Origin of the sequence: Chryseobacterium sp. JAH, assembly GCF_001507335.1 — a bacterium.
Lineage (GTDB): Bacteria > Bacteroidota > Bacteroidia > Flavobacteriales > Weeksellaceae > Chryseobacterium.
This window is the reverse complement of sequence record NZ_LMAH01000009.1, coordinates 1-57,671: the sequence shown is the minus strand read 5'-3', so window position 1 is coordinate 57,671 and position 57,671 is coordinate 1. Positions and strand designations below refer to the sequence as shown.

Sequence of the window (57,671 nt, the reverse complement as noted above, 5' to 3'; positions counted from 1 at the left end):
ATTTTTAAAGATTAAAATTTTCAGTTTTGACGAAGCCTTTCCAATATATTTTTATTCTTTTCGTATTTTTATTTTCCTCAATTGATGCTCAGAAAAAATCATTTCAGATCGCTTTTTTGGCAGATGTACATTTTCAGGATTTGTATGGAGATTTCTCGGATAATGAATTCAAAGGTGTTGAAAATTCAAAAACCAAACAGAAAACCGTACTGAGAACGATGGATTCGCAGCTGCGGTCTACAAGGATTTTTAATGAAAATTATTTTGCATTTCTGGCGGCCTTGGAGGATGTTGCAAAAAAAGGAATTAAAATAGTTGCGTTACCGGGCGATTATACCGATGACGGACAGGAATATAATCTCCGTGGACTTAGAAAAATACTCCATGAATATCAGGAAAAATATGGAATGAGATTTTTTATCACGACCGGAAATCATGATCCTGTGAGTCCGTTTCGTAAGGATGGAGGGAAATCTGATTTTTTGGGTGAAAAAGGAAGTCCGTTAAATGTTTTCAGTGAAAAAAGTTTAGTGAAAAATAATAGTCAGGAAACGGTCATAACAAAAGATATTGCCATGTCCGGCTATCTTGAAATTTTGAATAGTCTTAAGGATTTTGGTTTCACTCCGAATGAAAAAGACTTGTTTTGGCAGACGCCTTTTGATGATGTTTCTTATCAAAATTATACGTTTAAAAATGCTTTAAAAAGTTCAGAGTATTCGCAGAGGATGTATGAAGTCAGTCCGGGTTTTATGGTTCCCGATTTCACATATGTGGTAGAACCTGTAGAAGGGATTTGGCTTCTGGCGATTGACGGGAACACCTATTTACCAAAAGACAATAATGGAAATTCAAAAGATCCGGATAATTTTCATGGCGCTTCCGTGGGATACAATAATGTATTGTCAAATAAAAAACATCTTATTGATTGGATAAAAAACATTTCAAAAGAAGCGGAGAAAAACAAGAAAGTTCTAATAGCTTTTACCCATTACCCAATGTTGGATTATAATGACGGAGCTTCTGATGATCTGAAAAATTTATTGGGTGAAAGAAAATGGCAGCTCGAGAGAGTGCCGAATGATCACGTGGCTGAGGTTTTTGCAGATGCAGGACTGAAAATTCATTTTGCAGGTCACATGCATATCAATGATACTGGGATCAAAAAGTTTAAAAACGGAAAAATGCTGGTCAATATTCAGGTTCCATCGTTAGCAGCTTATCTGCCGGGATATAAAATTCTCACTGTTAATTCATCCACAAATTTTGAGGTAGAAACAGTTTCTGTTACAAAAGTTCCCCGCTTTGATGAACTCTTTCCTTTGTACAAAAAAGAATATGAAGTTTTAAAAAGTCAAAAAACGAAAGACATTTGGAATATTGATATTCTGAAAACAAAAAATTATCACGATTTCACTTTATTTCATTTAAAAGAATTGGTGCGGCTGAGATTTGTTCCATCAGACTGGCCTGAAGATTTTATAGAGAAGGCGTCTCAACTTTCCGGGGAAGATCTGCTTTTTTTAAGTCAGAACAAAAAGGGATCAGACAAAAATTCAAAGAAATTTAAAGATTGGAATTTTGAAGATGCCTTACTGAATCTTTATCAATTGCAATCTGCCGACGATCTGGCAAAGAAAGATATTTCTGAAAAACGACTTTCTCAGTTCAAAATTTTGCACCAAAATTTCGAAAAATTGAATACTGATGATGCGTTTCTTAAGCAGCTGAAAATATTTTTTACGACTTTAAATAAACTGTCTTCGGGAGATCCTGCAGATTATTTTAAAATTGATTTTAAAAAAGGTGAAGTGACAGATATCAAGTAAGTTTTTGTTATCAATTCTACCTATGCAGTTTTTCCTGAAACATAATTTTCACAGGCAAAGCAGTATAAATCTTTTCGCCAGACACGGTTGACTTTATAATTTAAAACAGCATTAATTTCGCGGACGATATCTATATTTTGTACGAGTGTAGCAGTGTCTTTTTGTTGCTCAAAAGAAATTTTTTTTTGCTCAGTAGTTTCATTCGTTTTCATCACCTTTTCAGAAAGAATTTGATTTTTATTGCTTTGTGAGATGGCTGCCGTATCCGACGCCTTTTTTTGAGCAGAAAAAATGGTGAAAATGAAGATCAGTAAAAAGCTTAAATTTAGTTTCATATATGTTAAATTGTTTCTCAATTTAGTGAAAATTTCAATAGTTTTTTATTTGTTGTTTAAACTTTTCAAAAATGGAAAAATTTCTGTAGTACCATCCATCGTTGCGGAAATAAATCCGTCCTCGTTAATGAGAAAAAGAACTGGATAGCCGTTGATTCCGTATTGTTTTTCCAGATTTTTCTGATCGGCAATTACAGAGAATTTCACTTCCTTATTGAGGAAATATCGTGTGACAGATACTTTTGAATCTGAACCAAAAATGTTGATGATTTCAACACTAGGATTGAGGTTAAAATCTGAGCTCAGGAGATAATCTGTGATTGCTTTCGAATAGCCACAGTGGGTAGAGGAAAACAGTAAAAGAGTCTGCTTCTCTTTTTTATCTTTAAAAGTAATCTTCTGACGTTTCATGTCGAATACCTCGAATTCCGGAGCTTTTGAATTTTTAGCTAATGGATGCAGAGAATCCTGTCGTTCAAAATATTTCAACGCATAATTTTTCGGAAGAACGACTTTGAGATTGGTGATTCTATCAGAGAAAATATAGTTGCTGAACAGAAAGGTGACCGTCTGCCCCAGTTTTCCGCCAACGAAACTTTTTCTTTCAAATTTAGTCAGCGTGAAATTGCCTGAAATGTATATGTGAAACTCAACCTTTATCTCTTTTCCTTCATAATGATTGATGCTTTCAATGGTTGAATAATGCGTATGACTTTTCCCGTCGATTACGGTTTCATCAATAAATTTCCATTTCTTTTTGAGCAGAGTGGTGGGGCCGAATTGCCTGAGTCGCGAAGATGAGATCGCTGAATTTTGATTCTCTCTTTTCTCGTATTCATAAATGGTTTTTTCGGCATGGTTCACTGCATGATACAAACCATATTTGTAAAACTCTTCTGAACTTTCATTTTTGCTGTAAAATTCAAAATCTTTATTCTGAGGTTTGTAAATGGTATATAAAACATTGATAACGGACATCTCATCTGTGTCAGGATTGGGATAATATGCTGTAGTTTTATAGCTGATTACGTTGGACTGAAAATATTTCCGTTTCGCCTTTTCAAGATCCGGAACTTGCGCAAAAAGGCAGGAAACACTTAATATCAATAAAAGAATACTTATGATTTTTTTCATTTGAACGATGTTCTTAATCATTTTTTATGCATTGAATTTAATTTTCAAATTTTTCTTCCACATTATAAAGTACTTCACAATCACAAAAACCTCCGTTTTCTTTCAGGAATTTTTCAACCTTATCGGTATTTTGAACTTGGTTTGTTTCTAAAAATTGCTTTGTCAGCTTTAAACTGTCGTCGCAACCATTTTTTTCAAGTTCCTGATTCAAAGCATCAAACAAATCTAAAAATAGTTCTCTTGAAATCGGAAGACTTTCTTCAAATTCCTTTTGAGCCTTTTCATGCAATTCTTTTTGAATCTGTCTGCGTCTTTCTTTTTCTTTTTTGTCTGGCATTTTTTATAAGTTTATGCTAATTATAGAATCTCTTAATTATTTTCGTTGCTTCATCTTTGGCTTGTTCGTTATCATCAAAAGTACGTGTGTAAAAATAAAATAGTGCAACCCGAAATTTTGGTAATTCAATAAAAATAAAATCATCTAAATGATGGAAGAAATGAAAATGTTTATTTACTGTTTTAAAAACTACCAGAGAATTTAAATTCTTCATCTTGGATTTGGTAGTTACACGTTTTTGAGCTAGTCTGATCTGAGAAATTGCTATGGAAGGAGAGTAATTGATTTCTTCTCTCATTATTGAAATGGGAATGTTTTTTAAATAGTCAATATATTCTGAGGATTTTGCTCTATTGAACCTTCTTCTAATTTCTAACAATTGAAATTTATATTCAATAATTTCCAGCCAGCGAATTATATTCTGCAATTGCTCACCATTATAATATGAATTTGACAAATCGGTGCCTTTTAAAATAGAGATAATATGGCTTTCAATACTTCCTAATAGACTGTTGTTGCATTCTGCACAAACTGGTACAGTTGTTTTGTTATACTTCTGTCGGCTCCCATTTACATCTGTGACAAAGAATTTTGTAGTACAGTTTTCAAATGTCCATTTAGGTAAGACATGTTCTTTAGTTAAGTCATTTAAACTGGCACAAAAAAGACAAATTTCGTCGTTTAATTTTTTATCCTTATCATTTAATAAAACATTCCGATTAATAATGTCTTCAATAATTTTCTTAGAATTACATCGTAGTTTGACTCTTAGAATTTTTAGATTGTTGTCAATTTCCATTTATTTTTTTTAAACCAAAACAATCCTTCCCTCGTTCTCCAAAAGCAATCCTTTTCCAATCAACTCATCCACACAAAACATCACCACTGCATCAATCTGTGCACCGACCTTCAGAAAACCAAACAATCTCGCAGTCATCCTGATTAATTCATCTTTTTCAACGCTTAGATTCGATTGCATAATTTCCATGATGGCAACCGAAATTTCTTCAGGTGCAATATCTTCAATAGTTCTTTTTTCTATGGAGTTATTTCGGTAATAGCTTATGCTTTTAGGCTTGATATTTTCTGACCAATAAATTTTCTGATATTTTTCAGTCACCGTGATGTCCGGAATAGAGGTCAATATTTCATCTAAATATCCGGTCACCTTTACGCCGGCTCTTGAATTCCAAAGTTTCAGCATTTTTCTGAATAAAACATTTTGGCTGATAGGAGCTTCAGTGTCAATGATTTTGATGATCTGACTGCGCAGAAGATTTCTGTTTTCAGGATAATACACCGATTCCGAATTTGCGGCGGGGTTTGAAGCGATTTCAGCAGAAATATAAGGCTGGCCCGAAGAGATGATTTCTTCATCTTCAACTTCGCTCAGGCTGTTTTTTACTGCGATCTCAATTTCAGCAATCTCTTCCTCTTGTATTTTTACATTGTTTTTAATTTGTTCGAGCAACGTTTTGATCTCCGCTACAATTTTCTCCTTATTTTTAATCCAGTCCAATGTCCAGATTCTGAAGACGTTCCAGCCAAGACCTTTCAGGACGCTTGGAGCAAGAAGCTCACGGTCGTTGGTGGTACTGATTTTAAAATAATTTTCACTGTCTACCAAAATGGCAAGAAGGTATTCATTTTCATTCTCCGGGCCGATAATTCCTATATCAACCTTATAATCTGACGTTCCGATATTGGTTTTGGCTTTCAGACCGTGAGTTTCCAAAAATTGAGCGATCGAACTGACAATTGATTTTTTATTTTGATTCTGAACCGTCGTATTTTGATTCATCATTCCTTTTTCCGAGAAATTCAGGAAGTTTTTCAGACCTTTTACGCCTTCAGCATTAGTGCGGTTCAAATCGATCTGATCACCTTTTAAGGAAGAGAAAACTTTCATCTCATACCGCGCTCTGGTCACGGCAACATTCAGTCTTCGCCATCCTCCGTCACGGTTCAGTGGTCCGAAATTCATCGAAACTTTTCCGTCTTCATCCGGTCCGTAACCCACAGAAAACAAAATAATATCTCTTTCGTCACCCTGTACATTTTCAAGATTTTTAATGAAAATCGGTTCTGTACTATTCATTGAAAACTCTTCCAGATGAGGATTTTCCTGAAATAATTTCTGCAACAGATCTTCAATCAGATTCTGCTGAGTCTGACTGAATGTTACCACACCAATTGATTTTTTAATCTTGATTTGGAAATGGTTTTTGATGTAGTCAATAATCGCCTGTGCTTCGTTGATATTGGTGCGCGTTTTTCCCTTGTCGTAAAATCCGTCAACAAACTCAAAGGTAACTTTTCTACTCAGGTCATCCGGCGATGGAAACGTGAGCAGTTTATTGTCGTAAAAATGTTCATTGCTGAATGAGATCAGGCTTTCATGCTTGCTTCGGTAATGTCTCAACAAGTAATTTGAAGGAATGGAAAGGGCGAGACAGTCATCCAGAATGCTTTCAAGATCTTCCAGTTCCATATTGTCTTCGTCAATTTTTGAAGAGGAGAAAAAACTAGTCGGTGGCATCTGTTTTGGGTCACCTACAATAATTGCCTGTTTTGCTCTTGCCAAAGCACTGATGGCTTCAGATGTCGGTAACTGCGACGCTTCGTCAAATATCACCAGATCAAAATGCTCCTGATTGACATCAAAATACTGCGCCACAGAAATCGGGCTCATCAGCATACACGGTTTCAGACGGGGAATCAGTCCCGGAATCTGGTCAAATAATTTTCTGATTGACAAACCTCTGCCTTTGTTTCGGATGGCTTTTTGTAAAATTCCAATTTCTGAACTTTGAGCGGCTTCCTGCACAAAATTTGGGATTCTGTCGCTCAGTTTAAGAATCAATTGGTTTTTCGTCAGCTGTGTAAATTCTTTGTGAAGATCTTTATACTGCTGAATCTGAGATTCGTAAATATCGGCATCAAAACTGTTGAGTGTCTCGAATTTATAAATGGTTTTGATAAATAAATTCAGATGAATGATTTTCTCAAATTCCTGTTCGATCGAATTGGTGTCAAGTAAATCTTGTTCCAAAAATTGAATAAACCAATCAAGTTCCAGATCTTTAGCCTTAGCTTTTAAAACATTATAGTTAACCCAATTGTCGAGCTGGTCGATGTTTTGAATGATATTTTTGAGTTCATCACTTTTAGGAATTTCAGATACATAATCTAGCAGGCTTATTCTGCTTTCCTGAAAATTTTTAATTTGATTGATGAAATCAGGTAGATTTTGCTGAGTTCCCGTTGTATTTAAAAATTCTTTCAGCCAAATCTGAAAATTCTGAATTCCTGTTTTTTGACCTAAATCTTTCGCAATCTGAATAATGTTGAAGTCTTTTTCAATCGCTAAAACATCATAAGAACGACCGTTGAAATAAGGAGTTACGGAATGTGTGACCGTAGCAAAATTCTGATTCGTCAGTTGATTTTCAATTTGTTTAAATTCTTCCAGTTTGGCAAATAATTCGTCAATCTGTACCTCAGATTCGATTCCGGATTTGCTGTAACCGATCAATTGCTGCTTTACTTTTCTCTGCTTAAACCATTTGGGAATAAACCAGGTATGTTTCGCCTGATTCCACAATATATTTAAAGGCTGAATGTCGATAGTAAAAATCCCCGAATTGAATTGTACTGCAATCTGATTTTCAATTTTTTGAAGTAAATCCTGCTGCGTCAGCCAGTTTTTAAACAAATTAGTCTGTGTCTCGTCAAAACTGATATCAAGCAGATGGGATTTTACAGAATTTGAATGCAAAAACTCAAGCAGATCAGTTACTGAATTGTTGTCAGAATGCTCAAGCTGAAGGTCTTGCTTGATTTTTAAGGCCGAATTTTCTTTGTTAAGATATTGATTGACTGCACCAAGAATCAGATTTTTATTTTCATACTGATGACTTTCAGTTTTTATTAATCGTAAAGGATGTGAAGACGGTTGCCCGATTTTCTGTACAATCGCTGCGAAAGGAATGAGCCAGTCTTTCCAACCATTCCACGTAGTCCAGTCGATGTTTTCTAAAGGACTTTCAATCATAAAACGGTCATCCATTTTGATTTGATGTGTTTCGAGATAAGAAACAGTATCAAAAAGGCTCCAGCCGATTTTAAATTTTTTGTGAAGTTGGTTGATATATTTTCCTAATTCCAGTTTTCGTTCGTCCAAACGTTTTGCTTCTTCCGCAAAATTAGCATTGATTTGATATTTTGGAACCTCCAAAGTTTTTTCAAACTGTTTCAGAACATCAGATTTTTTCGATTTATTGGAATGAAGTTCAAGACAGAAAGCTCCCAACCCAATATTTTCTAATCTGCTGTGAACGACATCTAATGCTGCTTTTTTTGCGGCTACAAACAATACTTTTTTATCATTGGCCAACGCATCAGCAATGATGTTGGTAATAGTCTGTGATTTTCCGGTGCCTGGAGGCCCATGAAGAATAAAGGTTTTATTCTGATGAGCATTTTTTACTGCATTGAGCTGAGAATTATCGGTAGAAATAGGAAGCATCAATTCCGAAGCCGACATATTTTCAAGACTTTCGGCATCCATTTCAACGGTTTCCAGAGTTTCGCTCAGTTTTCCGTCGATGAGACTTTTAACAATCGAACTTTTCTGGATTTCTTCTGAATATTTGGAGATATCCTGCCAGAGAATCAGTTTGTTGAAAGAAAAAGTTCCCAGAACCATTTGTTCAAGAACGTCCCAGCCTTCAAGATTTAGGATTGCATTTCTGATAATGGCCAGAACTTTAGGCACATCAACACCATAGTCATCGGTAGGTAAAGTTTCTAAACTGTTTAAATTGAATTTAAATTCCTGTTTCAGATACTCGAGAAGGGTAATGTTAATCATGGTTTCCTCCTCACGACTTCGAAGCATAAACTTAGAATTAACTGATTTTCTCGAAAGTTCTACAGGAATCAAAAGAATAGGAGCATATCTAGGAATATCTATATTTTTTGGTTCATACCATTTTAAAAGTCCGATTCCTAAATACAAAGTGCTTTTTCCGTTTTCTTCTTCGGCCAGTTTTGAGGTTCTGTAGAGGTTCGTAAGAATCGCATCCAAATCATCCTGGTGATAATACGTAAGGATTTTATTGTATTTAAATTCGTCATCTGCCAACTGAAAAAGTGGTTGCGAAGAATGCAAAGGTTCGTGGTAGAGATTGTATTTTCTCAGAACCGGCTGATTGTTATTGGGATGAATAGTAAATGCTTTCCCGTCTGCCAGGCTGTCTTCCAGCAAATTAACTTTATAGTCAACCAGCTGCAACATACTTTTGGTAAAACGCAGGTTGAGAAGATTATTCCTGAGTGATAAATCGAGCAGTTTTCTTTCCCAGATTTTGTGTTTGGTGAGGTTTGACGTATCGGTCAGTTCAAGGTCGTTGTACAACGTTCCCATCTCAAAATCATCATCCAGATCATCAGTATTTACCTGAGAATTTATTTTTAAATCATCATTAAAAACATTTTCAGTTTTCAATAAAGGGAGCGGAGAAATACCGTTTGATCTTGCATTTTTGAGATCAATCGAAAGTAAAAAATTAGAAGAATCCATAATCTGCTTTTCAGCGCTGTTCATTGCCTGTTTGAATGGCAGACTGCTTCCTTTGCAGAGATGGGTTGATTCAATCAGAGCAATCTCTTTAATCCCGCTGGCGATTCTTTTTGAAATGGCAGCCTGATCAAAATTGACCATCGCATCAAATCTCTGATCATCAAGCCAGACACCGACGAAGGCATGACCTTTTGTAATCAGCAAAATAGGATTAAGGTTGATCGCTTCCAGACACGCAGCAAACAGAAGAGAAATATCGATACAGTTTCCGAATTTTGTTTCTAAAACCTGGTCAATTAGCCGAATTCTTTGTCCGCTTTTCTCAAAGCTTGGCGGCATTGAGCTGTAAATAAGTTCTAAATTCTGAATCGATTTATAAATTGCCGAAACCATTTGCAACACACGTTCTTTATCTTTCGACTGATAAGCTTCAAATGAAGGATTTAGATTATTCTGTTCAAGAATTTTTATCGCATCAGATTTAATTTTGTAAATAAGTGAATTATTTGGAGTGACATAGGAAGCCAATAATTGTGGATACGACTGTAAACCGCCACAATAATCAACAGGAAGAACTTCAATAGAAAAATTCTGTCTGAAAAGCGATTCGTTATTCTGAAGTACTTCAACCGTAATTGTATCTACATCTTTTTCTGAAAGACTTTTAAGCAAAGCATTATCAAAAACAAAATTGAATAAAGAAATCTTGTACAGCGAATCTTTTTTCAGCTGATCGATGTAGACGTTATACGTTTCAAATATTCCGAGTGAAGATGAAATTTGCAGGTTTAAATTTTCCAGATCTTCCATCACTTCCCGGAAAGATATTTTTTCAAGGAAATTGTATTTATTTAAAACAAATGTATAGTTGATGTATGAATTGTGCTGTATCTGTAAGTCAAATGGAATAATCTGATTCATAAATATTTTTTGTGATGGTCACTCTCTTTTTCGGGAGGTAATGCAATTTAGAAATAAAACAGATATTGACAAAACGGTGGAGTGGGAAAGAAGATTCAGATTTATTTTTTCTACCAGCTTTTTTAATGCTTACAAAATGAAAATTTATCAACTCATTTCAGTTGTGTTGTATTTTTAAAATACTCTGTGCGATATTTATTGCTCTTTCTACGCTAATTCCATTTTGTTGGTCAATGTAAAGTTGGTGTTTGATATCTATAATTTGAGCGTTTGGAATAAATCCCGGTGCATTCTCTGTAGAGATTGTGTGTAGATTAAAAGTGTTTTCATAGGCTGGGATTTCATTTTGTAAATATCCAAAATAAGACTCGAAATGTATTCTGTCTTTATTATTCCAGTGTTCATTTCTTTGTATGAAATTTTCTTCGCTAATTGAAACCCAGATGTCAAAATTTAGATTTTCAAAGTAGTTTATAATGGGAATCTCAAGTCTTACACGATGAAAAAAGTGATGATCAATGATGCATAAACTTTTCTGATATTCTACACGTTCAGCAATTTCATTTTTAGGAATTGAATCATAGAAAGACGGAAAATCACTTCCGAAAGTTAATGGAGGTTTATCATAAACCTTTCCGCAACAAAGACATTTGAACTGAGTTTCTTTCTTTTTGTTTAGGAACTGGAAAAGTTTCATTTTTAATGTGTGAAATGTGATTAGTTATCAAAGATACAAAGTATCTTAAATCTCAAGTGACAAGAGTTTATAAAGTATTTAGTAATTTTACTTAGAAATTTTCTACATTAGATTTTTTTGTATAATTACTGAATAATGAAAAGATTAACCCAATTTATAACAACCATAATCATCAGTGTTCTGTTTCAGCAGAATGTATATGCTCAGAAAGTAGCTGCAGTACAAGAACCCGTTAAGTACAACATAGAAAACTGTGTGAATGAATTTGATCTGGCTAAAGCTACAAAGACAAAATCAGGGTATCAGTATTGGTTTGCCGACAAAAAGTTTACTGAAGAAAACACATTAAAGATGAGCATTGTAGAACCCGGAAAATCTACGCATGCGCCACATCGCCATCCCGAAGAGGAATTTTTTTATATTCTGGAAGGGAAGGCATCTTTTTATCTTAACGGAAAAACCGTAGAAGTCGGTCCGAATACCAGTTTGTACTGTCCGCCCAATTCTGAGCATGGAATCAGCAATGCAGGAGATAAAGATTTGAAATATCTGGTGATTAAAAAGGATTTGCGATAGCTCTAAATCATTCTCGTTTGAGGAAATCTCACGCCGAGAGACAGACTAATGGTAAAGGTCTACCACGTCAGCCGAATCCACGAGAGTACTAAAAGATTTCTGGGATTTACTATTTGCGCATAACAAATTAAAATAAGAAAAATAACTGTTCATTAAAAGTTGAGCAACAAACCGGAAAAACTTTTCATCGCCTCGGTTTGATAAGCTTCTTTGAGATGCATTAAAACAGCCTTGCGTTCAGCCTTATTTTCTGTAATCGGAATGGTCACCAGGTTTTGTCTGTCATTGACGGTAGAATCGGCTAAAATGGTGTGAAAAATTCCGTTTTCTACTATTTCTATCAACGTCGGAATGTCGTTGATTTTCATTTTTACGTTGGGTGAAATATGATTTTGTTTAAATAAATCCATGACGTAATGAGTGGTGCTGAAACCGTCAAAAGGCATTGCCAAAGGAAGTTCCGCAATGGTTTTAAGATTGATCTTTTTAAATTTTGAATATTCCGAACTTGTGGAAGTCACAAACATCATTTCAGAAACAAAAAGTTTCTGGTAGATGAAATTTTCTGCGGGATGCGCTTCCTGATAACTTAAAACCAAGTCGAGTTCTGTATCGCTTAATTTTTTCAGCAGTATATCGGTGGTTTCAAAAAGGATTTCAAGATTGATCTGTGGATAATTCTCAATGAAATTTTTCACTGCTGGAACCAGTATTGAACGAAGTCCATATGAAACGCCAATCTTAAGAGTTCCGCGTGAGAGTTTTTTAAGATCATACATCGCCAGTAAAGATTCTTCAGAACTCCGCACTGATTTTTTGGCAAACTCTGCGAAAATATTTCCGGCTTCGGTAAGTTGAATTCTTTTTCCAATTCTGTTGAAAAGCGGTGTGTTGATTTCCGTTTCCAACTGTTTAATTTGTTGGGAAAGCGTACTCTGACTGATGTGCATCGCATTCGCAGCTTCCGTAAAGTTCATCAGTTCTTTAGCCTTTAGGAAATATTTAAGTTGACGAAGTTCCATTTGTAAATCGGTTTTATAGATTGATGTTATCGAAATAAAGCGTTTTACAAATTTAAAAATTATACGGAACTTTGCTTCATCAAAATACTTGAAACAGCAAATGGAGAAAGCAGAAAAAAATACGAGACGTTTATGGGAGATCCAGATCTGTATTTTTCTTTCAGGTTTGTCGGTGTTTTCTCAGCTCTATTTATTTCAGCCTTTGCTTCCCAATGTCGCTTCGGAATTCAAAACTTCGGTTGGTGACAGTTCGCTGCTGGTTTCTTCATCAACCATCGGAATGGCCATCGGATTATTGTTCTTTTCATTTAAAGCCGATGCATTTTCAAGGAAAAAACTGATGTTGTTCTCTTTACTCAGCTCTGCATTTTTAACTTTAATTTCATCGTACATCCAGCAGCTTGAAATCCTCGTGTTTTTAGGTGTTTTAAAAGGTTTTGTCATTTCGGGAGTTTCGGCGGTTGCTTTGGTCTATATCACTGAAGAAGTCTCATCCTCTGTTTTGGGTTTGACCTTGAGCATGTATCTGAGTGGAAATATTATTGGCGGAATGAGCGGAAGAATTTTCGCAACCTTGCTGGCAGGAGAACTGGGATGGCGCAACGCTGTTTTAATCATTGGAATTGAAAGTCTTTTTCTGGCTTTGGTTTTTTGGAGATTTTTTCCTGAATCCCAATTTTTCAAACCGCAGAGACAGCGTTTGGCACTTAAAATGCGACAGATGAAAATGTTTTTTTCTGATCCGGATTTTTTAAGTTTATACTTCATCGCTGCTTTACTGATGGGATCTTTTGTGAGTGTTTACAATTATCTGAGCTTCAGATTGGAACAACCACCATTTTCATTGAATCATATTTTCATCGCATTCATCTTTTTGATGTACACGGTAGGTGTTTTCGGAACGATGCTTTCAGGAAGATGGTCTGTAAAATACAGTCAGCCGACAATCCTTAAAACTTCCGTATTGACCATGATTATCGGGGTTTTCTGTCTGTTTTCGACCAATGTATTGATCGTTATTTTAGGCTTGGGATTATTTACCTTTACATTTTTTGCTGCACATACTATGGCAAGCAGAATGGTTGCTGTAAAAGCAAAGGCGGCAAAATCTGCAGCAACGTCGATTTATTGGCTGTTTTATTACTTCGGATCGAGTGTTTTGGGGAGCGGAAGCGGTTATTTTCTTCATGCCACTTCATGGTTTTGGTTTGTCGTATTGCTTAGTCTGGCTGTTGCCATCTCATTTATTTTAACCCTAAAAACGCAGACAATTAAATCTTAAATTATGAAAGTGCTCGCATTGAAGGAGGGAAACTTTTCTGTCAACAAAGAAAAAGAATTTGTGTTTCTCGATGAATTTTCAAAAGGAATCAAAATGTCCATTCAGCCATTTTTGGTGATGACTGGAACTGAAAATATCCTTTTAGATGCTGGTTTGGGATGGCTTGAAAATCATCAGCCTAAAATTTTTGCCAATCTTTCAGAGCATGAACTTCAGCCTTCTCAAATTGATAAAATCTTACTTTCTCATCTGCACAAAGATCATATTTCAGGTCTGGTCAATACTTCTGCCGGAAAGTGGATTTTAAATTTCCCTGATGCTGAAATTTATATACAAAAAAGAGAATATGACTTTGCTTTAAGTAAAAGAGGCAGTCTGTCTTTTGATTTTGAAATTCTTGATTTCATCATTAAAAATGCTAAAATTATGTGGATGAATGATGACTCGGGAAGTGTTTCCGATGAGATTACATTTCAGGTAACTGGTGGGCATTCGCCGTTTCATCAGGTTTTTTGGGTTAAAAATGAAAATGAAACGTACTTCTATGGAGCAGACAATCTTCCGCAAGCGGCTTATTTAAAATATCATTTGGCTTACAAAACGGATTTTGACGGTAAAACTGCAAAAGATCAGCGGATAGAATGGGAGATTCTTGCGAAAAAAGAACATTGGAAAGTGCTTTTGTATCATGATTTGGGCAAATCTGTTTTGGAATTTTAATTTTAGCTGACTTGAGCCAGGTCAAGTGGTGCAAAGGGTTTTTATTGAGATTATGACTTTGGAATTAAATCAGAATTGTGTTTATACTGATTTTAGATCAGATTTTATTTCATCTCATCCAACCTTCAATAATATAATTTTTCTGTTTAATTTTATATTCAGAACTGCTGTCTGGATGATACCATAGTTCAATTCTCGCTCCGTACTGATCATCCCAGGATCCTTCATAAATTATAAAATCTCCGGTGTAAATTTTTGTATCTGGTTTTTCGACCACAATTTTCGAACGTTCTGTAATTCCATCTTCAGATAATCTGTCGTTTGAAGTTATTTCAAATGCCTTAATATAAAAATATCCCGATTCTTTAGGTTGATGATTAGTGTAAAAATTATAAATTCCGGGCTGTGAACGTTCTGCTAACCTAAAATCGTTTTGTTTTAAGTCTTTTTCTGTCAATTCTTTTTCAGCAGGAATTTCAAATTTTATATTTTTTGGAATTACTTTATTAGCACCATAGAAATCGGGTGGTGAAAATGCAAGATACATTGATACTGAAAAAAACAGAAACGCAGATGCCATAATTTGAGGAAAAAGAAAGTACCATTTTTTGATTACAATTTGCACAACGGCAGAAATAAGATTCCCTACAATATTTAAATAGAAAATAGCCAAAGACAAATTAATTATTTCATCATTTTTAAGAATCAGTCCTAACTGGAAAATGAGGTAAGGAATTAAGTAAGAAAGTATTGGTACGTACCAAGTGATAAAATATTTTTTCAGGTATTTCATTAGATTTGATTCTGATCAATTGAAATAAAAAGAACTTATGTAAAGATTAAATTTATTTTTATTGAAATCTGTAGATGGTAATAATTTAGTGTTTAACGCTTTGTCTGTCATTCCATAGGAATCTAGACTGCTTTGATTTCTGTGTGTTGAGATTTCTACGGAAAGACAAAGTAACTGCTGATTTAGTGTTGTGAAAAATGTACAGTCATTAAATTTTTTGAATTTCTGCAATAAACTTTTTAATTTCCACAGATTTCTGCGTTCCAATCAACAGTTTCTTCCCATCTTTAAAAACAAGCTGTAATCCCAAATCACCAGAAACAGTATACGCTTTTCCTCTTCCTAAAAAACCCAGTCGCAAACCCCAGCCGCCGTAATCCATCAGCGGAGAATATACTCTGATGTAAGCTTTTTCTATAGATTTCCACGGGAAATATTTAAACTGAAAATGAAATGGGAATAGACGGACTCGAATTCCCAAAGCATCAATTTTAGTTTCCAGTTTGATAATGAAAAACAGAAGGCAAATTAAAAAAGGAACGGCTAGCGTGATAATCAATTCCGCTGTAGAGAAAGATTCTTCGTTTTCGATAGCGTTGTAAACGGAAAATCCAAGCACAAAAACGATAATCAGCCAAAGCCACCATTGTCTGAAGTGTTGTATTTCGTAAAATTCGGGATTCTCCTTCATAAATTTGATTTGAACATAAAAATATGAAATTTCAGTAATAAACTACAATGATTGTATATTCTTTCTGCCTGACCTAGGAAATGTAGGCGTTAAGAAAATTAATAATTAATCCGTAAAAAAACTTCCACTGTCTGAAGTGCGACTGAAATTTTGAGACGAAGAAAAAAATTGAATTCGCGCAAGTTTTGGAAGTTTTAGGATTGATTTTCAATTTTCAGCCGTAATTTCCAGTTTTGATTTTTTGGTTCTTTTACATCAAGGCAAAAGAACATGATGAAAATAAATTAGAGAATATTTTCTTAGAATTATATTGGCTTAATTACTTTAAAAATAATTTAGATTGCAAATGATCTTTTTAAGAAACATTTAAGGTTTAAAATTCATCCATTATTCAGAATATCTTTACTTTTGATAAAACTACATTTTATGTTCGGACAAAATATATCAAAACTGAGTTTAAGTTGTGCAATCGTTTGCATTGCTGGGAATTGTGTGAATGCACAGACTTCAATTCAGGTGAAAAATACTCAGGATTTTGCAAGAAATGAAATCGTTTCTGTTTCAGCGAAGCAGTTGAAAGCATTTTTAGGGAAAAATAAAGCGGAAGATTTAAGAATAAAAGATGCCCAAAACCAATATCTTCCCATTCAGTGGATCGATAATGACGGTGACGGGAAAAATGATGAACTTCTTTTTCAGGCGAAATTAGATGCAAAGAAAACAAATTCATATACAATTTTAGCAGATGCCAACACGCCGGTTCCTGAAAGTCAGATCACTACTTATTCCAGACTGGTTCCGGAAAGGGTGGATGATTACACGTGGGAAAACGACAGGGTAGCTTTCAGGGTGTATGGCCCAAAAGGACAGGCTGAAGCTTTGGCGAAAGTAAAGGGAAGCACACTTTCCAGTGGAGTCGATATCTGGTTTAAAAGAACTGAAAAATCGGTCATCAACGAATGGTACAAAGGCTATCTGACAGATCCGATGTATTATCACAAAGACACGAGAGGAGAAGGTTACGATCCGTATCACGTTGGAGACAGCCGTGGAACGGGCGGAATTGGGATGTGGAAAGATGAAAAACTGCAGGTTTCGCAGAATTTTGTGAATTCAAAAACTATTGCTGAAGGTCCGTTGAGAACCGTTTTTGAACTGACGTATGCTCCGTGGAGTGAGTTTGGAGTGAAAGAAACCAAAAGAATTTCTCTTGATTTAGGTTCCAATTTTTCTAAGTTCGAATCGAATTTTGAAACTGAAAAACCTGTTCCGAATTATACTGTCGGAATTTCTCTTCATAAAAACGAAGGCGAATCTAAGCTGAATGACAAAAATGGGTACTATCTGCACTGGGAAAAAATCGATGATGCCTTTGTGGGCGAAGGAATTGTGGTAGATCCGAAAACTGTTCAGAAATCTGTAGCTTTCAAATCTGAAACGCCGGATCAGAGTAATTTGCTGGTTGTAACAAAACCTCAGAAAAAACTGACCTATTATGCAGGATTTGCATGGCAGAAAAGCGGACAGATTCAGACACAGAAAGATTGGGAAAATCTTTTGGAAAAGCAGGCGAAAATTGTTGCCAACCCGTTAGTAATTACGATTAAATAATTAAAATAATAATGAATTTAAAATTCAAAATAGCATCATTCTGTTTAATAACAGCCACATTTTCTGCTCAGGTAAAAGATACTTTGGCCGAAAAAATGATGGTCTATCAGCTTCCGAACGGTGGTTGGGGAAAACATATGAGCAATAAAAAAGAGGTGGATTATAAGAAAAAGATTGATCCTAAACTTTTAAAAATCATTAAAGCTGGAGACAACAATCTCGCAACCATTGATAACAACGCCACCTCGAAAGAGATTAACGGTTTGATTAACGCATACAGCACCACAAAAAATCCTGTATATCTGAAATCAGCAGAAAAAGGAATTGAGTATTTGCTTTCGATGCAGTACGAAAATGGCGGTTTCCCGCAGTATTTCCCGAACTCTGCGATTTACAGAAAGCAGGTAACGTACAATGACAATGCGATGATTAATGTGCTGACGATTCTGTACAATATATCTGAAGGAAAAGAAGGCTTTTATGCGGTCAATTCTCAGTTGAAAGAAAAGTCGAAAGTGGCTTTGCAAAAGGGAATTGCATGCGTTCTGAAAACTCAGGTTCTGCAAAACGGTAAGCTATCCATCTGGGCAGATCAGTATAATGAAGTTACTTTAGTTCCGGAAAAGGCCAGAGCTTTTGAACCAATGTCATTGGCCACAGGAGAATCGGTGAACATTGTGAAATTTCTGATGTTGCAGCCTGTCACTCCCGAGATTGAAAAGTCTATCAAATCGGCTGTTCAGTGGTTTAAGGAAAGTAAAATTGACGGTTACACTTACAATGTTTCGAGAGAAAGTGAGAAGGCCATCCGTACGCTGAGTAAGAAAGAAGGTTCGGCAGTTTGGGCGAGATTTTATGATATTCCAACCAATAAACCGGTTTTCGGTGATCGTGATGGAAGTGTGAAATTCAATTATGAAGAGGTTTCCGAAGAGCGCAGAATGGGCTACAGCTGGTACAATGAGGCGGGAACTAAACTGATTGAGAATGAGTTTCCAAAATGGCTGAAGCGAAATAAATTGACGCAGTAATAAATAAACCTCATAGGTTTTCAAAACCTATGAGGTTTGATAGAAATAAAAATCCTGATGCAAATATGCGTCAGGATTTTTTATGTGATTGTCAAAAGCAGATTGAGACATCAAACTAAAGCTCAAACAATGTAAAGCAAAAATCATGACAAAACTACTTCAACCATTCCCAACGCTTCGCCCAATCCAGAAGAATATCATTTTTCCATTTTGAGATGGTTTTTCCACCCTGAAATTTTCCTTCATACAGTTTCGGATCAGACTGATCAGAAAACCAAGTATTTCCTAAAGGAATATCGGTAGGGTTTTCCTTTCCCGGCCAAAGATTGACAATATTTAATTTCCCTTCATGACCGTTCAGTTCAGGAATTTCTGATACGAATTTGTAACTCAAAACTTCTGCACCTTTCGGGACGTACTTCAAAGAATAATTTCCGTCACCAAGATAAGAACCCGCCCATTTCTGAACATCTTTTTTGTGCATCGTTTCCATGTGAAAAGGTGCCGCGACAGGATTTTCATTTAAAACGGGACCTTTAAAACGAAACTCTATTAACGAACAAAAAGCGATGTCCTCAGAACTTCCTTTGGCACCGTCAATAATAACCTGCGCACTTCGGTTGATCTTTTCAAAACTTCCGCCCCAACTTTCTCCAGTGGGATCATTGGGGTTGCCGTGCATCAGATAAAAAAGGGTAGGACTGTCACCCATTTTGATCTCGCCTTTATAATAATTTTTGAAATCTTTCCCCATCGCTCCGTAACCTTTGATGTATTGGTCATAATATTCAGTGCTTTTCAGAATATTAGGATCATCATTTTTTGAGAAAAAAGCATAATAGGTCGAATTGGCTTCAATAAACCAAAGATCAGGAAAGTTTTTCGTGATGTAAGAATAGGAATTGGCACTCCATTTTTTGTTGGGTCCGCCGATCCAGTAAATTTTAATTTTATTCTGAATATCCGGAGCATCGTGCAAAGCCTGAGCAACATCTTCCAATCCGCCCCAAACCAAAACCCAAAGCGGCTGAGTTGATTTTTTTCTGGCAGATTTGATAATCCATTCTGAACCTTCGGTAGGTTTTGAATATCCTTCATAAGGTGCATTTCCACGCAATCCCTGCTTAGAAACGGACCGCAGATATTTTGGTGTAGGAAAACCTGAACTGTGTTTTTTTAATTTTGGAAGATCTTTCTCGTACAGACCAATCATTTTTAAAATTTCATCTTTGCTTCCGTTTCCGAAAGACGGTGAAGAAACCAAACCTTCAATATTAAATTTATCCGCATACATCAGCAAATGGATCATCGACTGATTGTCATCGGGATCGGTTCCGCCAATGTCTGTGCTGATCAGGATTCTTGGTTTTAAATCCGAAGATTTTTGAGCTTTTAAGCTTGTGATGCCCAAAATTATAATTAAAAAATAAATAGCTTTTTTCATAACTGAAATTAATTTTGGTTGGAAAAATATTGCTTAATCTTTCCTGAATGTCAACATATCTTTTTAGCAATTATCTGTGACGATCTGTGACGATCTGTGGGAAACCTACTTTACATTAAAAATATAAACCTTTCCTTTTTCAGTTTTAAAATCAAACATTTCCGTTTCCGGAACTGCAAAACCTTTCAGCTCTGCTTTAGCTGATTTCAAAGGAGTTTTAATTACATCAACCTGGTAGTATTCGTTAGTATTTGCTCCTTTTGCTGAAATGAAATCTGTTTTAGATTTTAAAGTTAAATTTTTTGCCACTCTGATCCTTGCATTTCCGCCCAAAGCAGATTTTATAATCAGTTTTGTCAATTTGGAATTTTTCCAGTCCATATCGATTTCAAAACCACCTCTAGCTTTCAGACCTTTCACAGAACCGCTTGGCAAAGCATCGGGAAGAGCAGGCAACAGATAAATGTATCCATCATAACTCTGCAACAGCATTTCTGCAATTCCCGAAGTGCAGCCAAAATTACCATCGATTTGAAATGGCGGATGTGCATCCAATAGATTCGGATAGGTTCCTCCGGATTGGCCTTTGCTTTCCATCGGAGCAGGAGTTAACTGGTCTGAAATCAATTTAAAAGCACGGTTTCCGTCCAGTAATCTTGCCCACCAGTTTACTTTCCAGCCCATCGACCAGCCAGTGGATTTGTCACCACGGTAGATCATTGAGTTTTTTGCAGCTTCAGCCAGTTCAACATTTCTCAAGGGCGAGATCTGTCCCGATGGAAACAGTCCGTACAAATGAGAAATATGTCTGTGTTTATCATCAGTTCTGTCCATATCGGTAAGCCATTCCTGAAGTTGGGCATGTTGCCCGATCTGCATTGGAGGAAGTTTTGACAAAGCCGTTTTTATTTCGTCCGAAAGATTTTTATCCTGATTTAAAATTTTTGAAGCATTGATGAAATTATTAAACACATCAAAAACCAACTGATTATCCATCGTGGTTCCCGCTGTGATGCTTACATTTTTAAAATATTTATTTTCCGGCGACATCGATGGGGAAACCACGAGATGCTTTTTTGAAGGATCCTGTTGAAGAACGTCTAAATAAAACAAAGCACAACCCTTTAAAGCTTCGTAATTTTTCTTTAGAAATTCTTTGTCTCCGGTGTACAGATAGTGGTTCCAGACGTGTTGGGTCAGCCACGCTCCGCCCATCGGCCACATTCCGTAGAAACCGCCATCCACGATTCCTGTGATCCGCCACAAATCGGTGTTATGATGCATATTCCAGCCCCTTGCTTTATACATCTCTTTGGCAGATTCCTGTCCGGTAACCGACAGATCCTGAATCATATCAAACAAAGGCTCGTGCATTTCGCTGAGGTTGGTATTTTCCGCAGGCCAGTAATTCATTTCGGTATTGATGTTGACTGTGTATTTGCTGTCCCAAGCAGGATTCAGCTGATAATTCCAGATTCCCTGAAGATTGGCGGGTTGCGTTCCCTGTTGCGATGAGGAAATCAAAAGATAACGGCCAAACTGAAAATACAAAGCTACCAAATCCGGATCCTGTGAATTTCCAAATTCTTGAATTCTGATATCCGTTGTTTTATTTGAATGTTCCGTTTTTCCTAAATCTAAACTTACCCGCTTAAAATATTTTTGATAGTTGGAGATGTGAGCCTTCAGTTCAGTATCATATTTTTTGTTTAAAGCTTTATTTAAATACTGTGAAACTCTTACATCCGGATTTCCCGAAAGATCATTGTATTTTTTAAAATTGGTTGCAATTGAAACATAGATCACCACTTCATCGGCTCCCGAGATATGCAGCTGATTTTTTGTTGAGGTCAGTTTTCCACCTTGTAAAACAGGAAATGCGACGGTTTTAAAATTAATTTTCCCGATCTTATTGTCTACCGAACCGCTCGTTCCATTGATGACCAATTGATTTTTCTGGGTGAAAATTGAATTGATTTTGTGTGGAGTAGAGGCGTTGATATTAAAATTTAAACTTCCTTTTTTGCTGGAAGTCAGTTTAATCATGATCACGTTATCGGCAAAAGAAGAGAAGGTTTCACGCTTGAAAGTTACACCGTTTACTTCGTAAGAAACGGTGCTGATTGCTTTTTCAATATCTAAAGTCCGTTGGTAATTCTTAAAGTTTTCATGACCTTTAAAATCCAGAAACAAATCGCCCATCGTTTGGTACGGCATTCCGTAATTAAGATCTTTCGGTGCCTGTCTCGGATAGGTTTTGTTGGTTAAATCCTGTGCTTTTTCAAACTGACTTTCATTGATCAAACGACGGACTTTCTGAATGCTGTCGAATGTGTTTTTCGGAACATTATTTCCAGGTTCTCCTGCCCAGATGGTTTCTTCATTCAGTTGAAGATGCTCTTGGACTGCGCCACCGAAAACCATCGCTCCCAGTCTTCCGTTTCCGATTGGTAAGGCCTCGTTCCAGTTTTCTGCGGGTTTGCTGTAGCTTAGTTTTAAATTTTGCTGTGCAAAAGTTGAAACAGAGATCAACGTTCCACAGGCGAGTAAGATTATTTTATGTTGAATCAGTTTTAGCATTTTATAATTTTTTTTATTGATTTGATTCGGTGCTATTTTTAACGGTTCTGTTTTGATCTGTATTATTTTAAGGATCAAAGAATAATCGATGAATTGATCTAAGCTGATGTATCTTTCAATATAATTTATTTATGGCTGATATGTTTTCTAACTTCATCAGCGATTTATCGCAACCTCTACTTCTTAAAATAGAATGATTTTAGTCAAAATCTATACGTTTAAATATTACTCGTTACCCATCACTTATTTCCCAGCCAGTCCGCGCAAATTTTCTTCCAGTTATCCGTCAGTGCAGTTTTATTAGAAATTCCAATATTATGCTCGCCTTCCGGGAAAATGAGCATGGCTCCTTTTACTTTATTTTTAATCATCGCTTCGTAATATAAAATAGAGTTGATAACGGGTACAGCATTATCATTTTGAGCATGAAATAAAATGGTCGGCGGAGTTTTTTCGGTCACGCAATTCTGCATTGAATATTCTTTAATCTTTTCATCGGAAGCATTTTCTCCCAAAAGATTTACACGACTTCCTTTATGAGCAAATTCGCCCAGATCAATCACAGGAGAAACCAAAATTGCAAAGTTGGGAACCGTTGAAATGCTTGTCCATTCGCCTTTCAATTCAGTATAATCAGTTGAGATATTGCTTACCATTGCTGCAAGATGTCCACCAGCTGAAGTTCCTAAAACTCCTATCTGGTCAGGTGAAATTCCATACTGAGAAGCATTTTTTCTGATTAATTTTATTGCGGCCTGAATATCCTGCAACGGACCGATTTCTCTTTGTTTTAAATCTGGAGACGTCGGTAATCGGTAGTTTAAAACAAATGCTGAAATTCCTAAAGTGTTGAGCCATTTTGCGTAGGAATATCCACCAAGATCATAGGTCAGATGTCTGTAACCACCACCTGGAATAATGATGATAGCCATTTTTTTTCGTTCTTCTTTGGCTGGAAGAAAAGCGAACAGTTCAGCTTCCTGAATTTGGGTAATCCGGCCTTCTTTTTCTTCAATGATATTTAGTTTTAAGCCTTTGGAATTAGGCATTTCACCTTTCGGCCAGACGGTTATTTTTTGCTGGGATGAAATTTGGATTCCAATAAATATGCTGAATATAAAGATGAAGTTCTTCATTGCTGTTTTTTTTAAATCTGAATTATTGACACCTCTGAGAGTTAATGAAAAATTTTGTTTTGATTACAAATCTGCAACCCGACTTGAACGGAGCTCTTTTTACGAGGAGCCATTGGGCTGAGCTCAGGATGTGACGAACAAAAAAAGCGGGAGTGGAAGGCGGAATAGCTGCCCAAATCAACTTCTCACAAATCATTCTTATTACTCATTATTTGTTACCAATACCCTCAAGCCAATCTGCACACAGTTTTTTCCAGTTTTCATTAATCGGATCTTTGTCGGTTACAAAAAACCGGTGTCCGCCTTTGGGGAAAATAAACATTGCACCTTTTACCTTATTTTTCGTCATTGCCTTGAAATACAAAATGCTGTTCATCGGCGGAACGGCCGTATCATCCTGATTATGAAACAAAATCGTTGGTGGTGTTTTCTCAGTTACCAGATTCTGCATGGAAAATTCCTTAATTTTTTCGGGAGAAGCGTTTTCGCCCAGCAAACTGTTGCGGCTTCCTTTGTGAGCATATTCGCCCAGATCAATAACCGGACAAAAAAGAATGGCAAAATTTGGAATGGTGGAAATGTTTTCCCAGTCACCTTTTAATTCTGTGTAATCTTTAGAAATATTGCTCGCCATTGTCGCCAAATGTCCACCTGCTGAGGTTCCCACTACGCCCACCTGATCGGGAGAAATTCCCCACTGTGCCGAATTTTTTCTGATGTATTTGATGGCAGCCTGAATATCCTGCAAAGGCGCAATTTCTTTTTGAATTAAATCGGGTGAAGTTGGCAATCTGTAATTTAAAACAAAAGCCGAAATCCCCAAAGTGTTCATCCATTTTGCAATCTGAAAAGCACCTTCATCGTACGTCAGTTTTGAGTATCCTCCACCGGGAATGATGATGACGGACTTTTGATTTCTCTCTTTCACGGGAGGCAAAAAGACGAATAGTTCTGCTTCTTTTAATTCTGCCAATTCTTTTTTCTTCTTAGTTTTTGAGGCTATAATTTTGGAATTAGGCATTTCCCCTTTTGGCCAAAATAGAAGTTTTTCCTGAGCAGAAACTTGCGCAAAAAGTAAAATAATTAAGATGAAAATTGCTTTCTTCATAACTTATTTAAAGCTTACTGTTAAAAAAACCTAACAGTTTTTTAAAACCTGTTAGGTTTGAGTATTTTGAATTTAGCCAATTAAAAAATCTTCTCTAAACGGTGTAAATGCATCAATCAACTGACCTGCTTCCAGACATTTCACACCATGGAAAATATTAGGTTGCGCAAAAAAACCGTCGCCTTTTTGCAGGATTTTGGTTTCTCCGTCAACGGTTACTTCAAATTTACCTTCAGCAACATAGGTGATTTGAGAATGAAAATGCTGATGTACAGCTCCATTAGCATCTTTTTCAAATTTAACGATGACCATCATAACCTGAGAATTGTATCCTACAAACTGTCTGGAAACACCGGCTCCCAAATCTTCCCATTCGGTATTGCCATCGAAAAATAGTTCTTTTTTGAAATTCATTTTATTCTTTTTTGAATTTTAAATTTGTCTGTACTTACCTTGTCATACTTTAAGCATCTAAACTGTGAAAAACTACGCAGAGATCCTTCCAGGATGACAAATTGACTTTTGATTTCTCTCGCAGATTGAGCAGATGATTTTTAATAATCAATCTGTGAAAATCTGTGCGATCTTTGGGACATTATTTAATATGTTTCTCCAGACCTGTCTTTAAGTTCTTTAAAGACTTTGTAGCCAGTTTGGCAACCGTTTCTGCTCCCAGTTTTGATAAGTGCGTGTCGTCGGCTTTGTCTTTGTCGTAATATGCATTTTCACCAGCCTTGAAATGAAGGTGTAATAATTTTGATTTTTCCGGGCCTGCAGCAATTTCCATCTGTTCGGTCAGTAACTGCATGTCTACAAATGCAACTTTCATATCATTCGCCACCATTCTTACCACCAAAGGATAATCGGTGTGGGTATCGATTAAGACTCCGTTTTCGTTGAAGTTTCTTCTGGTAATGGAAGTCATCAGAATGGGTGTTGCACCTTTTGCACGGGTTTCGTTCACATATCTTTCAAGATTGGCTCTGTACTGCGTGTGTGGATTGGTAAATTTCGTTGAATCTTTCAGTTTCTGATCGTTATGTCCGAACTGAATAATTACGAAATCACCTTTTTTCAATTGTTTTTCAACTTTGTCCCAGCGGCCTTCTGTTCTGAAACTTTTAGAGCTTCTTCCGTTCATGGCGTGGTTCTGAATTTCAATTCCATTGGTCATAAACTGTCCTAAAACCTGTCCCCAACCGTGTTCCGGATTTTTATCGGGATTGTCTTTATTGGACATCGTGGAGTCGCCGATTAAAAATAAGGTTGGTTTTTTCTGAGCTATCGATAATGCTGAAATTATGATGCTTAGGACTAAAAGTATTTTTTTCATTTTTAAAATTTTTATTTAAATGTTCTTTTGTCTTGAAACAAAAGAACCAAAAGTTCAAGACTTGGAAACTTCCGCTAAAAATTCAAATTTAATCCTAAAATTTCCAAACTCGTGCGGATTCAAAATGGTCCATCTTTAGATAATCTTTGCCGCACTCAGACAGTGGAAATTTTTTAACGGATTAAATTTAAATTTTCTTAACGCTCCATTTTCCTATGTCGATTTGCGAGATAAAGATTACCAATTACTTATTACTCACATCCGGATTCCAGTCTCCGAAAATGTTTTTGATGGTGTATTTTTTTGCTACCTTTTTTGTCAGCTGATGCGACCAGGCTACACGGTTTTCGGTTTTTCCGCCTTCGCCTTTGCTTTTGTATTCTGCGTAGTAGGCAGTTTTGTCTTTGTCCGGGAACATTTTGTCGCCTTTCCAAGGGTTCCAGCCTTCAGGAAGGATGTGGTTGCCCATTTCGGTATTGATGAAAACGGTTCTTGCGTAAGATCTCCACGGTCTTCCTAAAAATACTTTGTTGATGCCTTCTTTGGCAATTAATTTACAGTCAAAAAATACATAACCAAAACTTTTAGACTGATCAGTTGATGCAGCCGTAATGTAAGAATTGGCTAAACTTTTTATCGTACAGTTTTTGAAAACAACGGTTGCCGAACCGAAAATAAAGTCGGTTGTTCCTTCAATAAAACAGTTTTCATAGTATTGTCTGCTGTGATTTCCTCCAGTGTAAACAGTGTCCTGACATCCCAAAATATTGGAATCTTTGACGATAAAACGGTCACCTTCCACATGTAACGCAACAGCTTGCCCCTGATTGCATGAAGCATTTTTAATGGTCAGATTTAAAATTTTAACATCATCTGACATCACCAATAGGGTGTATGAATTGAAAGTTGTCATTTTCTCATTCAAAGCATCCAGTTTTCCTGAATAATCATCATTGGAGATAATTGTATTTTCTTTGCTGTCACCCTCTAAAGTGATTTTATGTTTTGAGGATGGAATGACGATTTTCTCATTGTACGTTCCTGCTTTTATTTTAACCAAAGCCTCACCCGGACCTAAATCTCGGATCGATGTAATGGCTTTTTGAATAGAAGTGAATTGTCCGCTTCCGTCTTTTGCAACTGTAATTGTGATGTAGGGATCAGTTCCAGCCAATAAAAAATTGGTGATGGGAATGAAGAGTATTAAAAATATTTTTTTCATTGAAAAATTATTTTGCTTTAATGTTCTTTTGTCTTGAAACAAAAGAACCAAAATTCAAGGCTGGATTTTTCCACTAAAAATTTAAAGTAAATCCTAAAATTCCCAAATTGACTCTCTCTGTTCGTCGAACCGCTTCGCTAGGTTTCGTGCGGATTGAAAATTTCATTTATTTAGATAATTTTTGCCGCACTCAAACAGTGGGAATTTCTTAACGGCTTTATTTTAAATTTTCTTAACGTTCCAAACTCCTAAGCCAATTAAACGGTGAAATTAACCTAACCTTTGCCTTGACTCACATTATTTCAAAGTCTTGTCTAGAAAATCCAGAGTCAGATTTAAAGTTTCTGTGAACCATGGTTCTGCAGACCAGAAGGAGTGTGGAGTGTCTTTGATTTCGTAAAATTCTGTAAAGGTATTGTAGCTTTTCAGTTTTTTCATCATATCATCTCTTCCGGCGTGAAAACGTGGTTGTGAAGAATTGATAAAGAGAGTGGGAGGCGTATTTTTGTCCACGAATTCCAATGGCGAAGCATCTTTCCAGATTTCAGGATTGTCTTTGTGGGCATAACCCAACCAAAAAGCATCGTAAGTTCCTTCTTTACCCGATTCTTCATGAATAAATGAAACGACACCGTCTACATTCACAATCGCTTTTATCTTTCCTTTAGATTTTACTCCAACCAAAGTGGCGATCTGTGCACCTGCTGATTCGCCTAAAATTGCGATCTTTTTGGTGTCTACAGAATATTTCTTTTTGTTTTTCTTTAAATATTCAATGGCATTGTTTACATCATTAACCGCTGCTGGATATTTTGCTACTTCGCTCAATCGGTAACCTACTGCAATGGCTACATAACCTTTGGCGGCTAATTCCTGAGCCATATATTTTTCGTTTTCCTTACTTCCCGAGATCCATCCTCCACCGTGAACCATTGCGACTGCAGGGTGTTTTTTTGATTTGTCAAGAGGGTAGTAGATGTCGGCTTTCAGGGAAAGTCCGTTGATGTTGGCATATTCTACATCTTTATCGATCCCGATGTTGGGCGGAACCGGTCTGTTCAAAGGAGTGATGAACGGATGTTTCTTTTTAAGTTTTTCGTATGTTGCTTCGTTTGTGTAAGGAGTAGCATTCGGCTTTGTCTGACCGAATGCTGTTGCTCCTACAAAAAAAACAAAAAGAAAATATAGTTTGTGAAAACTCATTTTTAAATTAATTTGATTTTGTTCAACCGCAACTTTTTAGTTTAACCACAAAAGTCACAAAAGATTCTCGCAATTTTTAAGTTTAAAACATTGAAAATACAAGTTCAAAAAAGCTTGTGTTTCAATTTCACCAAAAATCTGTTGACAAATTAGAAAACTTGAAGTTTTTTAACTTTGAAAATATTTAAGATACATGAAATTGAAAAATTAAAATTCTCTTCTATATTGAATCTTAAATTTTAAATCTTGAATCCAAAAACCCGAATCCAGAATCTCAAATCTCAAACTTCAAATCTCAAATTACTTCACTGCATTCTTCGCAATCTCTTTCGAGATGCTCAGTTGCTCACCTTTTACATCTTTCGGAAGTTTTACCGATGTGGTTTTTGCTCCTAAAACTTTAATGGTTGGTTTTTGAATTGATTCCAGCTGAAGGGAAGAAAGATCTACGTTTTTACTGTTGTAAATTGTTGCTCCAGTTCCTTCAGAATATTTAAGTTTTACGTTTTTAAGCTGAATTCCGTCTGCGTCTACGATGCTTAGTCCTTTTTTAGTTTCGAACTGAGAATCTTCAATCACGATATTTTTAAGGTTCATTTCAGCCAAACCAAATAAAGTAATCGCTTCATCAGAATTGGTTGCCGTAATATTTTTAAAGTAAATATTTCTGAAAACCGGCGTTTCCTCAGTCACTGGATATGTTTTTTCCGGAGCTTTGTTTCCTTCCGCTTTTTGTCCGTCCTCCAAAACCGGAGAAGCACCTTCGTAGAACATATTGAATCCGATCGTCTGTGTCGGAATGTTGATCATATCGATGTTTTTGATATAAATATTTTCAACTACACCACCTCTTCCACGGGTTGTCTTGAAACGGAGACCGATGTCTGTTCCGATGAAAGTACAGTCTGAAACGTGCATATTTCTAGCTCCACCAGACATTTCACTTCCGATTACAAAACCACCGTGACCGTGATATACCATGTTGTTTTTGATGATCACGTTTTCAGTAGGCATTCCTCGTTTTCTACCGTCTTCATTTTTTCCTGATTTAATGCAGATCGCATCATCACCCACGTCGAAAGTATTGTCGTAGATCAGAACATTTTTACATGATTCCAAATCAACACCGTCACCGTTTTGAGAATACCAAGGGTTTCTAACGGTAAGATTTCTTAAAATTAAATTGGAAGTCATCAATGGGTGAAGGTTCCATGCCGGAGAATTCTGGAAAGTCGGGCCATCCAAAAGTACCTGATCGCAACCTACGATGCTCACCATTACCGGACGAAGGAAATCTTTCACAGATTCAAGTTCAGATTTGTTGATTTTATCGGGAACGTTGAAACTTGAGCTGCCTTCGAATCCTTTTTTGTAGCTTTCAGAAGGGTACCAGGTTTTTCCGTCTTTAGAAACTATTCCGCCTGATGCAACGAATTTTTTCCATTCCACTTCAGATAATTTCGATTTTTTCACGGCTCTCCATGCATCACCGCTTCCGTCGATCACACCTTTTCCTGTAATCGCAATATTTTTCGCATTTCTCGCAGAAATCGGAGACTGGCAACGGATGGTATTTAAACCTTCAAAACTCACGTCTACCAAAGGATAATCGCTCTTGTCTGTGCTGAAAATAATCATCGCACCGTCTTCTACATGAAGGTTGATGTTGCTCTGCAAAACGATGGGTCCGGTTAACCAAAGCCCTCTTGGAACCACCAGTTTACCGCCACCTTTTTTTACCAAAGCGTCGATTGCCTTTTTGAAAGCTTCTGTATTTTTCACACTTCCCCCTGCAACACCTCCGAAATCTTTGATCGATACGGTATTTGTTGCGAAAGAAGTTTCTGCCACTTTTGGCATTTTAAACTCAATTCCCTTATAAATATCTGTATTTTGTGCGTAGAACTGTCCCGAAAACATCATTGCCGCGACAAGACCTATTATTTTGAATGACTTCTTCATTATTTCTTTATTATTTAGTTTTAATTATATTTTTAAATTCTGTGAACACCATCTGTGCCACTACTTTTGCCCCTTCCGGCTGAAAATGGGTGTTGTCTTTATTGCCTTTCGGATATGCTTCATAAACGCCTTCCGGAAGATTCATAAAGTAATGACTGCTCACATAATCCTGACCTTTTTTGGTGAAAAAATCCATAGATATTTTGTTTAAATCGATATGCGGAACATTCATTTCCTTAGCAATATCGATTGGAGCCTGCCAATATTCACCATGTACATTTTCCAGTTTCCCATCTTTCCATGGGAAGTTTCTTGCAACCGGAGTGATGATAATGGGTTTGCCACCTTTCTGAATGGTTTGAGTAACGAATAATCTTAAAAATTCTTTGTACCCTTCGATATTCACGTAGCGTTCTGTATGCTTTTCTGATCCGTCGTTGTGACCGAACTGCATCATCACGTAATCGCCGGGTTTCAAATTTTCATAGACATATCTCCATCTTCCTTCCTGGAAAAATGTTCTTGTGCTTCTTCCGCCGTGTGCACGGTCGATGATTTTTACCGAATCTTTTAATGACGTTAAACCTTTCAGACTGTCTTTCACAAAAAACGGCTGAAAAACCTGTCCCCATCCTGTAACGGGATAACGAACTTTCATATAATCTTTGCCAGGCTCATAATTTCCTGTGTAATCAGCCATTGTAGAATCGCCGATGAGGAAAATGCGGGTGACTTTTTTATCAGATTTATTTTTAGCAACGGCATTTTGCGACTGACATGACGACAGAAGAAATGCGGCAACTAAAAATAAAATGATATGATTAAATGTTTTGTTCATTATTGAAAGTATCAAGCACAAATTTTTTAAACTTTTGATTTCATAAACCTAACGGGTTTTCAAGACCCGTTAGGTTTCGTAGCCTTTTTACTCCCGCAGACTCAGCAAATCAGACAGGATTTTCTTTAATATTCATCTGTGAAAATCCGTGAGATCTGTGGGAAATATCTAATTTTTTGTTATTCTAAAATATTCAAAATCTGCGTACCCACCACGGTTTGCTTTCTGTGTGCTTACAGAATATAACCCTACTTTCGCACCAATCCATTTTCCTGGTTTTGCCTGAAACGGTTCGCCCACTTTAATGAAATTTTTTCCGTTTTCGCTGTAACTGAACGTGCAAATTCCGTTTGGTTCGCTGACATTAACTTTAAAATAGGCTTCGTTTCCTTTTAATTTGGTTTCAAATAAAACTTTTTCCTCGCCGCCTTTTTCAGCTTTTTCTGCTTTTCTCAACTGAACATAGTATCCATCGGTTTTATTGGTGATGACAAGCGATGCATGATCCATTCCCATTACCAAAAGTCCGGCAGTTTTTCCTTCCTTGGCATCTTCGGGAGTCAACTTAACTTTAGTGGACGCCACAAAATTCGGAGCCGGAAATTTTTGGGTTAGAAGATTCGGAACATTCCAAAGGTTTTTATCGTTTTCGCCCATTTTCATGGAGAATAGTCTCAGGAATTTTTGTCCGGGAAGTTTGGATGACCAAACGATGTTTTCGTTGGCGCTCCATTGCCACTGTAAACCTAATTTTTCACCATCAAACTCATCAGTTTCGGCTGGAGTTACGACAGGATAGGTTTTCCCTACATTTGGCTTTTTATAAGTTAAAACAGGTTCACCGATTCCGTTTTTATCGTTGTCGATTCCCATGACAGGCCAGTCTTTCTCCCATTTCATCGGCTGCAAATGCACGATTCTTCCTCCTGCATCCACGTCCTGAAAATGGTAGAACCAGTCTTCCCCTGATGGCGTATCCACCCAAGCTCCCTGATGCGGACCGTTGATTTTCGTTTTGCCCTGCTCAAGAACTATTTTCTCTTCGTAAGGACCGTAAATATTTTTTGATCTTAAAACCAGCTGCCAACCAGTGGCCACACCTCCTGCAGGAGCGAAAACGTAGTAATAGCCGTTTCTTTTGTACATTTTCGGACCTTCAACTGTCGGATGAGCATCGTGACCGTCGAAAATATGAACACCTTTATCCAAAACTTTTGTTCCTTCAGGATTCATTTTGTTTAAAGACAAAATACTTTTCACACCGGCACGGCTTCCTGCCCAACCGTGAACCAAATAGGCCTGTCCGTCCTCGTCCCAAAACGGACAGGAATCAATTAAACCTTTTCCTTCCATGACCAAAACGGGTTCGTCCCATTTTCCAAGAGGATCTTTGGTTTTTACCATGTAAATTCCGAAATCCGGATCGCCCCAGTAAATGTAGAATTCACCTTTGTGGAAACGGATACTTGGTGCCCAAACGGCGTCACCTCTTCTCGGAACGGAGAAATGCTCTTTCGGTAAAACATCCTGGATTGCATAGTTGACCAATTTCCAGTTGACCATATCTTTTGAATGAAGAATAGGCAATCCCGGAGCTTCGTTGAAACTTGAAGCGGTCATATAATAATCATCGCCAACGCGCGTAACGTCTGGATCTGAATAGTCTGCGTATAAGATCGGGTTTCTGAAATTTTTCCCCTGATCGGCAGTCCAGACTTCTGAAACGTAGGGTTTTTCCTGTGCATTCAGATAAGAAGATGCAATGGAAAATGCGGTGATTGAAAGTATATTTAAAATTTTGTTTGTCATAAAATCAGATTTTTGATCTGGGTTTTAAACGCGATGGCGCTAGGTTTTTTTTAATGCGAACGAATATTTTTCGTTCGCAAAGGCGCTCTGCCAAGCAAAGGTTTAATGTTTAAAATTTTATTTCTCAAATTCTAAACTCGCCAAAATAAATGGTCCTGTTCCTTTTCCGTCATTCGAACGGATTTCTTCATTCACGTAATATTCGTAAGAACCGTCTCTGTAAGGTTTTCCTCCCAAACCGGCAACAGCACAACATTTATTTAAATTTACAACGCCATTTTCATCAACTGTAATCAGATTTTTGATGATTCCGTCGTAGCCTTTTTTAGCAGCAGCTTTATATGATTTTGGCAGGTAACCTTTGTTCACAGATTTAATCATCGTGTAGACAAACATCGCTGAAGCAGTCGCTTCTTCATAATTTTTGTTCGCCAATGGCTTATCTAAAACCTGATACCAAAGCCCTGATTTTTTATCCTGATATTTGATAACTGCGTCAGAATAAGATTTGATGTAAGAAATAATTCTCGCTCTTCCCGGATGACCTTGAGGTAAATAATCTAAAACATCTACCATTGCCATTCCGTACCAACCCATCGCTCTTCCCCAGAAATTTGGCGAAAGTCCGGTTTGTTTGTCTGCCCATGCCTGTTCTTTACTTTCATCCCATGCGTGATACAGCAATCCTGTTTTTTTGTCTAAAAGATTCTTCTGAACTGAGTCGAACTGCATTACGATATCATCATACGCTTTTGCAGCATCAGCACCTTTAACAAAATCTTTTGTATAGTGCGTATAGAAAGGCATTCCCATGTACAAACCATCCAGCCAAACCTGATAAGGATAGATCTTTTTATGCCAGAAAGAACCTTCATTCGTTCTTGGCTGCCCGTCTATTTGCAAACGCAAAGTTTGAAGCGCTTTCAGGTACTTGTCTTTTTTCTCTTTTTCGTAAAGATAAAGTAATACGTTTCCGCTGTTCAGCATGTCGATGTTGTACTTGTCAAGATCGTAAGTAACGATGGTACCATCTTCCTTGATCAAAGTTTCGCCGAAACCGCTGATGTAATCGTAGTATTCTTTTTTACCTGTTTTGATGTAAAGCTGCTCAGCTCCGTCTAACACAATCGCTGAAGGATAGGTCCACTTAGGGCTTTTGCTGAAATCAAGCATCCAAGCTTCAGGGAATCGCTGCATTTCTGAAAGCATCATTCTTTCAGACCATTTCAGGTTGGTAGGAACCACTTTTCCTGATTTTGCAGTTTGGGTTGTTGCTTTTGCAGCCGTTGCTGTTTTTGTCTGTGCACAGGCAAGGAACATTCCTGAACCTAAAACCGCAACAGCATATATTTTTAATTTTTGATTAATAAAACTCATTGTAAGTCAATTTTAAAGTTGATTGTTATTATCTAAAATTTCTAATTTTTTATCTAAATCTTTGTAGAATTCTTCTTCAGTTTTAATTCCGTTTGGCTCTTGTGACCAAGCTCCCATAAAGTAATACGAAACATTTTTGGTCTTTTTGAAAACCACCACGTGCGTTGATTTGGTTTTTACAATTTTATCTAAATTTCCGATAGGGTAGAAGATGACCATTCCTAGATTATCTTCTTTTTTAGCCAAAGTCTGCGTTCCGTATGTTGCAATGTAGCCCCATTTTTTGTTTTTACTGACCGCCTCTTTCATGGGAATATTTTTAAAAGCGACAATTCCGGTACATAATCCTGAAATTGTTTCATTTAAATTTAAATCAACCTTCACAAAACGGTCTCTGTTGAAAATTGTCAGCTTAGACTGAAGGTCAACTGCTTTTCCCCAAGTTTTCCAGCCTTTATAATCGATGGTTGCGAAAGATTGATCACTTTGATTAATAACTTTTGCGGTGGTGGTTTTTACGGTTTTAAAAGTTTCCACAAAATCATTCTGCTCATCATATCTGCCGTAAGAACCGACTCCGATGGTACGGCCTGATTTCAAAATATCCTGTCCCCAAGGTGCATCGTGATGATAGGTTTCAAAGCCGTCCTGTCCGACGTCCGGCAATACCAAAGTATTCACCTTTTTTCCGAAAATATCTGTTGCATTTCTCCAGTCAAGGTATAATCTGTAACCGATTTGATTGTTTTCCAAACCGATTCCTTCGTATCTGATGTAGTAAGAATGATCGGTATGTTCGGCCGGAAGTTGTAATTCATTGATGTTTTTGAAAGTTCCGCCGATGTACTCGTTGCCCTGCCATTTTCCGCCATCTTTTATTGATAATTCTGCGTAGGAAAAAGGTGCTTTCGGGTTTTTGCGGATTTTCTCAATCACATTTTTTTGTGCGAAAAATGAACCTCCAGCGAAAACAGCTCCCGCCAGAAGTATTTTGAATAGGTTTGATTTTATCTGTACTGACATTATTTTTTATTTTAGATAACCTTTAAGGCTGAAAGTTCAGTGACTACCGCTGATTTTTGGTTATTTTTTTAACGAGGTCATTCATAAAAATCTCGATATTATCATAGTCTCTATCTAAATCTTTTCCGTTAGCATTGGCCGTTTTAGGGTCAAGATTATTTTTAATTTCCCAATCATCGGGCATTCCGTCGTTGTCTGAATCAATAGAAGCTCTTCCTGGTTTTAAATCAGGAAATCCTCCAACATCTTCCTGAGAATCGATGATTCCGCTGTCACTTCCAAGCGAACCTTTGTGAGAGAACGTTCCATTTTTTACATGTTCCAAAACTCGTAAATCTACAGCATCCCTCACCAAACTTGCGCCTCCGATTTTTAATATTTTTTCGTAGGCCTCCTTTGGAGATTCAGTTGTCACATTATTTTGAATATCATGTGGCTGATTTATTTTAATTGAGTTTTTATCAGCATCTGTCAACTTATAAGCAGGTTTCATTTGATTGAAAACACCCAAATTCCAGTTGTCTGCTGTAACTTCCGGACTTCCCTCTACAACATTTCCGTTGATGTAATATTTTCCCCAGATATTGTAAACTTCGGTTCCTTGTTTTTCATTTTTATCAATTGCGACAATTCTCTTCTTGGTCATTGTTGCAGGACCTGGTTTATAATAATTGTTGACCATATTCACATTCATCCCTTCACCTCCGTAGACATTATTGTGACCCCAATTGTAAATGACATTATTTCTAAAATCGGTTAGATCGGTCAAAGCAAATTTACTTCCCGCATATTCTCCCAATCTCGGATTTCTGCTGTCGTGATTGGCGTAAATATTATGATGAAAAGAAGCGAATTTTCCTCCGGCAATTCCACCGTATCCATGAGCGCCTTTTTGGTGCGCTGAATTCCTTAGGCTTTCTGTAATCACGCACCACTGAAGCGTGGTATTTTCATTGACATAAATGGAAACTGTCTCGTCGGTAGACCAGCTCATCGAACAGTGATCGACCATTAAATTTTTAATAAATCTCGCTCCAAAAGCATCACCTTCATACTTTTTTTTATCACCCATTCTGAATCGCATATAACGAATGATCACATTGTCTGCTGCGACAAAAGTTTCGTAATTGGCAACGGTAATTCCGTCTCCGGGAGCAGTTTGTCCGGCAATCGTAACGTCGCCTTCTTTTATTCTTAGTGGAGATTCAAGAAAAATAGTTCCGGCAGTTCTGAAAGCGATATATCTCGGTCCCTTTTGTTCTAACGCGTGTCTTAAAGTTCCTTCTGTACCGTCATCTGTCAATTTAGTTACGAATAATACTTTTCCGCCACGTCCTCCTGTGGTAAATCTTCCAAAACCTTCTGCCCCGGGAAAACTGATCAGCTTTACTGAAATGATGGTGTCATCAGATTCGGCTGAAGTGTTTACCTGGCTTGTACAGCTTTGTAAAGATAAAAGTCCCAAAAGGATTAGTGAAGAAAAATAATTTTTCATTTAAATTTTTTTTGAGATTGGTGAGTGGCTTTTTTAAAGTTCCAGTTGTCTTTTCCTGACAGAATATTTTTAGCAGTATATTTTTTACTTTGTTCTTTCCTTAGTTGATGTGACCATGGAACTCTTTTTTCAGCATTTGCTCCCGGACCTTTAGAATTATATTCCGCATAAAAAACAGTCTTCTCAGCATCAGGTTTAGACCAGTTATGCCAACCTTCAGGTTTTATTGTGGAATCGATTGCACAATTAATATAAACTGTTTTTGCAAATTGCCTCCAGGGACGACCCAAATATACAGAATTTGCCTCTGCATCTCCTGTTAAATTACAGTTAATAAATACATATCCGAACTCATTTCCTTCAATCGTAGATGCGGCGGTAACGTAAGATGCATTTTTTTTGGAGTATAGCGTACAGTTTTCAAAGACCGCAGTTCCGGCTCCGAAAATATAGTCGGTCGTTCCTTCGATGTAGCAGTTTTTGAAATAATTTCTGGAAACTTTAGTTTTATCCGGATTATCCTGTGCGCCTTTGGTATAAAGTGTATCCTGAAATCCTAAGAATTTACAGTTTTCAAAAGCAATTCGGTCGCCTGTCGTTAAAACAGCAACAGCCTGCCCCACCGGACCGGCATCGTTTTGAAATGTAATATTTTCAGCTGAAAAATCATCGGAAAAAATAAAAATGCTTGATGAACCTGTTGTTCCGATGTTTTTACCTTCAGCATTCTGCTTTGAAGCGTGGTCACCGTAAACTATTATGGTGTTTTCTGGGCTTTCACCTATTAAGCTTATTGGGCTTTTTACGGCGTCAACAATAATTTTTTCTCTATAAGTTCCAGGCTTTACAATAATTTTTGTTCTAATTGTTTTTCCTTCTTCGACAGAATTAATGGCCTGCTGAATGGTAGTAAAATTACCTTTTCCGTCTTTCGAAACGATGATGGTTTTAACCTCATTCACCTTGAAAGAAAGAAGACTGATTAAGACCACCGAAAAAAACGATAAGAATTTGATGTTCTTGTAAAAATTTGAAATCTTCATCGATTTTAATTTTCATTAGGAAAATACAGACTCGCTCCTGTAATAGGAGAAAGTCTGTATCAAAATTAATATGAATGTATCTTGATTCTAATAACCGTAATCTTGGGTAAGATTGTAGTTATTCTGAATATATTCGAAGTAGATTGGCAGTAATTCTCTCTTATTAGCTTCGAAATACTGTGCATAACCCGCAGACGGATCATTTACATAGGTTGCTGTAATTCCTGATCTCCATGCAATAGATTTGTACCCCGCAGGTGTAGTAGCAGACTGATTAGGAAGATAAAATACCTGGCTTTTGTCTGTTCCTATTGTGTAAACGTCAATCGCACTTATGTTTTGCTGGGCCGTTTTTGTAGGATCGTAAACTGACGCTTTGTAATAGATATTCAGAGGTACATTAGCGTAAGCTCCTGTTCCGTTGATGAAGTTTGTCAGTTTCTGCTTAGTTTCAGCAATTTTGGTTGCTAATAAGTTCCAACGAATCAAATCGTATTTTCTCATTCCTTCAGAGCCTAGCTCTAATAGTCTTTCTTGTACGATTGCATTAAAGAAACCTACTTTATCAGAAGGAATAGCTCCTACTTGACCAAGATTTCCTGCATATGCTCTGTTTCTTACAGCTAATAAAGCATTTTTAGCTTCCTGAGAAGGTGCTCCGTTGATTTCGTTATCAGCTTCAGCAAACATGAGCATTACATCAGACAGACGGATTAAAGGCCAGTCAACTGCAAGTGTTTGAGAAGGTCCTGTAATACTAGTCCAAGATTTTCTGTATTTAGAATCAGTCCAAGCGTTTGAAGCGGCCAACTCGGCCTGATTCGTAGCATTTACTGTGAAGATTCCTACGTTCATATCTCTTCTTAGATCATATTTTGTAAACTCATAGAAGTATGTTGGCAACGCATTGATACCTCCGCCTCCTTTCCAGTTAGAGTTGTCATGATGTTTAAGACCGTTGTAGTATCCGATTTTAGAGTCTGTTCTGGTACCACCACCGAAAGCTCCAACTGAGAAAATAACTTCATTCGTAGCATCCTGAGCGTTGGTATGCAAAGCTCTAAATACATTTTCATAACTAGGATTAAGACTATGCTCACCACTATGATTCATAATGTCTTTACATTCGTCTAAAGCAATTTGATAGTATTTCTGAGGGTTTGATCCCTGAGCCATGATCTGAGGGCTTCTTCTTAAAGAGTACCCTGCTCTTGCCAAGGCAATTCTAGCTCTAAGACCTTTTACTGCTCCTTTAGAAATCCTGTTGCTGGTAGTTCCACCTTCAGATCTCCACGGAACTAATGTCGCTGCTTTCTCAAGATCAACGATCATCTGATCATAAATGATGTCTCTGTCAGTTTTTGGCTGGTTTTGCTCTGCAACATCAGAAGCCGGAACTAAGTAGAAAGGTACATCTCCCCAGTTTCTAATAAGTTCATAGTAATACTGTGCTCTAAGGGTTAACGCCTCACCCAAGTATCTGTCCATAAGTTTTTTATCTTCTGCAGATCCGCTTTGCATCACTGGAGATAAAGGGATGTTTTTGATCACAAGGTTTGCACGCTCAATTCCTGTATACAGTTTTGAGAAAGGACCATTCAATTCTGTATTGGTAGTACATGCGCCAAAAGTGGCTACACCTCTTCTATCATTACAGTTATAGCTTCCTGAAGTTCTGAAGTCATCTCCGGATTGAGTGATAATTAAAGATAATCTCTGGCCGTAACCGTCATCTCCACCCAGTTGCGCGTAGACCCCAATTAATGCTGAAAATGTATCTGCAGTACTGTCAAACTGTTGTGCTTCGGAGATACTTGAAAGGTTTTCGGGCTCAAGAAAGTCACTGCACGAACTTGCAGAACTCACAAAAAGAGCGCCTGCAAGAAAAGATAAAATAAGTATTGATTTGTTTTTTTTCATGATAATAAATTTTAGAATGTGATATCTACACCAGTTACGAAAAATCTGCTTCGAGGGTAGGCAGAATAATCAACTCCCGGGGTCAAAGGATTTCTTCTTGTACTGGCTTCGGGATCATAACCTGAGTATTTTGTAATTACAAATACGTTGTTTACCGTCGCATACAATCTGAAATTTTTAACACCTACAGCATCCAAAGATCCTTTTGGTAATGTAAATCCTAAAGTTACGTTGTTTAATCTTAGGAAAGAACCGTCTTCAATTCCGTAAGAATGTAAAATATATTGTCCAGTTGGTGGCGTCCACATTGTCGTATTTGCGTTCAATGCTGCTAGCGCAGTAGGGTCGTTTACTTTAACACCATTGTTATCAAACCATCTCCATCTGTCTGCCACTTCTGCGGCCATGTTATTGTCTCTGTATAGATATTGAGTAGTATTCTCAATTTTATTTGCGTTATAAACTTTGTTTCCTACTGAGAAATTGAAGAATAAACTCATATCAAAGTTTTTGTAACGGAAAGTTTGGTTGAAACCTCCGTAAAATTTAGGCTGAGCACTTCCCAGTTCCTGTCTGTCTGCATCAGTAATCTGTCCGTCGCCATTTAAATCTTTTAATTTAAGATCTCCAGGCTGAACAGCTTTTGCTCCTAATGCTATAGCACTGCTACTAGGAATACCGGCCTTTAAGGTATAAACCTGCGTTGCAGCATTATAATCGAAATCGCTCACCTCGTATCTTCCTTCTGTCACATAACCGTAATAAGTACCAACAGAGCTTCCTACTTTAGCGATAAAGTCAAATCCTCCGATACCTCCTGACTGTACCAGATAAGAATCTTGTCCCGGACGAACACCGCTTCCTAAACTTAGAATCTTGTTTCTGTTGGCAGAAAGGTTAATGTCTGTTTTCCATGTGAAGTCTTCTTTGTTGACGATAACTCCTCCAAGCGTAAATTCTAAACCTTTGTTTTGAGTTTTACCAGAATTTTGGAACTGGTTTGAATATCCAGGAAAAGGAACTTTCGCTAAAACCAACAAATCTTTTGTGTCAGTAATATATCCGTCAACACTACCATATAGTCTGCTGTTAAAAAATTCGAAATCAATACCTGCATTTTTAGATACAGTAGCTTCCCATTTTACATTAGGATTTGCCTGTGTCGTAGAAATTGCAGCACCTGGGGTCACTGAAGTTCCGAATACATAACCGTTGTTTGCACTTACGTTATAGAAGTTTGCCCAAAGGTAAGAAGTAATTCTGTTGTTCCCAGAAAGACCGTAACCAACACGTAGTTTTAATTCGTCTAACCAGTTAACATCTTTAAGGAAATTTTCCTCTTTAATTTTCCAAGCTAGGGAAGCTGCAGGGAAATATCCCCACTGGTTTCCTTTCATGAAAACGTTAGATCCATCAGCTCTTACTGATGCTGTAAGGATATATTTATTATCAAAGATATAGTTTAAACGTCCGAAGAATGAAGCTAAACGATCCGGTGCTAATGCTGCAGTTCTTGCTGCATCCTGAATTAATCCAGCGGGTGGAGTAGCAGCCGCAATGTTTGCAAATGCTTCTTCAGGCAGAATAGATTTTGGGAACCATTTTACATATGTATTGCTAGATTCACCATCTGTCTGAATTGTTTCCTGACCCAATAAAATATCTAATTTATGCTTACCGAATTTTTTGGTATAGTTTAAGGTATTGGTGTTGGTAATTCTTCGTGACTGAGATCTGTCTAACTGTACAATTGGCATATCAGCATTGGCTCTTGCCTGTGAAGTTACTGTACCCCAAAACTGATTGGTGATAATATCTCTCTGTACATAACCGATAACACTTCTAAAAGTAATGTCTTTTGATATGTTCCAGTTGATGTAACCGTTTAATAACAAATCGTTTGATCTGTTGTCTCTTACTTCATTCTCATTTAAGATCAACGGATTTACCAAGTTGGTATTCGTAGCGTAGTTAGGATCAAAATCATCCACAGGAATATTAGAGCCTCCTTCGAAAGGCTGATATCTTACAGCATTTCTTAATCTGTTATTACTCTGAGATCCTGAGCTCGATGTACCTACCCCATTGATTAATGATCTGCTGTATCTTGCATTAAATCCGATCTTTAATTTTTTGCTGATGTCGTAATCGTATTTAAAGTTGACCATGCTTCTCTTAAATCCTGAGTTGAGCATGATACCATCTTCATCCACATGGTTAAGTGTCAGCGCAAAAGCCGATTTTTCAGAACCACCGTTTACGGTAAGGTTATGCGTAAAGTTGAAAGCTTCTCTTCCGAATAACTCATCCTGCCAGTTTCTTTTTTTAACATTGCTGTATTTAGAGGCCAGTTCGTTATAGGTACCATATCGTGTTGCGAAAGCTGAAATGTCAGCATCTACTCCGTTTTTGTTGTACAACTCGTATTGGTACATTACAAAGTCGTAAGGATCAAGAACATCCAATGTATTCATGATTTTTCTTACACCGGTAAAACCGTTGTAATTGATGGTGGTCATCGCTCTTTTACGGCCACTTTTTGTGGTGATCAAAACTACACCGTTTGCTCCTCTGGAACCATAGATAGAAGTAGAAGAAGCATCTTTCAATACTTCAATAGATTCAATTTCTTTCGGAGTTAATAGAGACATTGCATTATCCATTTGCACACCGTCTACAATATAAAGCGGGGCATTACTTCCTGTGATAGATGTACCACCTCTCACTTTGATATCCACTTCTGCACCTGGTGAACCTTCACTGGTCTGCACCTGCACTCCGGCTAATCTGCCCTGAATGGCTTCAGCAGCACTGTTTACCGGCATATCTTTTAGAGCTTCAGCTTTTACAGATGATACAGCGTTGGTAACATCTTTTTTAGAGACCTTGGTATAACCTACCAAAACCACTTCGTCAATATTGGTTTCTTTTTCTTTGCCTTTTTCCTGCGCCAAGCCAAGTACCGGAAGCAGAAAGACAGATAGATATAACCACTTAATTGATTGTACTTTTTTATTCATTATTATATCCTTATATAGTTTTTAAAGTGTAGCCAAAAAGTGTTTTGAAGACCTTCCGCTTAGTTTTTTGTGGATTTTAAGTACTCTGTTTGATTTTATGTCTTATTTTACGCGGTTCTTGTGCAATCGATTGCGTAATTTTTCACAACACATTATTATCGTGGCTTCTAAACTAATATTATTTTCCAATACACAAAGAAAAAAATATTATTTTTTCATTAACTTACATCTTTAAAATGTTTAAAAAAAGAAAATATTAAGCATTGAATTTTATTTAACTTGTTGATTTTAAATTGTTTATTTCTTTTGTCTGAATTTATTTAAATATTAAAAAAAATGTAAAATTATATAGTTTTTGAGGGATGAAATTCCTGAAAATGGTATAAAAACTGCCGTAATTTCGAATCAAAAAATTCCCAAATGATGTAGTCAAGCTTGAGGTTTATGAAAATTTATGTGATTTTTATCAGTTTTTCACTTGGAAAAAAAATGACTGTTTTCTAATTGACATTAAATTGTCATAATTTAACATTGCAATAGAATTTTTTTCATTCTATTATTACTTATTGATATGAGTGATATCATAATCATATTTTGTGGCATGATTTTTATTTTGCACATCGTTTAAACTTAATTTCGTTAAAAATCTTACGAATAAAATTCTTAAAATTTCTTAATTTTTTTTATAATATCTATTTTATTTAATTGAAATTCAATGTGATATAAATTTAGATGAATTTTTTGTTAACGGAATACATATTATCTATATATTTATCGACAAGTATTTCTGTACAATTTAAGTGTAATTTAATGCAATCGATTACGCAATGTTTAACAGGTTTTTAGAAACCGTAATTTAAGTTTAAAATCTAGAGTATGACAAAATCGGAATTTCGATACGCCCACCATCCCGAAGATGTAAAAAAATATACAACTGAAGACCTGAGAAGGGAGTTTCTTATCAATGATTTATTTAATGAAGATCAGATCAATGTAGTGTATTCTATGTACGACAGAATGATCGTAGGAGGTGTAATGCCTGTAAACAGCGCATTGAAACTTGAACCTACTGATGATCTGAAGGCAGAAAACTTTCTTGACAGAAGAGAATTGGGAATCATCAACGTGGGCGCTGCCGGAAAGGTAACCGTTGACGGAGAGATTTTCGAGCTTGGAAATAAGGAAGCTTTATATATAGGAAAAGGGGCAAAAGATGTTGTTTTTGAAAACGGAAATGAGGGTCAGACCTTATTCTATTTTAACTCAGCTCCTGCACACCATACTTTCCCTACAAAGAAAATCACCAAAAATGAAGCCGAAATTGTAGAACTAGGAGAAGCGAAATACGCTAACAGACGTACGATTAACAAATTGATTGTCAACAGTGTATTGGAAACCTGCCAATTGCAAATGGGTATGACAGAGTTGCATGAAGGAAGTGTTTGGAACACCATGCCTTCTCACACGCATACCAGAAGAATGGAAGCTTATTTTTACTTTGATCTTGAAGAAGGGCAGGCGGTAAGCCATTTTCTTGGCCAGCCGAACGAGACCCGTCATATCTTTATGAAAAACAATGAAGCAGTCTTGTCTCCGGAATGGTCTATTCACTCAGGAGTTGGTACTTCCAACTACACCTTTATCTGGGGAATGGCAGGAGAAAATATGGATTATGGCGACATGGATGCTGTTAAAACTAACGAACTAAAGTAATTTTTTCTACATGAATTTATTCGATTTATCCGGAAAAGTAGCCGTAGTAACCGGCGGTACTCACGGATTAGGAATGGCAATGGCTGAAGGTCTTGCCTCCGCTGGTGCTGAACTGGCAATCACAAGTACAACTCCCTCTAAATTAGATGAAGCCTTGGAATATTATCACAGTAAAGGATATAGTGCTACAGGATATCTTTTTGATGTGACAGATGAACGTGAAGCCGCTCAGAAAGTATCATTAATGCTTGCTACACATGGGAAAATAGACATTCTGGTCAATAATGCGGGAATCATCAAACGTGTTCCGGCTTTAGAGATGGATGTTGCAGACTTTAGAAAAGTAATCGATGTAGATCTTACCGGTCCTTTCATAATGTCTCAACTGGTTGGGAAACACATGATCAAAAGACAGTCTGGTAAAATCATTAATATCTGCTCTATGATGAGTGAGCTTGGCCGTGATAATGTAGTGGCGTATGCTTCTGCAAAAGGCGGACTGAAAATGCTGACCAAAAATTTAGCAACAGAATGGGCGAAACACAATATTCAGGTGAACGGTATCGGTCCCGGATATTTTGCAACGACTCAGACAGAACCAATCAGAGTAGACGGACATCCGTTTAACGATTTTATCATCAGCAGAACTCCGGAAGGAAGATGGGGAAATCCCGAAGATCTTGCAGGAACGGCTATTTTCTTAGCTTCAGATGCAAGTAAATTTATCAACGGACACATTATTTATGTGGATGGAGGTATTTTGGCCACCATCGGGAAACCTGCTAATGAATAACACAAGAATTTTACAGAAATGAAATCTTTTATTACAGATAACTTTTTATTACAAAATAAATACGCGGAAGAATTATACTTCAATTTTGCGGAAAAACAACCGATCATTGATTATCATAATCATTTGATTCCAAAAGATATCGCTGAGGATACGGTTTTCGAAAATATTTCTAAAGTTTGGATTGCAGGTGACCATTACAAATGGCGTGCAATGCGTACAATGGGCGTGAATGAAAGATTCATCACGGGTGACGCTTCAGACAAAGAAAAATTCGAAGCTTGGGCAAAAACGGTTCCTTACACGTTGAGAAATCCTTTGTACCACTGGACGCATTTAGAACTGAAGCGTTATTTCGGAATTGATGAATTATTAAACGAAAAAAACGCATCAGATATTTACGACAACATTACGGCACAACTTCAGACTCCTGAAAAGTCGACAAGAGGTTTGCTTAAAATGATGAACGTAGAATCTTTGTGCACCACCGAAGATCCGATTGATGTTTTAAATTACCATCAGGATTTGGCGAAAAGCGATTTCAGCATTAAAGTAAGTACGGCTTTCCGTCCGGATAAAGCGATTTTAATTGAAAACCACAACTTCGCAGATTATATTTCTAAATTGGGCGAGTCGGCAGGAATTGAAATCAATTCTTACCAGACTTTGTGCGATGCGTTATTAAAAAGAGTAGAATATTTCCACGAAAACGGATGCAGATTATGCGACCACGGCCTGAACAATATTTCTTTCGAAGAAGCTACAGAAGCTGAAGTGAGTGCGATCTTCAATGATAAAATTTCAGGAAAAGTGATCGCTGAAAAGCAGGTGAATCAGTTCAAAACTGCTATTTTATTATTCTTAGGCGAAACATATCACAAATTCGGATGGGTTCAGCAGTTCCACTTGGGAGCTTTGAGAAACAACAACGAAAGAATGCACAGAATTTTAGGTCCTGATACAGGATGGGATTCTATCGGTGACTTCGTGCAGGCTGAAACTTTGTCTAAATTGTTAAACGCTTTAGATGGAAAAGACAAACTGACCAAAACAATACTATATAACTTAAATCCTGCCGATAACGAAATTTTCGCAACTATGATCGGGAATTTTAATGACGGCAGTATCAAAGGAAAAGTGCAGTTCGGTTCCGGATGGTGGTTTTTGGATCAGAAAGACGGAATGATCAAGCAGATGAATGCCCTCTCAAACATGGGATTGATCAGCTGTTTCGTAGGAATGTTGACAGATTCCAGAAGTTTCTTATCTTACCCGAGACATGAATATTTCAGAAGAGTATTGTGTAATCTTTTCGGAGAAGAAATGAAAAACGGCGAATTGCCGGACGACATGGAACTGATCGGGAAAACCATCTCCGACATCTGTTATCATAATGCTAAAAATTATTTCGATTTTTAAATTTCGAATTAAATAATAAAATTTGAACCATTAAGGATAATTAAGGAGTTAAGGTTTTTTAAGCATAAAATCTTAGATTTTATTAAGCAGACTGCTTAAAGCGAAGCTAAACTCAACTATTCTCAACTCCTTAATAAATCTTAATGGTTTAAAAAAATAATAATTTACCTATCTGCAATTTTTCTAAACTTGAAAAGTCTTTGTGAGCTTGGCTGAGTAGAACGCCTTTGCGAACTTAAAAATATACATCGGGTTTAAAAAAGAAAATCTTAGCGCACTTTGCGTTAAAGTAACAGCAGATATTAAACAGAGTATTTATTAAAATATGGCTAGCAAAATACTTACTTTCGGTGAAGTAATCATGAGGCTTTCACCTCCCGGAAACAAAACAATGAAACAGAGCCACGAGATGGAATTCTTTTTCGGCGGAACTGAGCTCAACGTAGCTTCTTCATTGGCGACGATGGGTTGCAACGTGACGCATATCAGCAATGTTTCTGATGATTTTGTGGGAGAATCTGCACTGTCTTTCATCAAAAGTTTTGGGATCGATACGACTTTCATCAATAAAAATGAACATCCTTTAGGTTTGTATTTCCTTGAAGTTGGTGCATCTGTTCGTGCGAGCAGAATTGCGTACAACAGACTGAATGGTTCTTTTGCGAACATCAAACCCGAGCAGGTTGACTGGAAAAAAGCTTTTGAAGGTTGTGACTATTTCCACTGGACAGGCATCAGCCCTGGAATATCTGAAGGTGCTTACGAAACTTTGAAAGAAGGTTTGTTGACTGCCAGAGAAATGGGAATTGAAGTGACCACTGATCCGGCTTACCGTTCCAACCTTTGGAAATATGGTAAAAACGGAAATGAGGTTTTAAAAGAACTGGTTTCTTACTCAACGATTTTCATCGGTGGGGTAAATGAGATCAATGAAATTTTGGGAACTCAGTTTTCATCAGATCAGCAAGGTTTCATGGAAGCTTGTGAAGAATTAAAAAAACAGTGTCCATCCATCCATAAAATTTTCGACAAAATAAGAATCGGTGTTACGGCAAGTTCTCAGCAAACGCAGGGAAGAGCTTTGATTAACGGGAATTATTTTGAAACTAGATTTTTAGAAATAGACCAAGTTGTAGACAGAATCGGGACGGGAGATGCTTTTGCTGCAGGTCTGATTTATGGGTTATTAAACTTCGATGACGAAAAAGCTTTAAATTTTGCCAACGCAGCCTGTGCCATCAAACACACCATTTTAGGAGATATCAATTACTGCAGCGCAGAAGATATCCTCGAAGTAATGGCTGGAAACTCAGGAGGAAGAATCAAGAGGTAGTTTTTTGCTTTTGGCTGTTAGCTTTGTTAGTAGGCTCAAGAAGTTTTCAAAATAAAAGAAGTCATCATATTTAAAATTTAATGATTGTTTTTTTAACGAAGCGGCTTTGTGAAACTAAAAAACAGTTAGCAGAAAAAAAACTTTGTAAACTCTGTGTTCAAAAAAATCAAGCTAATAAAGTCCTTGAAGGGACAGCACACCAAAGGATGGATAAACCTCCATCAAAGATTATTTTCAACAAAATAATTAAAACAAAATGACAAAAATTCAATTAGTTACAAACACCATTATTGATCAGGGAGCTTTGCCTCTGTATTACAATGCTGATGAAACGGTAACTTTAGAGATATTGAGATCGCTTTACAAAGCAGGAATCCGTGCGGTAGAATATACCAGCCGTGGAGAAGCTGCATTGAGCAATTTCACAAAAATGATAGAAGTACGTAATGCAGAAATGCCTGGAATGCTTCTTGGAATCGGTACCATTAAAAATGTACAGCAAGCTGAAGAATATTATAAAGCAGGTGCGGATTTCTTTATCAGTCCGGGTTTTGTGACGGAAGTTGCAGCATTTTTAATTCCAAAAGATCTGTTGTACAGCCCGGGCTGTATGACTCCGACTGAAATTATTGAGGCTGAAACGGCAGGGGTAACTTTCATTAAATTATTCCCGGGGAACGCTTTAGGACCAGGATTTATGAGTGCCATCAAAGATGTTTTCCCGAATCTGAAATTTATGCCGACCGGAGGAGTTGATACTACGAAGGAAAGCATTGAAAGCTGGTTTAAGGCCGGAGTTTCTGCAGTAGGAATGGGAAGCAAGCTGGTAAGCAAAGAATTGATGCTTGCGAAAGACTATGCGACAATAGAAATTGAAACCAAAAAAGTGCTGGATATCATTCAGACTTTAAAATAAATACATTAACTATGAGTTCAGTTAAATCTCTTAAGCCGACACAATATAGGTGGACGATCTGTCTTCTTTTATTTCTCGCAACAACGATCAATTATCTGGATCGTCAGGTTTTATCTTTGACGTGGAAAGATTTTATCGCACCGGAATTTCACTGGAATAACAACGATTACGGAAATATCACCGCGTTATTCTCCATATTTTATGCAGTGGGAATGCTTTTCGCAGGAAAATTTGTGGACTGGATGGATACTAAAAAAGGTTTCCTTTGGGCAATCGGAGTTTGGTCTGTGGGTGCAGTTTTACACGCATTCTGTGGAATCGCAACCTCAGGAATCCTTACCGGAAACTGGGCAGCTGGTTTTCATGGTTCTAAGGAATTGATCGGAACAGTTTCAAACACTTCTGCAATCATCAGCACGAGTGTAACTTTATTCATATTTGCACGTTTTGTATTGGCGATTGGTGAGGCAGGAAATTTCCCTGCAGCAATAAAAACAACAGCGGAATATTTCCCTAAAAAAGACAGAGCATTTTCTACAAGTATCTGGAACGCAGGAGCGACGGTTGGAGCTCTGGCAGCACCGCTTACCATACCTTTTATTGCAAAATCAATGGGTTGGGAATGGGCATTTATCATCATCGGTGCTTTAGGATTTGTATGGATGGGACTTTGGGTATTCGTTTACAAAAAGCCACATTTACACAAGAGAGTTAACGAGCACGAACTAACGTATATCAATCAGGATCAGGACGATCTTCCGAATGAAGACACTTCAGTTCCTGAAAAAGTATTTACTTTTAAAGAATGTTTCAGCTACAGACAGACCTGGGCTTTTGCTTTCGGAAAGTTCATGACAGACGGTGTTTGGTGGTTCTTCTTATTCTGGACTCCGGCCTATTTAAGTTCAGTTTACGGAATGGATTCAACTGAAAGTGCACTTCCATTATTCGTTTTATACATGATTACTTTGCTGTCGATTATCGGTGGATGGCTTCCAAAATATTTTGTTGAAAAGAAGGGAATGAACGCTTACACTGGAAGAATGAAAGCAATGTTAATTTTCGCATTTTTTCCTTTGCTGGCATTATTAGCACAACCATTAGGAACAGCAACCTATTGGATTCCGGTTTTAATCATCGGAGTTGCAGGAGCAGCACACCAGGCATGGTCTGCGAATATCTTCTCAACTGTAGGAGATATGTTCCCGAAAAAAGCCATCGCAACCATCACAGGAATTGGCGGAATGGCAGGAGGAATCGGATCGTTTATCATTAATAAATCTTCAGGAGTTTTATTTGATCACGCACACAAAGCATGGTCAACCGTAGACGGAGTTCCTTTGCTGGAAAAATATCCTCAATACGTTAACGATCGTTTGCCGGATGGATTCTTTGAGCAACTGGAAAAATCAGGAGCCGTAGTTTCAGACGGTATCGACAAAGGATACATGATTATTTTCTCCATCTGTGCAGTCGCTTATCTGATCGCATGGACAGTAATGAAAATGTTGGTTCCTAAGTATAAAGTAATCAGTAAGTAGAAATTCTAATGGTCTTTTTCTTTACCCCAACCCTAAAGGGAGGAAAAATTCCATTAGAATTTCATCAAAATTAACACCCTCTAAGGTCGGGGTAAATTAATTTTTTATGAAATTTTAGACAGACTCTTCATAGTCCAAACAAAAACTTTGAGTTCTTTGCTAAGTAGAACGCCTTTGCGAACATCAAGCATTAAAGAAAATCTTAGCGGACTTTGCGTTTGAAAACAGCATTCCGCATAAGGATTTAGCAGAATTAAAAACACAATTTAATTCAAATTAGAAAAATGGAAAATCAGACAAAACAACAGTTAAACCGTCAAAACAGCGGTATAGATACAAAATTACCAATCAAAATCGTACAGTTCGGGGGAGGAAACTTCATGCGCGGATTTACAGATTATGTGATCGATAAATTAAATAAAGAAGCAGATTTCAATGCGGGAATTGTCAACATTCAGCCAACTCCAAACGGGTCAGTTCACAAACTTGAAGAACAGGGGAATCTGTACACTCTGTTTTCAAGAGGAATTAAAAAAGGAGAAATCATCGATGAGAAATGTGTGATTTCAGCGATTCAGAAATCGATTAATCCTTATGCAGATTACAACAGTTTCGTTGAATTGGCAAAAGAAGAAGAGCTTGAATTTGTTTTTTCAAATACAACTGAAACAGGAATTGCCTACGATGAAACAGAAAATACTTACGAAGGTCCGCACAAAAATTTCCCAGCGAAAGTAGCGGTTTTGCTTCACGAAAGATATAAGCATTTCAATGGAGCGGCAGACAAAGGTCTAAGAATTATTCCCTGCGAGCTGATCGAAGAAAATGCAATTGTTTTAAAAGGAATTATTTTAAAATATGCCCAACTTTGGAATTTAGAAGAAGGTTTTGCGCAATGGATTGAAAAGAGCAATCACTTCCACAATACTTTGGTCGACAGAATTGTTCCGGGTTACCCGAAAGATGATGCGGCGACGTATGAAGACCAGTTGGATTATGAAGATCCGATGATGGTGGTGTCAGAAACATTCCTTTTATGGGTAATTCAGGGAGGTGAAGATTTGAAAAATAGAATTCCTTTCGATCAGATCAACGAACAGATTTTGGTGGTGGATGATATTCAGCCTTACCGTTTGAGAAAAGTGAGAATCCTCAATGGTGGACATACGTTGATGTTGGCTCCGGCAATTTTAGCAGGAAAAGAAATCGTAAAAGAAGCGATCGATGACCAGTTTATCGGAACTTTTTTAAGTGAATCGATATTTAATGAAGTCAATCAGACTTTAGGTTTAGATGAAACTGAACTGAAGGAATTTGCGGAAGAAGTGTTCGACAGATTCAGAAATCCTTTTATCAAACATCATTTGGCGAGCATCGCTTTATATTTTGTTTCTAAATTTAAAGTGAGAGTCGTTCCAAGTTTATTAACCTATGTTGAAAGAAATAACAAACTTCCGTTGAACTTAACGTTCTCTATGGCAAGTTTAATCAGATTCTATCAGGGAAGTTTTGGTGAAAAATCTCTTCCTCTGAATGACGAAGAAGCTATCGTAAACAGATTCAGAGAAATCTGGAAAAACGAAGATTACGAAATAGTTTCCGAACAGGCATTAAGCGAAAAGCTGTTCTGGGATACCGACCTTACACAGGTAGAAGGTCTGAAAGCCGCAGTAGCTAAAGCATTGTACGAAATCGACCACAATGAAATGGAAACTGCTTACAAAAATTTTATTCAATTTTATTCTTAAACAATCATGCAGAAGAAAGTACTGAAAGTAAATCCCAAAGACAACGTTATTGTAGCGTTGATGGATTTGCCTGCCGGAGAATCGGTGCACTTAGACGGTACAGATTATACGATTCTTAAAGATATTAAAGCAAAACATAAATTCGCTGCCGTAGATTTTGAGGATGGCGACCATATTTTAATGTATGGCGTAATCGTTGGGAAAGCCAACCAATCGATCAGACAGGGCGAAGTGATTACCACCGAAAACGTAAAGCACAAGAGTGCAAAAGTGGTCGGCAAAACCGATACTTTGGGCTGGACTCCACCCAATGTTGACAAGTGGAAAGACCGTACGTTCATGGGCTACCACCGTGAAGACGGACAGGTAGGAACAGAAAACGTCTGGCTGTTTTTCCCGTTGGTATTCTGCGAAAACAAGAATATCGAAACACTGAAAGATATTTTCGAAAAAGAATTACTTCACGATAAAGCCAGCAAACACCAATTGTTACTTCGTTCTTTACTGAACGGCGGTGCAACCGCAGATGTTGCGGTGGAAGAGGAAGAACCGGATACGAGAGTCTTTAAAAATATCGACGTTAGATTCATCACGCACCAGGGCGGTTGTGGCGGAATCCGTCAGGATGCTGAAGCATTGGGAAGACTGTTTGCAGGATATGTCAACAACCCCAATGTTGCCGGAGCTACGGTTCTCAGCTTAGGGTGTCAGAATCTTCAGGTGCAGATTTTCATGGATTCACTGCATGCACTGGCTCCAGATAACAAAAAACCAATCGTCGTTTACGAACAGCAAAAATCGGGTACCATCGATGAAATGCTGACCGGCGTGATCAAAGATTCTTATGAAGGCATTAAGAAAGCCAACGAAATAGAGAGGAAACCTGCATCCATCACCAAACTGAATATTGGGTTGGAATGTGGCGGCTCAGACGGTTTTTCAGGAATTTCTGCCAACCCTGTTTTGGGCGAAGTTTCAGATATTATGGCGGCAGTCGGCGGAACAACCATGCTGGCCGAATTCCCTGAATTGTGTGGAGTAGAGCAGGAGTTGGTCAACCGTTGCATCAACGATGAAGACGGTGTAAAATTCCTGAAACTGATGAAAGATTTTGAAGCCTCTGTGGTTGCGGCAGGATCAGGATTTGATATGAATCCGTCTCCCGGAAACATCAAAGACGGTTTGATTACCGATGCCATGAAATCTGCAGGAGCCTCTAAAAAAGGAGGAGCCGCCCCAATCGTAGAAGTTCTTGATTTTACAGAATACGCCACAAAACCAGGTCTTAACCTATTGTGTACTCCCGGAAATGATGCCGAATGTACCACGGCTTTAGTTGGTTCTGGTGCAACAGTGGTGCTTTTCACCACAGGTCTTGGAACTCCGATGGGAAATCCTATTTCACCGGTTGTAAAGATTTCTTCCAACACGGTTTTGGCAGAAAAAATGTCAGATATTATTGATTTCAATGCAGGTACAGTAATCAGCGGAGAAAAAACAATTCCCGAAGCGGCAGACGAACTTCTGGAACTCATCATCAACGTAGCCAGCGGCGAAGTAAAAACCAAGGCTGACGTTTTGAATCAGAATGATTTCATTCCATGGAGACGAGGAGTCTCTCTGTAGTGGGTTAATTATATTAAATATTAGGGTTGAAAATGCTTCTTGCTTCGGTGGGGAGCATTTTCTTTTTTATTGATAGCGCGGATTTGCAATCCGTGCTTATTTAAACTTACAATAAGTAACTACAACATTTTGATAACGTTACATTGCGTGTAAAGTCACGGATTGCAAATCCGCGACATCGGACAAATTTTGGCACTGCCGAAATAGTTATGCTTGGTTCTATCTACTCTTCAATAATTTTTGATTTTATTTTCCAAATTTTGCCTAGTTCACTTAATAAACCGATATTTAGAATATTAAATTTTTCAAGGGGTCCATAATAATGTTCATTATTAATATTATTCAAACATTGATTTATTATGCACTGATTATTTAATGCTATTATTTCTAATGTATCTTTTTGTTTTATTTGTTTTGTGGGAATTAAAATTTTAGACTTGGTGTTTATTTTTTTTCTTTCTCTTTCCAATCCAACATATATTGATTTCTGTTTTTTAAATTCTAAATTTGAAGCAGCTGCAAAGTCATAGAATTGTTTGTCCAGACAATGATAATTTTGATTAATAAATGCAAAATGTTTACTTGTGTGAATGTATAGTAATTTGACCCATTTTTGTTCATCTTCCCTGATGTCGCGGATTTGCAATCCGTGACGACAACACACAACAGATCACCCCATAAAAACCACAAAAACATCTAAAGCATTGTCTAATTCTGCGTAATTTCTGGCACTGCTGAAATAGTAATGCTCAGGTTCTGCCACTATTTTCTGTTTTACGGGATTTTGGTGAATATAATTGATCTTTTATTTAATCCATTTATTTGAAAAAATTTCTTCAGCATGATAGCCATCTTGCCAAACTTTAAACTTTTGCTCTCTGGTTAAATGCTCACAGGATTTTTGAAAATATTGCAGCATCCATTCCTTTCTGCTTTCAGGTTCAGACTCTATGGTTTCGATTATTTTTTTTGAAGTAAATTTTTTAAAATCTCTCATGATTTCAGATACAGTGTATCTACCATCTGCCCGACAAAATAAATGAAGATGATTTGACATTAAGCAATATGCAAAAATGGAAAGGCCTTTCTGAGTTTGACAGTATTTTAAAGAATCTATGATTACCATTTTTTGCGATAATCTTGTAAATACATCAACCCAGCCTACCGTTGTAATCGTAATAAATTAAGCTTGATCAATATCTAAAGCTTTGTATTTTGTAGACATCTGTGTTTTTATTTAAAGGTACAAAATTTTATAATTGAATAAGTCACGGATTGTAAATCCGCGACATCAATATCCGCGACATCGGTGTCTTAATTTGTAACAGATGTTATTTGCTGTAGTTCTAATAGATGTTGTCTTCAAAAATTACTTTGACCTGTTAATCTCTTGACTTATTTTGCCATTAGTATCGTAGTAAATCCATCTGCCGATTTCTTTGTTATTTTGATATTGTCCACTAACTTTAAGTTTACTGTTTCTATAATATTCAGAATATTTTCCACATTTATTTTCAACTATTTCGCCTTCATTATCCACATCAACACAAATAAAATATCTTCTCTTAACCATTTTTATATTGTAATCATAAAATTCAAGTTCCTCTAAACAGTTACGGTAATTGTTACAATAAAGTACTCTTTTTATAATCTTATCATTAAAATCTCTAAAATCCAGATAGACCAATTTATTATTTTCATAGTATCTGTATTCCATACCATCATGGGACTTAAATTTGCCCCATCCAGTAAAGTCTTTACCTGTTTTTTCTACCACAACCCTAAAAAGATCATTATTTGCGTTATAATGTAATGATAAGAGGTTGTTCTCTATGGTATCCTTTTTCTGACTAAAAAAGAACATCGGGCACAATGTCATTATCAGTAAAAACTTCATACTTTATCTGATTATTTATTTAAATTAATAATTTAATCTTTATTAAGGTATTTAAAAGTATAAAATTTTATAATTGAAAAGTCACAGATTGCATATCCGCGACATCGTGCGTACTCGTCTTGAACTTGCGTAAGTTTTAGAATTTTTAGAGAGTATCAGTTATTTTTAGCCTTTCAGTTCCAAGTCTTGTCCCGAAGTTTCGGGATTGTTTCTTTTGTTTTAAGACAAAAGAAAATTAATAAAAGAAAAACTACTTTCTTTTCGAAGACTTCCTCACGCAAATCTGTGGCGCAAGCACTACCTTCTTCTCAATAGAAACACCTGAAGAACTATCTTTCACGTGATCTATAAAAACCTGTCCGGCCATATTTCCCATAAGCACCGGGGTTTGATCCATAGAACTCATCGGAAGCTCCATAAACTGAGTGAAAGGCTCATTGGAGAAACCGATTACGGCAACTTCCTGAGGAATTTTAATTTTTCGTTTTTTTAATTCCTGACAGGCGCCTAACGCCGCAAAATCACTGGCAGAAAATATTGCATCGGGAATTGATGGTCTGTCCCACAAAGTTTTTATCGCTTCAATTCCTGCATCAATAGAACTTCCTGTGGAGATGATATTTTCTTCTTTTACCTGAAATTTATGATCGATTAAGGCTTGTTTATATCCGTTCAGACGGTTTTGATAAATTTCCAGATTCAAATCTCCGGCAAAGTGACAAATGTTTTTATAGCCCTCATCAATCAGATGTTGTGTTGCCATATAACCACCACGGTAGTCATCAATGGTTACCGTACTGATTCCGGGGATGTCTTTTTTTCTGTCGAAAAATATAATGGGAGTATTGGTTGTATTTAAAATATGCTGAATGTGTTCCGTATCCACTGTGGTTCTGGAAACCGACATGAAAATCCCGTCTACCTGTGCATTGAGTAAAGTATTCAGGTGCTTTTTTTCAGTTAAAACATCTTCATGACTTTGGCAGATGATTACGTGATAGCCGTGAAGAGAAAGTTCCTCTTCAATTCCACGGATAACGGACGAGAAAAAGTTGGTATTGATATAAGGAACGATAATTCCTACGTTTTTGGTTTCCCCGCTTTTCAGAGCTTTGGCAAGATTATTCTGCTTATAGTTCATCTCTTTAGCAGTTTTAATCACCAAATCTTTTGTTGCCTGACTGATTCTCGGATTGTCATTCAATGCTCTGGAAACCGTTGCCACACTTACATTTAGCTTTCTGGAAATATCATAAATGGTGGCATTTTTCTTTGTCATAGGTATTCTGAACTAACGTTAAATTTCCTTCAATATTCCATTGTGGAATGCAGGTAAATTTAATCAAATTAACCGTATGTTAATGTGATAGTGATTAAATTTATCATTTAATTCATAAAATTATGAGTAATGAATAAGATTTTGTAGTGATCTGTCTTTTTGTATCGTAGTTTTACTACATGAAATCGTAGAATTACTACAATTTTCGAAATAATGATTAAAAAGTTTTAAAAATATTTTGGGTGTATTTATCTTTGAGTAAAGAAAAAAACATTTCACGAAAATTAACGATTAAAATTTATTTATTATGGCAGCAAATTCAAGAGGAATCTT

At 37.0% G+C, this 57,671-nt stretch carries 43 protein-coding genes and 1 pseudogene; 14 read left to right on the top strand and 30 right to left on the bottom strand.

Annotated features, from left to right (window positions below; translation table 11 throughout):
• The first annotated feature begins 26 nt into the window (after nt 1–26).
• Nucleotides 27–1,829, top strand: coding sequence for a metallophosphoesterase (locus AR685_RS16015; protein ID WP_059125181.1), 1,803 nt, complete (start codon nt 27–29; stop codon nt 1,827–1,829).
• A gap of 20 nt (nt 1,830–1,849) precedes the next feature.
• Here AR685_RS16015 and AR685_RS16010 read toward each other — a convergent pair whose 3' ends face one another.
• From AR685_RS16010 to AR685_RS15985, 6 genes are all read right to left on the bottom strand, one after another.
• Nucleotides 1,850–2,164: a hypothetical protein gene (locus AR685_RS16010; protein ID WP_059125180.1), complete on the bottom strand. Its 315-nt coding sequence runs from the start codon at nt 2,162–2,164 to the stop codon at nt 1,850–1,852.
• A 45-nt stretch (nt 2,165–2,209) separates the two neighbouring features.
• Entirely contained in the window at nt 2,210–3,298 is a 1,089-nt protein-coding gene (locus AR685_RS16005) for a TlpA family protein disulfide reductase (RefSeq protein ID WP_165592826.1), read from the bottom strand.
• A 37-nt stretch (nt 3,299–3,335) separates the two neighbouring features.
• Nucleotides 3,336–3,635, bottom strand: a complete 300-nt coding sequence (locus AR685_RS16000; protein WP_047442351.1) for a DUF2695 domain-containing protein — start codon at nt 3,633–3,635, stop codon at nt 3,336–3,338.
• A gap of 16 nt (nt 3,636–3,651) precedes the next feature.
• Nucleotides 3,652–4,434, bottom strand: a complete 783-nt coding sequence (locus AR685_RS15995) for a hypothetical protein (protein WP_047442350.1) — start codon at nt 4,432–4,434, stop codon at nt 3,652–3,654.
• A 9-nt stretch (nt 4,435–4,443) separates the two neighbouring features.
• On the bottom strand, nt 4,444–10,140 hold the full coding sequence (locus AR685_RS15990) for a DUF3320 domain-containing protein (protein ID WP_059125178.1): 5,697 nt from the start codon (nt 10,138–10,140) through the stop codon (nt 4,444–4,446).
• 157 nt (nt 10,141–10,297) lie between these two features.
• Complete coding sequence (locus AR685_RS15985; protein WP_059125177.1) at nt 10,298–10,837, bottom strand: DUF2199 domain-containing protein; 540 nt, start codon at nt 10,835–10,837, stop codon at nt 10,298–10,300.
• 135 nt (nt 10,838–10,972) lie between these two features.
• Between AR685_RS15985 and AR685_RS15980 the strand changes: the two genes are divergently transcribed.
• Nucleotides 10,973–11,413, top strand: a complete 441-nt coding sequence (locus tag AR685_RS15980) for a cupin domain-containing protein (RefSeq protein ID WP_047442347.1) — start codon at nt 10,973–10,975, stop codon at nt 11,411–11,413.
• 152 nt (nt 11,414–11,565) lie between these two features.
• Here the strand turns inward: AR685_RS15980 and AR685_RS15975 are convergent, their stop codons facing one another.
• The gene (locus tag AR685_RS15975; RefSeq protein ID WP_059125176.1) at nt 11,566–12,435 is read right to left on the bottom strand and encodes a LysR substrate-binding domain-containing protein; all 870 of its coding nucleotides are present in this window, start codon (nt 12,433–12,435) and stop codon (nt 11,566–11,568) included.
• Between the two features lie 100 nt (nt 12,436–12,535).
• Here AR685_RS15975 and AR685_RS15970 point away from each other — a divergent pair, with 100 nt between their 5' ends.
• Together AR685_RS15970 and AR685_RS15965 are read left to right on the top strand one after the other, a co-directional pair.
• Nucleotides 12,536–13,717: an MFS transporter gene (locus AR685_RS15970; protein ID WP_059125175.1), complete on the top strand. Its 1,182-nt coding sequence runs from the start codon at nt 12,536–12,538 to the stop codon at nt 13,715–13,717.
• 3 nt (nt 13,718–13,720) lie between these two features.
• Entirely contained in the window at nt 13,721–14,437 is a 717-nt protein-coding gene (locus AR685_RS15965) for an MBL fold metallo-hydrolase (protein WP_059125174.1), read from the top strand.
• A 109-nt stretch (nt 14,438–14,546) separates the two neighbouring features.
• On the opposite strand, the gene AR685_RS15960 is transcribed toward AR685_RS15965, so the two are convergent.
• Nucleotides 14,547–15,230: a hypothetical protein gene (locus AR685_RS15960; protein ID WP_059125173.1), complete on the bottom strand. Its 684-nt coding sequence runs from the start codon at nt 15,228–15,230 to the stop codon at nt 14,547–14,549.
• 208 nt (nt 15,231–15,438) lie between these two features.
• The gene (locus tag AR685_RS15950) at nt 15,439–15,921 is read right to left on the bottom strand and encodes a hypothetical protein (RefSeq protein ID WP_059125171.1); all 483 of its coding nucleotides are present in this window, start codon (nt 15,919–15,921) and stop codon (nt 15,439–15,441) included.
• A gap of 426 nt (nt 15,922–16,347) precedes the next feature.
• On the opposite strand from AR685_RS15950, the gene AR685_RS15945 reads away from it, so the two are divergent.
• On the top strand, nt 16,348–17,532 hold the full coding sequence (locus AR685_RS15945; protein ID WP_059125170.1) for a DUF4861 family protein: 1,185 nt from the start codon (nt 16,348–16,350) through the stop codon (nt 17,530–17,532).
• A gap of 11 nt (nt 17,533–17,543) precedes the next feature.
• A complete protein-coding gene (gene pelA / locus AR685_RS15940; RefSeq protein WP_117584648.1) occupies nt 17,544–18,563 on the top strand; it encodes a pectate lyase in 1,020 nt (339 codons plus the stop codon).
• Nucleotides 18,564–18,717: 154 nt separating this feature from the next.
• On the opposite strand, the gene AR685_RS15935 is transcribed toward pelA, so the two are convergent.
• From AR685_RS15935 to AR685_RS15855, 17 genes are all read right to left on the bottom strand, one after another.
• A complete protein-coding gene (locus AR685_RS15935; protein WP_059125168.1) occupies nt 18,718–20,007 on the bottom strand; it encodes a nucleoside hydrolase-like domain-containing protein in 1,290 nt (429 codons plus the stop codon).
• Between the two features lie 105 nt (nt 20,008–20,112).
• A complete protein-coding gene (locus AR685_RS15930; protein WP_059125233.1) occupies nt 20,113–22,587 on the bottom strand; it encodes a glycosyl hydrolase family 95 catalytic domain-containing protein in 2,475 nt (824 codons plus the stop codon).
• A gap of 239 nt (nt 22,588–22,826) precedes the next feature.
• Nucleotides 22,827–23,723, bottom strand: coding sequence for an alpha/beta hydrolase (locus AR685_RS15925; protein ID WP_059125167.1), 897 nt, complete (start codon nt 23,721–23,723; stop codon nt 22,827–22,829).
• Between the two features lie 208 nt (nt 23,724–23,931).
• Nucleotides 23,932–24,831, bottom strand: coding sequence for an alpha/beta hydrolase (locus AR685_RS15920; RefSeq protein ID WP_059125166.1), 900 nt, complete (start codon nt 24,829–24,831; stop codon nt 23,932–23,934).
• Nucleotides 24,832–24,903: 72 nt separating this feature from the next.
• The gene (locus AR685_RS15915) at nt 24,904–25,245 is read right to left on the bottom strand and encodes a cupin domain-containing protein (RefSeq protein WP_059125165.1); all 342 of its coding nucleotides are present in this window, start codon (nt 25,243–25,245) and stop codon (nt 24,904–24,906) included.
• Nucleotides 25,246–25,426: 181 nt separating this feature from the next.
• On the bottom strand, nt 25,427–26,164 hold the full coding sequence (locus AR685_RS15910) for a rhamnogalacturonan acetylesterase (protein WP_059125164.1): 738 nt from the start codon (nt 26,162–26,164) through the stop codon (nt 25,427–25,429).
• A gap of 244 nt (nt 26,165–26,408) precedes the next feature.
• Entirely contained in the window at nt 26,409–27,386 is a 978-nt protein-coding gene (locus AR685_RS15905; RefSeq protein ID WP_059125232.1) for a pectinesterase family protein, read from the bottom strand.
• Between the two features lie 297 nt (nt 27,387–27,683).
• The gene (locus tag AR685_RS15900; RefSeq protein ID WP_047442334.1) at nt 27,684–28,589 is read right to left on the bottom strand and encodes an alpha/beta hydrolase; all 906 of its coding nucleotides are present in this window, start codon (nt 28,587–28,589) and stop codon (nt 27,684–27,686) included.
• 300 nt (nt 28,590–28,889) lie between these two features.
• The gene (locus tag AR685_RS15895; RefSeq protein WP_059125163.1) at nt 28,890–30,551 is read right to left on the bottom strand and encodes a glycoside hydrolase family 28 protein; all 1,662 of its coding nucleotides are present in this window, start codon (nt 30,549–30,551) and stop codon (nt 28,890–28,892) included.
• Between the two features lie 10 nt (nt 30,552–30,561).
• The gene (locus AR685_RS15890) at nt 30,562–31,389 is read right to left on the bottom strand and encodes a rhamnogalacturonan acetylesterase (protein ID WP_059125162.1); all 828 of its coding nucleotides are present in this window, start codon (nt 31,387–31,389) and stop codon (nt 30,562–30,564) included.
• Between the two features lie 168 nt (nt 31,390–31,557).
• Nucleotides 31,558–33,198 carry a glycoside hydrolase 43 family protein gene (locus tag AR685_RS15885; protein WP_059125161.1) on the bottom strand — a complete coding sequence of 547 codons (1,641 nt, stop codon included), beginning with the start codon at nt 33,196–33,198 and terminating at the stop codon, nt 31,558–31,560.
• 117 nt (nt 33,199–33,315) lie between these two features.
• Nucleotides 33,316–34,575: a glycoside hydrolase family 105 protein gene (locus tag AR685_RS15880; protein ID WP_059125160.1), complete on the bottom strand. Its 1,260-nt coding sequence runs from the start codon at nt 34,573–34,575 to the stop codon at nt 33,316–33,318.
• A 12-nt stretch (nt 34,576–34,587) separates the two neighbouring features.
• Complete coding sequence (locus tag AR685_RS15875) at nt 34,588–35,598, bottom strand: DUF4861 family protein (RefSeq protein WP_228376451.1); 1,011 nt, start codon at nt 35,596–35,598, stop codon at nt 34,588–34,590.
• Nucleotides 35,599–35,641: 43 nt separating this feature from the next.
• Nucleotides 35,642–37,093: a polysaccharide lyase family 1 protein gene (locus AR685_RS15870; protein ID WP_059125159.1), complete on the bottom strand. Its 1,452-nt coding sequence runs from the start codon at nt 37,091–37,093 to the stop codon at nt 35,642–35,644.
• Nucleotides 37,090–38,136, bottom strand: a complete 1,047-nt coding sequence (locus AR685_RS15865; protein WP_059125158.1) for a pectinesterase family protein — start codon at nt 38,134–38,136, stop codon at nt 37,090–37,092. The genes AR685_RS15870 and AR685_RS15865 overlap by 4 nt, the downstream gene beginning before the upstream one ends.
• Before the next feature lie 87 nt (nt 38,137–38,223).
• Complete coding sequence (locus AR685_RS15860) at nt 38,224–40,056, bottom strand: RagB/SusD family nutrient uptake outer membrane protein (protein WP_059125157.1); 1,833 nt, start codon at nt 40,054–40,056, stop codon at nt 38,224–38,226.
• 11 nt (nt 40,057–40,067) lie between these two features.
• On the bottom strand, nt 40,068–43,076 hold the full coding sequence (locus AR685_RS15855) for a SusC/RagA family TonB-linked outer membrane protein (RefSeq protein ID WP_059125156.1): 3,009 nt from the start codon (nt 43,074–43,076) through the stop codon (nt 40,068–40,070).
• 876 nt (nt 43,077–43,952) lie between these two features.
• On the opposite strand from AR685_RS15855, the gene kduI reads away from it, so the two are divergent.
• The 8 genes from kduI (at nt 43,953) to AR685_RS15810 (ending at nt 54,162) form a co-directional block, all read left to right on the top strand.
• Complete coding sequence (gene kduI, locus AR685_RS15850) at nt 43,953–44,789, top strand: 5-dehydro-4-deoxy-D-glucuronate isomerase (protein WP_059125155.1); 837 nt, start codon at nt 43,953–43,955, stop codon at nt 44,787–44,789.
• Nucleotides 44,790–44,799: 10 nt separating this feature from the next.
• Nucleotides 44,800–45,582, top strand: a complete 783-nt coding sequence (locus AR685_RS15845) for a gluconate 5-dehydrogenase (protein ID WP_047442324.1) — start codon at nt 44,800–44,802, stop codon at nt 45,580–45,582.
• An 18-nt stretch (nt 45,583–45,600) separates the two neighbouring features.
• Complete coding sequence (uxaC, locus tag AR685_RS15840; protein ID WP_059125154.1) at nt 45,601–46,998, top strand: glucuronate isomerase; 1,398 nt, start codon at nt 45,601–45,603, stop codon at nt 46,996–46,998.
• Between the two features lie 325 nt (nt 46,999–47,323).
• Complete coding sequence (locus tag AR685_RS15835) at nt 47,324–48,331, top strand: sugar kinase (RefSeq protein ID WP_059125153.1); 1,008 nt, start codon at nt 47,324–47,326, stop codon at nt 48,329–48,331.
• Between the two features lie 256 nt (nt 48,332–48,587).
• A complete protein-coding gene (locus AR685_RS15825; RefSeq protein WP_059125151.1) occupies nt 48,588–49,247 on the top strand; it encodes a ketohydroxyglutarate aldolase in 660 nt (219 codons plus the stop codon).
• An 11-nt stretch (nt 49,248–49,258) separates the two neighbouring features.
• On the top strand, nt 49,259–50,788 hold the full coding sequence (locus AR685_RS15820) for an MFS transporter (protein WP_047442320.1): 1,530 nt from the start codon (nt 49,259–49,261) through the stop codon (nt 50,786–50,788).
• Nucleotides 50,789–51,072: 284 nt separating this feature from the next.
• A complete protein-coding gene (locus AR685_RS15815) occupies nt 51,073–52,536 on the top strand; it encodes a tagaturonate reductase (protein WP_059125150.1) in 1,464 nt (487 codons plus the stop codon).
• Between the two features lie 6 nt (nt 52,537–52,542).
• Nucleotides 52,543–54,162 (top strand): UxaA family hydrolase, encoded by a 1,620-nt coding sequence (locus AR685_RS15810; RefSeq protein ID WP_059125149.1) that lies wholly within the window; start codon nt 52,543–52,545, stop codon nt 54,160–54,162.
• Nucleotides 54,163–54,385: 223 nt separating this feature from the next.
• Here the strand turns inward: AR685_RS15810 and AR685_RS15805 are convergent, their stop codons facing one another.
• The 4 genes and pseudogenes from AR685_RS15805 to AR685_RS15790 form a co-directional block, all read right to left on the bottom strand.
• A complete protein-coding gene (locus AR685_RS15805) occupies nt 54,386–54,808 on the bottom strand; it encodes a hypothetical protein (protein WP_059125148.1) in 423 nt (140 codons plus the stop codon).
• A 24-nt stretch (nt 54,809–54,832) separates the two neighbouring features.
• Nucleotides 54,833–55,342: pseudogene (locus tag AR685_RS18395) on the bottom strand (REP-associated tyrosine transposase).
• Between the two features lie 189 nt (nt 55,343–55,531).
• A complete protein-coding gene (locus AR685_RS15795) occupies nt 55,532–56,059 on the bottom strand; it encodes a hypothetical protein (protein ID WP_131777645.1) in 528 nt (175 codons plus the stop codon).
• A 250-nt stretch (nt 56,060–56,309) separates the two neighbouring features.
• Nucleotides 56,310–57,338 carry a LacI family DNA-binding transcriptional regulator gene (locus tag AR685_RS15790; protein WP_047442315.1) on the bottom strand — a complete coding sequence of 343 codons (1,029 nt, stop codon included), beginning with the start codon at nt 57,336–57,338 and terminating at the stop codon, nt 56,310–56,312.
• Nucleotides 57,339–57,671 lie beyond the last annotated feature (333 nt).

What these genes read in the sequence shown, in the direction of transcription:
- AR685_RS16010 (WP_059125180.1), bottom strand. Translation starts at nt 2,164, where the DNA reads ATGAAACTAAATTTAAGCTTTTTACTGATCTTCATTTTCACCATTTTT.
- AR685_RS16005 (WP_165592826.1), bottom strand. Translation starts at nt 3,298, where the DNA reads ATGAAAAAAATCATAAGTATTCTTTTATTGATATTAAGTGTTTCCTGC.
- AR685_RS16000 (WP_047442351.1), bottom strand. Translation starts at nt 3,635, where the DNA reads ATGCCAGACAAAAAAGAAAAAGAAAGACGCAGACAGATTCAAAAAGAA.
- AR685_RS15995 (WP_047442350.1), bottom strand. Translation starts at nt 4,434, where the DNA reads ATGGAAATTGACAACAATCTAAAAATTCTAAGAGTCAAACTACGATGT.
- AR685_RS15990 (WP_059125178.1), bottom strand. Translation starts at nt 10,140, where the DNA reads ATGAATCAGATTATTCCATTTGACTTACAGATACAGCACAATTCATAC.
- AR685_RS15985 (WP_059125177.1), bottom strand. Translation starts at nt 10,837, where the DNA reads ATGAAACTTTTCCAGTTCCTAAACAAAAAGAAAGAAACTCAGTTCAAA.
- AR685_RS15980 (WP_047442347.1), top strand. Translation starts at nt 10,973, where the DNA reads ATGAAAAGATTAACCCAATTTATAACAACCATAATCATCAGTGTTCTG.
- AR685_RS15975 (WP_059125176.1), bottom strand. Translation starts at nt 12,435, where the DNA reads ATGGAACTTCGTCAACTTAAATATTTCCTAAAGGCTAAAGAACTGATG.
- AR685_RS15970 (WP_059125175.1), top strand. Translation starts at nt 12,536, where the DNA reads ATGGAGAAAGCAGAAAAAAATACGAGACGTTTATGGGAGATCCAGATC.
- AR685_RS15965 (WP_059125174.1), top strand. Translation starts at nt 13,721, where the DNA reads ATGAAAGTGCTCGCATTGAAGGAGGGAAACTTTTCTGTCAACAAAGAA.
- AR685_RS15960 (WP_059125173.1), bottom strand. Translation starts at nt 15,230, where the DNA reads ATGAAATACCTGAAAAAATATTTTATCACTTGGTACGTACCAATACTT.
- AR685_RS15950 (WP_059125171.1), bottom strand. Translation starts at nt 15,921, where the DNA reads ATGAAGGAGAATCCCGAATTTTACGAAATACAACACTTCAGACAATGG.
- AR685_RS15945 (WP_059125170.1), top strand. Translation starts at nt 16,348, where the DNA reads ATGTTCGGACAAAATATATCAAAACTGAGTTTAAGTTGTGCAATCGTT.
- pelA (WP_117584648.1), top strand. Translation starts at nt 17,544, where the DNA reads ATGAATTTAAAATTCAAAATAGCATCATTCTGTTTAATAACAGCCACA.
- AR685_RS15935 (WP_059125168.1), bottom strand. Translation starts at nt 20,007, where the DNA reads ATGAAAAAAGCTATTTATTTTTTAATTATAATTTTGGGCATCACAAGC.
- AR685_RS15930 (WP_059125233.1), bottom strand. Translation starts at nt 22,587, where the DNA reads ATGCTAAAACTGATTCAACATAAAATAATCTTACTCGCCTGTGGAACG.
- AR685_RS15925 (WP_059125167.1), bottom strand. Translation starts at nt 23,723, where the DNA reads ATGAAGAACTTCATCTTTATATTCAGCATATTTATTGGAATCCAAATT.
- AR685_RS15920 (WP_059125166.1), bottom strand. Translation starts at nt 24,831, where the DNA reads ATGAAGAAAGCAATTTTCATCTTAATTATTTTACTTTTTGCGCAAGTT.
- AR685_RS15915 (WP_059125165.1), bottom strand. Translation starts at nt 25,245, where the DNA reads ATGAATTTCAAAAAAGAACTATTTTTCGATGGCAATACCGAATGGGAA.
- AR685_RS15910 (WP_059125164.1), bottom strand. Translation starts at nt 26,164, where the DNA reads ATGAAAAAAATACTTTTAGTCCTAAGCATCATAATTTCAGCATTATCG.
- AR685_RS15905 (WP_059125232.1), bottom strand. Translation starts at nt 27,386, where the DNA reads ATGAAAAAAATATTTTTAATACTCTTCATTCCCATCACCAATTTTTTA.
- AR685_RS15900 (WP_047442334.1), bottom strand. Translation starts at nt 28,589, where the DNA reads ATGAGTTTTCACAAACTATATTTTCTTTTTGTTTTTTTTGTAGGAGCA.
- AR685_RS15895 (WP_059125163.1), bottom strand. Translation starts at nt 30,551, where the DNA reads ATGAAGAAGTCATTCAAAATAATAGGTCTTGTCGCGGCAATGATGTTT.
- AR685_RS15890 (WP_059125162.1), bottom strand. Translation starts at nt 31,389, where the DNA reads ATGAACAAAACATTTAATCATATCATTTTATTTTTAGTTGCCGCATTT.
- AR685_RS15885 (WP_059125161.1), bottom strand. Translation starts at nt 33,198, where the DNA reads ATGACAAACAAAATTTTAAATATACTTTCAATCACCGCATTTTCCATT.
- AR685_RS15880 (WP_059125160.1), bottom strand. Translation starts at nt 34,575, where the DNA reads ATGAGTTTTATTAATCAAAAATTAAAAATATATGCTGTTGCGGTTTTA.
- AR685_RS15875 (WP_228376451.1), bottom strand. Translation starts at nt 35,598, where the DNA reads ATGTCAGTACAGATAAAATCAAACCTATTCAAAATACTTCTGGCGGGA.
- AR685_RS15870 (WP_059125159.1), bottom strand. Translation starts at nt 37,093, where the DNA reads ATGAAAAATTATTTTTCTTCACTAATCCTTTTGGGACTTTTATCTTTA.
- AR685_RS15865 (WP_059125158.1), bottom strand. Translation starts at nt 38,136, where the DNA reads ATGAAGATTTCAAATTTTTACAAGAACATCAAATTCTTATCGTTTTTT.
- AR685_RS15860 (WP_059125157.1), bottom strand. Translation starts at nt 40,056, where the DNA reads ATGAAAAAAAACAAATCAATACTTATTTTATCTTTTCTTGCAGGCGCT.
- AR685_RS15855 (WP_059125156.1), bottom strand. Translation starts at nt 43,076, where the DNA reads ATGAATAAAAAAGTACAATCAATTAAGTGGTTATATCTATCTGTCTTT.
- kduI (WP_059125155.1), top strand. Translation starts at nt 43,953, where the DNA reads ATGACAAAATCGGAATTTCGATACGCCCACCATCCCGAAGATGTAAAA.
- AR685_RS15845 (WP_047442324.1), top strand. Translation starts at nt 44,800, where the DNA reads ATGAATTTATTCGATTTATCCGGAAAAGTAGCCGTAGTAACCGGCGGT.
- uxaC (WP_059125154.1), top strand. Translation starts at nt 45,601, where the DNA reads ATGAAATCTTTTATTACAGATAACTTTTTATTACAAAATAAATACGCG.
- AR685_RS15835 (WP_059125153.1), top strand. Translation starts at nt 47,324, where the DNA reads ATGGCTAGCAAAATACTTACTTTCGGTGAAGTAATCATGAGGCTTTCA.
- AR685_RS15825 (WP_059125151.1), top strand. Translation starts at nt 48,588, where the DNA reads ATGACAAAAATTCAATTAGTTACAAACACCATTATTGATCAGGGAGCT.
- AR685_RS15820 (WP_047442320.1), top strand. Translation starts at nt 49,259, where the DNA reads ATGAGTTCAGTTAAATCTCTTAAGCCGACACAATATAGGTGGACGATC.
- AR685_RS15815 (WP_059125150.1), top strand. Translation starts at nt 51,073, where the DNA reads ATGGAAAATCAGACAAAACAACAGTTAAACCGTCAAAACAGCGGTATA.
- AR685_RS15810 (WP_059125149.1), top strand. Translation starts at nt 52,543, where the DNA reads ATGCAGAAGAAAGTACTGAAAGTAAATCCCAAAGACAACGTTATTGTA.
- AR685_RS15795 (WP_131777645.1), bottom strand. Translation starts at nt 56,059, where the DNA reads ATGAAGTTTTTACTGATAATGACATTGTGCCCGATGTTCTTTTTTAGT.
- AR685_RS15790 (WP_047442315.1), bottom strand. Translation starts at nt 57,338, where the DNA reads ATGACAAAGAAAAATGCCACCATTTATGATATTTCCAGAAAGCTAAAT.